At 66.7% G+C, this 54095-nt stretch carries 60 protein-coding genes and 5 tRNA genes (2 of these 65 cut by a window edge); 45 read left to right on the top strand and 20 right to left on the bottom strand.

The genetic code is table 11. The annotated features are described in order from the left end of the window. The 4 genes from WIX41_RS02325 to WIX41_RS02310 form a co-directional block, all read left to right on the top strand. On the top strand, positions 1–175 hold the final stretch of the coding sequence (locus WIX41_RS02325) for a hypothetical protein (RefSeq protein WP_339445568.1). The gene continues 1559 nt to the left of window position 1, outside the view; the window shows 175 of its 1734 coding nt (coding positions 1560–1734); its start codon lies off the left edge, out of view; the stop codon is at positions 173–175. A 216-nt stretch (positions 176–391) separates the two neighbouring features. After that, positions 392–1567: a tail fiber domain-containing protein gene (locus WIX41_RS02320; RefSeq protein WP_339445567.1), complete on the top strand. Its 1176-nt coding sequence runs from the start codon at positions 392–394 to the stop codon at positions 1565–1567. Continuing rightward, a complete protein-coding gene (locus WIX41_RS02315) occupies positions 1554–2066 on the top strand; it encodes a hypothetical protein (protein WP_339445566.1) in 513 nt (170 codons plus the stop codon). Before WIX41_RS02320 ends, WIX41_RS02315 begins: the two co-directional genes overlap by 14 nt. Positions 2067–2120: 54 nt before the next feature. Next, positions 2121–2306, top strand: coding sequence for a hypothetical protein (locus tag WIX41_RS02310; protein ID WP_339445565.1), 186 nt, complete (start codon positions 2121–2123; stop codon positions 2304–2306). Between the two features lie 61 nt (positions 2307–2367). Here the strand turns inward: WIX41_RS02310 and WIX41_RS02305 are convergent. After that, positions 2368–2454 (bottom strand) — tRNA-Leu (locus WIX41_RS02305). 159 nt (positions 2455–2613) lie between these two features. On the opposite strand from WIX41_RS02305, the gene WIX41_RS02300 reads away from it, so the two are divergent. The 3 genes from WIX41_RS02300 to WIX41_RS02290 all read left to right on the top strand — a co-directional run bounded on the left by WIX41_RS02300 (position 2614) and on the right by WIX41_RS02290 (position 6316). Further along, entirely contained in the window at positions 2614–3093 is a 480-nt protein-coding gene (locus WIX41_RS02300) for a BLUF domain-containing protein (RefSeq protein WP_339445564.1), read from the top strand. A 285-nt stretch (positions 3094–3378) separates the two neighbouring features. Beyond that, positions 3379–4662: a nucleotide sugar dehydrogenase gene (locus tag WIX41_RS02295; protein ID WP_339445563.1), complete on the top strand. Its 1284-nt coding sequence runs from the start codon at positions 3379–3381 to the stop codon at positions 4660–4662. Between the two features lie 31 nt (positions 4663–4693). Beyond that, on the top strand, positions 4694–6316 hold the full coding sequence (locus WIX41_RS02290; RefSeq protein WP_339445562.1) for an FMN-binding glutamate synthase family protein: 1623 nt from the start codon (positions 4694–4696) through the stop codon (positions 6314–6316). A gap of 106 nt (positions 6317–6422) precedes the next feature. On the opposite strand, the gene WIX41_RS02285 is transcribed toward WIX41_RS02290, so the two are convergent. Then, the gene (locus WIX41_RS02285) at positions 6423–7667 is read right to left on the bottom strand and encodes a TIGR03862 family flavoprotein (RefSeq protein ID WP_339445561.1); all 1245 of its coding nucleotides are present in this window, start codon (positions 7665–7667) and stop codon (positions 6423–6425) included. Positions 7668–7674: 7 nt separating this feature from the next. Continuing rightward, positions 7675–8115: an FKBP-type peptidyl-prolyl cis-trans isomerase gene (locus WIX41_RS02280; protein ID WP_339445560.1), complete on the bottom strand. Its 441-nt coding sequence runs from the start codon at positions 8113–8115 to the stop codon at positions 7675–7677. Positions 8116–8178: 63 nt separating this feature from the next. On the opposite strand from WIX41_RS02280, the gene WIX41_RS02275 reads away from it, so the two are divergent. From WIX41_RS02275 to WIX41_RS02265, 3 genes are all read left to right on the top strand, one after another. Further along, the gene (locus WIX41_RS02275) at positions 8179–8544 is read left to right on the top strand and encodes a DUF6164 family protein (RefSeq protein WP_093534086.1); all 366 of its coding nucleotides are present in this window, start codon (positions 8179–8181) and stop codon (positions 8542–8544) included. Positions 8545–8589: 45 nt separating this feature from the next. Continuing rightward, the gene (locus WIX41_RS02270) at positions 8590–9336 is read left to right on the top strand and encodes a sulfurtransferase (protein ID WP_339445559.1); all 747 of its coding nucleotides are present in this window, start codon (positions 8590–8592) and stop codon (positions 9334–9336) included. Positions 9337–9521: 185 nt separating this feature from the next. Then, a complete protein-coding gene (locus WIX41_RS02265; RefSeq protein WP_339445558.1) occupies positions 9522–10517 on the top strand; it encodes an LLM class flavin-dependent oxidoreductase in 996 nt (331 codons plus the stop codon). A 173-nt stretch (positions 10518–10690) separates the two neighbouring features. Here the strand turns inward: WIX41_RS02265 and WIX41_RS02260 are convergent, their stop codons facing one another. Together WIX41_RS02260 and WIX41_RS02255 are read right to left on the bottom strand one after the other, a co-directional pair. Then, positions 10691–11350: an exopolysaccharide biosynthesis protein gene (locus WIX41_RS02260; protein WP_339445557.1), complete on the bottom strand. Its 660-nt coding sequence runs from the start codon at positions 11348–11350 to the stop codon at positions 10691–10693. Further along, complete coding sequence (locus tag WIX41_RS02255; protein ID WP_409187302.1) at positions 11334–12653, bottom strand: hemolysin family protein; 1320 nt, start codon at positions 12651–12653, stop codon at positions 11334–11336. Before WIX41_RS02255 ends, WIX41_RS02260 begins: the two co-directional genes overlap by 17 nt. Positions 12654–12928: 275 nt before the next feature. On the opposite strand from WIX41_RS02255, the gene WIX41_RS02250 reads away from it, so the two are divergent. Both WIX41_RS02250 and WIX41_RS02245 read left to right on the top strand, forming a co-directional pair. Further along, entirely contained in the window at positions 12929–13555 is a 627-nt protein-coding gene (locus WIX41_RS02250; RefSeq protein WP_339445555.1) for a DUF47 domain-containing protein, read from the top strand. Positions 13556–13568: 13 nt separating this feature from the next. Next, entirely contained in the window at positions 13569–14690 is a 1122-nt protein-coding gene (locus tag WIX41_RS02245) for an inorganic phosphate transporter (protein ID WP_339445554.1), read from the top strand. A gap of 246 nt (positions 14691–14936) precedes the next feature. Here the strand turns inward: WIX41_RS02245 and parE are convergent, their stop codons facing one another. Next, complete coding sequence (parE, locus tag WIX41_RS02240) at positions 14937–16826, bottom strand: DNA topoisomerase IV subunit B (RefSeq protein WP_339445553.1); 1890 nt, start codon at positions 16824–16826, stop codon at positions 14937–14939. A 128-nt stretch (positions 16827–16954) separates the two neighbouring features. On the opposite strand from parE, the gene WIX41_RS02235 reads away from it, so the two are divergent. The 9 genes from WIX41_RS02235 (at position 16955) to truD (ending at position 23569) form a co-directional block, all read left to right on the top strand. Further along, positions 16955–17197, top strand: a complete 243-nt coding sequence (locus WIX41_RS02235) for a hypothetical protein (protein WP_339445552.1) — start codon at positions 16955–16957, stop codon at positions 17195–17197. 108 nt (positions 17198–17305) lie between these two features. Next, positions 17306–17569, top strand: coding sequence for a hypothetical protein (locus WIX41_RS02230; RefSeq protein ID WP_339445551.1), 264 nt, complete (start codon positions 17306–17308; stop codon positions 17567–17569). Then, complete coding sequence (locus tag WIX41_RS02225) at positions 17566–19230, top strand: CTP synthase (protein WP_339445550.1); 1665 nt, start codon at positions 17566–17568, stop codon at positions 19228–19230. Before WIX41_RS02230 ends, WIX41_RS02225 begins: the two co-directional genes overlap by 4 nt. A gap of 50 nt (positions 19231–19280) precedes the next feature. Beyond that, positions 19281–19541: a hypothetical protein gene (locus WIX41_RS02220; protein ID WP_339445549.1), complete on the top strand. Its 261-nt coding sequence runs from the start codon at positions 19281–19283 to the stop codon at positions 19539–19541. Positions 19542–19660: 119 nt separating this feature from the next. Next, positions 19661–20947 (top strand): phosphopyruvate hydratase, encoded by a 1287-nt coding sequence (gene eno / locus WIX41_RS02215; protein ID WP_339445548.1) that lies wholly within the window; start codon positions 19661–19663, stop codon positions 20945–20947. 5 nt (positions 20948–20952) lie between these two features. After that, positions 20953–21303, top strand: a complete 351-nt coding sequence (gene ftsB / locus WIX41_RS02210) for a cell division protein FtsB (protein WP_339445547.1) — start codon at positions 20953–20955, stop codon at positions 21301–21303. After that, a complete protein-coding gene (gene ispD, locus WIX41_RS02205; RefSeq protein ID WP_409187433.1) occupies positions 21300–21998 on the top strand; it encodes a 2-C-methyl-D-erythritol 4-phosphate cytidylyltransferase in 699 nt (232 codons plus the stop codon). The genes ftsB and ispD overlap by 4 nt, the downstream gene beginning before the upstream one ends. A 36-nt stretch (positions 21999–22034) precedes the next feature. Next, complete coding sequence (gene ispF, locus WIX41_RS02200; RefSeq protein ID WP_339445545.1) at positions 22035–22529, top strand: 2-C-methyl-D-erythritol 2,4-cyclodiphosphate synthase; 495 nt, start codon at positions 22035–22037, stop codon at positions 22527–22529. Continuing rightward, positions 22526–23569 carry a tRNA pseudouridine(13) synthase TruD gene (truD, locus tag WIX41_RS02195; RefSeq protein ID WP_339445544.1) on the top strand — a complete coding sequence of 348 codons (1044 nt, stop codon included), beginning with the start codon at positions 22526–22528 and terminating at the stop codon, positions 23567–23569. The genes ispF and truD overlap by 4 nt, the downstream gene beginning before the upstream one ends. Before the next feature lie 144 nt (positions 23570–23713). Here truD and WIX41_RS02190 read toward each other — a convergent pair whose 3' ends face one another. Beyond that, positions 23714–24253 carry a Smr/MutS family protein gene (locus tag WIX41_RS02190; protein ID WP_339445543.1) on the bottom strand — a complete coding sequence of 180 codons (540 nt, stop codon included), beginning with the start codon at positions 24251–24253 and terminating at the stop codon, positions 23714–23716. A 187-nt stretch (positions 24254–24440) separates the two neighbouring features. Between WIX41_RS02190 and surE the strand changes: the two genes are divergently transcribed. The 4 genes from surE to WIX41_RS02170 are packed head-to-tail and all read left to right on the top strand — an operon-like array spanning position 24441 to position 27292. Continuing rightward, complete coding sequence (surE, locus tag WIX41_RS02185) at positions 24441–25220, top strand: 5'/3'-nucleotidase SurE (RefSeq protein WP_339449396.1); 780 nt, start codon at positions 24441–24443, stop codon at positions 25218–25220. Beyond that, complete coding sequence (locus WIX41_RS02180) at positions 25217–25894, top strand: protein-L-isoaspartate(D-aspartate) O-methyltransferase (protein WP_339445542.1); 678 nt, start codon at positions 25217–25219, stop codon at positions 25892–25894. The genes surE and WIX41_RS02180 overlap by 4 nt, the downstream gene beginning before the upstream one ends. A gap of 19 nt (positions 25895–25913) precedes the next feature. Beyond that, positions 25914–26528, top strand: a complete 615-nt coding sequence (locus WIX41_RS02175; protein ID WP_339445541.1) for a YqaA family protein — start codon at positions 25914–25916, stop codon at positions 26526–26528. Further along, positions 26525–27292, top strand: a complete 768-nt coding sequence (locus tag WIX41_RS02170) for a peptidoglycan DD-metalloendopeptidase family protein (protein ID WP_339445540.1) — start codon at positions 26525–26527, stop codon at positions 27290–27292. The genes WIX41_RS02175 and WIX41_RS02170 overlap by 4 nt, the downstream gene beginning before the upstream one ends. Before the next feature lie 229 nt (positions 27293–27521). Here the strand turns inward: WIX41_RS02170 and WIX41_RS02165 are convergent, their stop codons facing one another. Together WIX41_RS02165 and yhbY are read right to left on the bottom strand one after the other, a co-directional pair. Then, positions 27522–27917: an Mth938-like domain-containing protein gene (locus WIX41_RS02165; RefSeq protein WP_339445539.1), complete on the bottom strand. Its 396-nt coding sequence runs from the start codon at positions 27915–27917 to the stop codon at positions 27522–27524. Positions 27918–27922: 5 nt separating this feature from the next. Further along, the gene (yhbY, locus tag WIX41_RS02160; RefSeq protein WP_339445538.1) at positions 27923–28228 is read right to left on the bottom strand and encodes a ribosome assembly RNA-binding protein YhbY; all 306 of its coding nucleotides are present in this window, start codon (positions 28226–28228) and stop codon (positions 27923–27925) included. Positions 28229–28293: 65 nt separating this feature from the next. Here yhbY and rlmE point away from each other — a divergent pair, with 65 nt between their 5' ends. The 16 genes from rlmE to WIX41_RS02080 all read left to right on the top strand — a co-directional run bounded on the left by rlmE (position 28294) and on the right by WIX41_RS02080 (position 43581). After that, complete coding sequence (rlmE, locus tag WIX41_RS02155) at positions 28294–28926, top strand: 23S rRNA (uridine(2552)-2'-O)-methyltransferase RlmE (protein WP_339445537.1); 633 nt, start codon at positions 28294–28296, stop codon at positions 28924–28926. Positions 28927–28979: 53 nt separating this feature from the next. Continuing rightward, positions 28980–30923, top strand: coding sequence for an ATP-dependent zinc metalloprotease FtsH (gene ftsH, locus WIX41_RS02150; RefSeq protein ID WP_339445536.1), 1944 nt, complete (start codon positions 28980–28982; stop codon positions 30921–30923). 107 nt (positions 30924–31030) lie between these two features. Next, on the top strand, positions 31031–31213 hold the full coding sequence (locus tag WIX41_RS02145; RefSeq protein ID WP_339445535.1) for a hypothetical protein: 183 nt from the start codon (positions 31031–31033) through the stop codon (positions 31211–31213). Between the two features lie 85 nt (positions 31214–31298). After that, positions 31299–31796 (top strand): hypothetical protein, encoded by a 498-nt coding sequence (locus WIX41_RS02140; protein WP_339445534.1) that lies wholly within the window; start codon positions 31299–31301, stop codon positions 31794–31796. An 88-nt stretch (positions 31797–31884) separates the two neighbouring features. Next, the gene (gene folP / locus WIX41_RS02135) at positions 31885–32784 is read left to right on the top strand and encodes a dihydropteroate synthase (protein ID WP_339445533.1); all 900 of its coding nucleotides are present in this window, start codon (positions 31885–31887) and stop codon (positions 32782–32784) included. Then, positions 32784–33737, top strand: coding sequence for a tRNA (adenosine(37)-N6)-dimethylallyltransferase MiaA (gene miaA, locus WIX41_RS02130; protein WP_339445532.1), 954 nt, complete (start codon positions 32784–32786; stop codon positions 33735–33737). Before folP ends, miaA begins: the two co-directional genes overlap by 1 nt. Before the next feature lie 102 nt (positions 33738–33839). Continuing rightward, on the top strand, positions 33840–34124 hold the full coding sequence (gene hfq, locus WIX41_RS02125; protein WP_068850887.1) for an RNA chaperone Hfq: 285 nt from the start codon (positions 33840–33842) through the stop codon (positions 34122–34124). A gap of 23 nt (positions 34125–34147) precedes the next feature. After that, positions 34148–35458 carry a ribosome rescue GTPase HflX gene (hflX, locus tag WIX41_RS02120; RefSeq protein ID WP_339445531.1) on the top strand — a complete coding sequence of 437 codons (1311 nt, stop codon included), beginning with the start codon at positions 34148–34150 and terminating at the stop codon, positions 35456–35458. A gap of 4 nt (positions 35459–35462) precedes the next feature. Continuing rightward, complete coding sequence (locus tag WIX41_RS02115; RefSeq protein WP_409187301.1) at positions 35463–35957, top strand: CinA family protein; 495 nt, start codon at positions 35463–35465, stop codon at positions 35955–35957. A gap of 35 nt (positions 35958–35992) precedes the next feature. Continuing rightward, positions 35993–37672 carry a 2-polyprenylphenol 6-hydroxylase gene (gene ubiB, locus WIX41_RS02110; protein WP_339445530.1) on the top strand — a complete coding sequence of 560 codons (1680 nt, stop codon included), beginning with the start codon at positions 35993–35995 and terminating at the stop codon, positions 37670–37672. A 123-nt stretch (positions 37673–37795) separates the two neighbouring features. Next, positions 37796–38446 carry a transcriptional repressor LexA gene (gene lexA, locus WIX41_RS02105; protein ID WP_339445529.1) on the top strand — a complete coding sequence of 217 codons (651 nt, stop codon included), beginning with the start codon at positions 37796–37798 and terminating at the stop codon, positions 38444–38446. 202 nt (positions 38447–38648) lie between these two features. Then, positions 38649–39692 carry a recombinase RecA gene (gene recA, locus WIX41_RS02100; protein ID WP_339445528.1) on the top strand — a complete coding sequence of 348 codons (1044 nt, stop codon included), beginning with the start codon at positions 38649–38651 and terminating at the stop codon, positions 39690–39692. 74 nt (positions 39693–39766) lie between these two features. Next, on the top strand, positions 39767–40258 hold the full coding sequence (gene recX, locus WIX41_RS02095) for a recombination regulator RecX (RefSeq protein ID WP_339445527.1): 492 nt from the start codon (positions 39767–39769) through the stop codon (positions 40256–40258). Positions 40259–40386: 128 nt separating this feature from the next. After that, the gene (gene alaS, locus WIX41_RS02090; protein ID WP_339445526.1) at positions 40387–43035 is read left to right on the top strand and encodes an alanine--tRNA ligase; all 2649 of its coding nucleotides are present in this window, start codon (positions 40387–40389) and stop codon (positions 43033–43035) included. Between the two features lie 141 nt (positions 43036–43176). After that, positions 43177–43407, top strand: coding sequence for a carbon storage regulator CsrA (gene csrA, locus WIX41_RS02085; protein WP_339445525.1), 231 nt, complete (start codon positions 43177–43179; stop codon positions 43405–43407). Between the two features lie 81 nt (positions 43408–43488). Further along, a tRNA-Ser gene (locus WIX41_RS02080) sits at positions 43489–43581 on the top strand. 93 nt (positions 43582–43674) lie between these two features. On the opposite strand, the gene WIX41_RS02075 is transcribed toward WIX41_RS02080, so the two are convergent. Then, positions 43675–44376, bottom strand: a complete 702-nt coding sequence (locus tag WIX41_RS02075; protein ID WP_339445524.1) for a pirin family protein — start codon at positions 44374–44376, stop codon at positions 43675–43677. A 140-nt stretch (positions 44377–44516) separates the two neighbouring features. Here WIX41_RS02075 and WIX41_RS02070 point away from each other — a divergent pair, with 140 nt between their 5' ends. Both WIX41_RS02070 and WIX41_RS02065 read left to right on the top strand, forming a co-directional pair. Continuing rightward, the gene (locus WIX41_RS02070) at positions 44517–45440 is read left to right on the top strand and encodes a LysR family transcriptional regulator (protein WP_339445523.1); all 924 of its coding nucleotides are present in this window, start codon (positions 44517–44519) and stop codon (positions 45438–45440) included. A gap of 337 nt (positions 45441–45777) precedes the next feature. Continuing rightward, a complete protein-coding gene (locus WIX41_RS02065) occupies positions 45778–46920 on the top strand; it encodes an alpha/beta fold hydrolase (RefSeq protein ID WP_339445522.1) in 1143 nt (380 codons plus the stop codon). A 157-nt stretch (positions 46921–47077) separates the two neighbouring features. Here the strand turns inward: WIX41_RS02065 and WIX41_RS02060 are convergent. The 10 genes from WIX41_RS02060 to WIX41_RS02015 all read right to left on the bottom strand — a co-directional run bounded on the left by WIX41_RS02060 (position 47078) and on the right by WIX41_RS02015 (position 52959). Continuing rightward, a tRNA-Arg gene (locus WIX41_RS02060) sits at positions 47078–47154 on the bottom strand. A gap of 36 nt (positions 47155–47190) precedes the next feature. Next, positions 47191–47267: transfer RNA gene (locus tag WIX41_RS02055), tRNA-Arg, on the bottom strand. Positions 47268–47321: 54 nt separating this feature from the next. Further along, a tRNA-Arg gene (locus WIX41_RS02050) sits at positions 47322–47398 on the bottom strand. Between the two features lie 61 nt (positions 47399–47459). After that, positions 47460–48299: an alpha/beta hydrolase family protein gene (locus WIX41_RS02045; protein ID WP_339445521.1), complete on the bottom strand. Its 840-nt coding sequence runs from the start codon at positions 48297–48299 to the stop codon at positions 47460–47462. Further along, positions 48296–49105, bottom strand: coding sequence for a bifunctional hydroxymethylpyrimidine kinase/phosphomethylpyrimidine kinase (gene thiD / locus WIX41_RS02040; RefSeq protein ID WP_339445520.1), 810 nt, complete (start codon positions 49103–49105; stop codon positions 48296–48298). The genes WIX41_RS02045 and thiD overlap by 4 nt, the downstream gene beginning before the upstream one ends. Positions 49106–49150: 45 nt before the next feature. Beyond that, positions 49151–49822: a YoaK family protein gene (locus WIX41_RS02035; protein ID WP_339445519.1), complete on the bottom strand. Its 672-nt coding sequence runs from the start codon at positions 49820–49822 to the stop codon at positions 49151–49153. Positions 49823–49852: 30 nt separating this feature from the next. Continuing rightward, complete coding sequence (locus WIX41_RS02030; protein WP_339445518.1) at positions 49853–50359, bottom strand: hypothetical protein; 507 nt, start codon at positions 50357–50359, stop codon at positions 49853–49855. After that, entirely contained in the window at positions 50356–51756 is a 1401-nt protein-coding gene (locus tag WIX41_RS02025; RefSeq protein WP_339445517.1) for a PhoH family protein, read from the bottom strand. The genes WIX41_RS02030 and WIX41_RS02025 overlap by 4 nt, the downstream gene beginning before the upstream one ends. A gap of 81 nt (positions 51757–51837) precedes the next feature. Then, entirely contained in the window at positions 51838–52317 is a 480-nt protein-coding gene (locus tag WIX41_RS02020; protein ID WP_339445516.1) for a peroxiredoxin, read from the bottom strand. Positions 52318–52398: 81 nt separating this feature from the next. Continuing rightward, on the bottom strand, positions 52399–52959 hold the full coding sequence (locus WIX41_RS02015) for a glycine cleavage system protein R (protein ID WP_019183297.1): 561 nt from the start codon (positions 52957–52959) through the stop codon (positions 52399–52401). A 164-nt stretch (positions 52960–53123) separates the two neighbouring features. Here WIX41_RS02015 and dapA point away from each other — a divergent pair, with 164 nt between their 5' ends. Together dapA and WIX41_RS02005 are read left to right on the top strand one after the other, a co-directional pair. Then, positions 53124–54017, top strand: coding sequence for a 4-hydroxy-tetrahydrodipicolinate synthase (gene dapA, locus WIX41_RS02010; RefSeq protein ID WP_339445515.1), 894 nt, complete (start codon positions 53124–53126; stop codon positions 54015–54017). A gap of 28 nt (positions 54018–54045) precedes the next feature. Next, positions 54046–54095, top strand: partial view of a hypothetical protein gene (locus WIX41_RS02005; protein ID WP_339445514.1) — the start only. 460 nt of this gene lie beyond the right edge of the window; 50 of the gene's 510 nt are visible here — the first part of the coding sequence; the start codon lies at positions 54046–54048; its stop codon lies beyond the right edge, outside the window.

Genomic DNA, 54095 nt, shown 5'->3' with positions numbered 1-54095 from the left:
GGCAGGCGGTGCGACGGTAGGCCGAGCGCTTAACAGCGGCCTGCTGGCCGATGCCCTGTCCAAGCTTCCCCAGGGTGCTGGCCTACTGGCCCTGTCCCGCGCCGCCCCGGTCGGGGCTGTCGTCGCTGCTCCCGCTGTCGCTGCCAAGGCGAAGCGGCGCAGAAACGACGACTGAGCGGGAATGATATTCCGCTAACGCGGCTTCCTTCCGGTCCCTGCGTCGTTCCAGGTAGTTGGTCAAGACATCCCAAAGCCAGATAACGATGGGGGTCAGGATGATCGCAATAACCCGCTCTTTGTCCATGTTCTGGATACCGCGCCGGTCGGCTTAGTCAGACCTCCCGATATTACCACTCCAAGGCCCTGCGGGGCCTTTTTTGTTGGAGAAATTATGCCCGTCCCGAACAGTATGGCGGACCTGGCGACCCTCGCCAGCTCCAATTTTCCGACCGGCACCGAGTCAATCGGCAACAGCCTGGACAACTACATCCGGTCGCTGTCGGCCATCCTCCGATCAACCAACGCGGTGGCGTCCTCGACCATTGCGTCGGCTTCGACCACAGACATCGGCCTGGCGAACGGTGAGTCTGTGATTATTACGGGCACATCCGCGATTTACAGCTTTGGCCCCGGCTTTGTGGGGTGCTTTCGGGAACTTTACTTTCAGAGCGCACTGACTATTGTGCAGGGATCGGGAATTTCCACTCCCACCGGAGCCGACCTTGCCGTGACGGCAGGAAGCACCCTGGGGCTGCGCTGCACCGCATCCGGCGTGTGGCGCGTGGTTATCGGTACTGGCTACGTGGCCGCAAACCGGGCCGGCGACACCTTCACTGGCGACGTTGGCTTCAACGGGGCACTAAACCTGTTCGGCCCAACCGGATATCTTTACAAGGCATCTAACGGTTCAATTGGCCTTCGCGCCCGTACTGACGATTCCGCCACCACCTCGTTCTTCAGCTTCAGGGCGGTGGGTGGCGACTTCGAAGCCCTCTCTGGTGGCGTTCGTGCGGCGGCTCCCGTTCGAGGGGCTGGCCGGGTGTACTCAGTTGCGGGAAATCCCAACCTCGGCGGATATCCCACTGGATTGGCCTGCGCGCTGGAGTGCAACTCCACCACTGGTCGCGGGCAGGTGTTCGGCTACGACTACGGCGGCGGCGCATACATCCCCTTTGACTACAACGGCAGCTCCCACAACTTCAATGCCGCCATATTCTGCACCGGCAATATCACGGCCTACTCGTCCGATGCGCGGCTTAAATCCAGAGTTGCTAGTGTCTCCAATCAGGCTGTGGAGGACTTTTTCAGCCGCTTCCGCGTCCGCGAGTTTGATTGGGACTTTGCGGCGATCAGCGACCTTAACCCGGAGTTCAAGCCAGACGCTCCCCATGAGATCGGTGCCGTGGCTCAAGAGGCTGAGGAGGTGATGCCCACGATGGTCGGCACCCACGAAAAGACCGGAATCAAGACGATCCGCTGGGAGAAGGCCATGCCGCTGGTTATTGCGGAGATCCAGTACCTGCGTGATCGAGTGCGTGACCTGGAGGGTGCAAATGACGCTGCCTAGTACCGGTCCGATTACCGCGCAGATGCTTATGCAGCAGTACGGCGGGGGTTCGCCATTTCAAATCTCGGACTACTATCGCGGCGGCCCGCGCGTACCCAACACAGGGGCCAATGCAACCGTGCCAACGAGTGGGGCAATCAGCTTCGCCAATTTCAGGGGGCAGGGCGGCGCTGGAGGTGGAGGTCTTGCGGCCAGTAACTCTGGCGCTACTGGCACCGTTACACAGAACGAACCGGCGCCTGCCAGCCAAGTTGTATCAGCGAGCGGAAGCGTATTCGCATCTGGCGGCTCCGGCTCTTATACCTGCACATGGTCCCATTTGAGCGGCAGCACGGCAATCCCGACGCCAGGCGCCAATGTCTTCAGCCCATCGTTCACTGCCACCGTTTCAAAAAATGACTTCCTGATCGCTGTCAAGCGGTGCACCGTAGCCGATGGTGTCAATACCCCGGTCGTTACTGACATGAGTGTTGCGCTCAACTACCGCACCAATCTTTGAGGTAACAGGAGGTCCGTCTCACCGGGTGAGCCGACTGGCGTGTATCTTCGGCCCATGGACACCCCCGACACCCCCGACAAGCCCGAATCCGACCGCCCGGACCCCACGAAGCTCGCCCCGACGTTCGGGCACCTCCTGATGCCCGATACCCGCACCCCTGAAGAGCAGCGCGCCGCGTCGCTCAAAGAGTCAGCCCGGCGGAAGGGCCGGGGGCGCGGGAAGTGGTGGGAGAAGGGCTGACCACTGCACAAAACCTGCACCGATCCGTTTTGCGCGATGGGTGGAAACAGCCCGAAACCATTGGTGCCCGGAGCCGGAATCGAACCGGCATGGGGTTGCCCCCGGCGGATTTTAAGTCCGATGCGTCTACCAGTTTCGCCATCCGGGCCGGCGCTGCGGAGGGGATTGTAGCGGAATCCAGCGTGGTGGCCGGCGGCATGGTCGCCGGCCACCACGCGGGCGGATTTCCCTGGTAACCCGGCCGCTGCCTCGACCGCCTGCGCCGAACGCGATCGCCTATCTACCCCGCAGGCTTCATGGCATAGTCATGTGGACTTCACCGGGGGTGCATATGGCGTTGCGGGCGTTCGCCTATGTGAGCGAAGCAGTCGAAGGCATCGACGGCACTGGCATCGACCGCATCCTGGCCGAGGCGTCGAGCTTCAACCGGGTAGCCGGGGTAACGGGCGTGCTGATGTTCGATGGCCGTCGCTTCCTGCAGTACATCGAGGGCCCCGACGATGGCGTGGCTCCGGTCGAACAGCGTGTGATCAACGCCCGCAGCCACCGGCAGGTGCGCGAACTGGCGCGTGGCGAGGTCGCCACCCGTCACTTCCCGCGCTGGACGATGGCCTCGGCCCGGATCGAGCCGGAGGTGATGAACGCGGTCGTGGACGCCGACTGGGATGGGTTCTCCGCCGCCGCGCCGGTGGACGGACAGCGCAGGGTGGGTTTTGCGCGCCTGCTGGAGCTGTGGACCGGTGTCTCCGGCGAGCTCGAACCGGCCGCGGTGACGCTGGGGTCGTAGTCATCGTTGCTCGTAACACAAAGATCACAGGTCGATCCCTACCATGTGTCTACCAGCTGTGACCGGTCCGGGGTATGCCCCGGGGTTGTCTGAAAGGGAAGTAACCGCAGCTGGACCACTTGTTGGCCGTCGTCCGTACTCTCCGCGGGCGGCGGCTTTGTTCTTTGTGGCGCAGGGCCTGCCGCGTTAGGCTTGTCGCATCTGTTGCCTGCTGGTGCCCCGCATGATCGATCGTCCCCCCGCGTTCCTGTCATCGCGCGTCCACGCGCCTGCGAGGCTGGCCGGATGACGGCGGCGGACCGCGCCGCCCAGGCGCGCATCGGGGTGATCGGACTGGGCTACGTCGGGCTGCCGTTGACGGTTGCATTCGGTGCCCACCAGCCAACGCTCGGCTATGACATCGACCACGCACGCGTGGCCGAGCTGCAGCAGGGCCGCGATCACACATTGGAGATGTCCCCGGACGAACTCGCCGCTGCAGTACACGCACGCTACAGCGTCGACCCCGCCGATCTCGCGGCGTGTACCGTCTACATCGTGACCGTGCCCACGCCGATCGACGCGCACGAACAGCCGGATCTTGGCCCATTGCGCGAAGCCAGCATCCTGATCGGCAGCGTGCTCAAGCCTGGCGACCTGGTGATCTACGAATCCACGGTCTATCCCGGCACCACCGAAGAAGTCTGCGTGCCCCTGCTGGAAGCCGGTTCGGGGCTGCACTTCAACCATGATTTCCACTGCGGTTACAGCCCGGAGCGGATCAACCCGGGCGACCGCGAGCGGCGCCTGCCCGACATCCGCAAGATCACGTCCGGTTCCACCCCGGAGGTCGCCGCGCTGGTCGATGCGCTGTACGCGCGCATCATCACCGCCGGCACCTGGCCGGCACCGTCGATCCGCGTGGCCGAAGCGGCCAAGGTGATCGAGAACATCCAGCGCGACGTGAACATCGCGCTGGTCAACGAGCTGGCGCTGATCTTCGACCGGCTTGGTATCGACACCCAGGACGTACTGGATGCGGCCGGCAGCAAGTGGAACTTCCTGCCGTTCCGCCCGGGCCTGGTGGGCGGTCACTGCATCGGGGTCGATCCGTACTACCTGCTGCACAAATCCGAAAGCGTCGGTTACCACCCCGACCTGATCCACACCGCGCGACAGGTCAACAACCGCGTCGGCGCGCACGTGGCGCAACGCGTGCTGGCGCTGCTGGCTGGCCGCGGCAGGAGCGGGCAGGGGGCGCGCGTGCTGGTGTTGGGGGTGACCTTCAAGGAGAACTGCCCGGACCTGCGCAACAGCCGTGCGCTGGAACTTGCCCAGGCGCTGCAGGCCAGCGGCGCGCAGGTGCATGTGCAGGACCCGTGGGTCGGCCCGGCCACGCTGGAAGGCAGTGGCGTGCAGTGGGTGGAACAGCCGGATCCGCAGGGCTACGACGCGGTGGTGCTGGCGGTGGCGCACGACAGCTTCCGCGCGTTCGACGCTGCCCGGATCCGTGCGCTGCTGCGGCCGGATGGGGTTGTGTACGACGTCAAATCGGTCTGGCCACGGGACGTCGTCGACGACCGGCTGTAGACTCGAACACGGTTGTTGATCGAGGAAAGCCATGCATCGTTACCTGGTCTACATGCTCGCCATCCTGTTGTTCCCGGTCTCGCTGTGGCTGGCCGGGTACTGGCCTGCCTGGTACTGGGGCGTGGGCATCAGCGCGGCGATGGCCATCCTGGGGACCTGGGACCTGCTGCAGAAGCGCAGCACGCTGCGCCGCAACTACCCGGTGCTGGCGCATTTCCGTTACGGGCTGGAATCGGTCGGCCCGGAAATCCGCCAGTACTTCGTGCAGAGCGATCTTGATGATGTGCCGTTCTCGCGCCAGCAGCGTGCGCTGATCTACCAGCGCTCCAAGAACGAAATGGACGTGGTGCCGTTCGGCACCCTGCGCAGCACCTATGCGGTGGACTACGAATGGATCAACCATTCGCTGGCGCCGACCGAGGTGGCCGACCACGATTTCCGTGTGCTGATCGGCCCCAACTGCGCCAAGCCGTACTCGGCCAGTGTGTTCAATATTTCGGCGATGAGTTTCGGCTCGCTGTCGGCCAACGCCATCCGCGCGCTCAACGAGGGTGCGCGCCGTGGCGGGTTCTACCATGACACCGGCGAAGGCTCGATCTCGCCCTACCACCGCGAGATGGGCGGCGACCTGGTCTGGGAAATCGGCTCGGGTTACTTCGGCTGCCGCGATGAGCACGGTGGTTTCAGCGAAGAGCGATTCGTCGCCAACGCCAACACCGACCAGGTGAAGATGATCGAGATCAAGCTGTCGCAGGGCGCCAAGCCCGGTCATGGCGGGGTGCTGCCGGCGGCGAAGGTCAGCGCCGAGATCTCGGCCACGCGCGGCGTGCCGATGGGCGTGGACTGCGTGTCGCCGTCGAAGCATTCGGCGTTCAGCACGCCGGTGGAGCTGTTGCAGTTCGTGGCGCGCCTGCGCGAGCTGTCCGGTGGCAAGCCGGTAGGCTTCAAGCTGGCCATCGGGCACCCGTGGGAGTGGTTCGGCATCGCAAAGGCGATGCAGGAAACCGCGCTGCTGCCTGATTTCATCGTGGTCGACGGTGCCGAAGGGGGCACCGGCGCGGCGCCGGCCGAGTTCATCGACCATGTCGGCGTGCCGATGCATGAAGCGCTGCTGCTGGTACACAACACGCTGGTTGGCCTGGACCTGCGCGACCGCATCCGGGTCGGCGCGGCGGGCAAGGTCAGCAGTGCCTTCGAGATCGCGCGCACCATCGCGCTGGGCGCGGACTGGTGCAACGCCGGGCGGGGCTTCATGTTCGCGCTGGGCTGCATCCAGTCGCTGAGCTGCCACAGCGACCGCTGCCCGACCGGCATCGCCACGCAGAACCCGAACCGTTGGCGGCACCTGGATCCGGCCGACAAGGCCACGCGCGTGCACAACTACCACGAGAACACCCTGCGCGCGCTACGCGACCTGTTGTGCGCCGCAGGGCTGAAGCATCCGGCCGAACTGGGTCCGGAACACATCGTGCGCCGCGTGTCGCCGGTGGAAATCCGCTCGCTGGCCTCGCTGTATCGCTACCTCACCCCGGGCGAGCTGCTGCGCCGGGTGCCGGACCACGCGGTCTTCCACGATTTCTGGGGCGACGCGCGCAGCGACTCGTTCCAGCCGCCGGCGCGCATCCAGGCCCTGCGCAACAGCAAATCGCGTTGACGCGATTTGCGGCGGTAGCCCCGGCCGTTGGCCGGACCACGGATCGCTTGGGCCGGCCAACGGCCGGCGCTACCGATGCTGCGTCACCGTTGGTCGGTACATGGCATCACCGGGCGAGGTAATCGACCACGCCGCGCCCCGCGCGCAACCCGCTGGCGAAACACGCGGTCAACAAATAGCCACCGGTTGGGGCTTCCCAATCCAGCATCTCCCCGGCGCAGAACGTGCCGGGGACCTCGCGCAGCATCAGCGCGTCATCCAGCACTTCCAGCCGCACGCCGCCCGCGGTGCTGATCACCTCGTCGATCGGACGTGGGCGCAGCGGTGACAGCGCCAGCCGCTTCAGCGCGGCGGCAATGGTCTCGGCCGGCAGCTGGCCGGCGTCCTTGCCCAGCACTTCAAACAACAGCGCCGATTTCACCCCGCTCAGGCCCAGCTGGCGGCGCAGGTGTTCGCCGAAGCTGCGGCCCTGGCGCGGCTTGTGCAGCTTGGCCAGCAACTGCGCTTCGGTCTGGCCGGGCAACAGATCCAGCTGCAGCTGCACGTGGCCATCGCGCGCGAGGGTGTCGCGCAGGTCCGCAGCGAGCGCGTAGATGAGGCTGCCTTCAATACCGTTGGCGGTGATCACGCATTCGCCCTGCTGCGTGTGTTCCCGGCCATCGAGTCCCATCCAGTGCGCGACCACCGGCTTCAGCGGTGCGCCGGCCTGGCGGTCGCGGAAGTAGGGCGTCCATTCGATATCGAAGCCGCAGTTGGCCGGTTTGAGCGGCGCGATGCCGATGCCGCGTGTGGCCAGCGGTGCCACCCACGCGCCGTCCGAGCCGAGCTCGGGCCAGCTGCCGCCGCCCATCGCCAGCACCACCGCGTCGGCCTGTACCGTGGCAACGCCGTCAGGCGTGTCGAAGCGCAGCGCGCCGTCGTCCTGCCAGCCGGTCCAGCGATGCTGCACGTGGAAGCGCACGCCTTGATCCTTCAGCCGGCGCACCCAGCCGCGCAGCAGCGGGGCGGCCTTGCGGTCGACGGGGAACACCCGCCCGGACGTGCCGACGTAGGTGTCCACGCCGAAACCGGCCGCCCACGCACGCAGCGCGGGGCCGTCGAAATCGGCCAGCCACGCACCGACCTCGGCGGCACGTTCGCGGTAGCGGGCCACGAACACGTCCTGCGGATCGGAGTGGGTGAGGTTCAAGCCGCCCTTGCCGGCAATCAGGAACTTGCGCCCGGGCGAGCCCTTGGCCTCGTACAGGTCCACGGCGTGGCCGGCTGCGCGCACGGTCTCGGCGGCCATCAGCCCGGCGGGGCCGCCGCCGATGATCGCTACCCGACGCGGCGGGCGTACTTCGATGCGCATGAACGGCTCAGCGCGGCTTGACGTCGAGCAGCTCGACATCGAACACCAGCGAGGCATTCGGCGGAATCGGGCCGGCACCCGAGGCGCCATAACCGTACTCGGCTGGAATCATCAGGGTGCGCTTGCCGCCGACCTTCATGCCGGCGAAGCCTTCGTCCCAGCCCCTGATCACCTGGCCCTGGCCCAGCCCGAAGCTGAACGGCTCGCCGCGATCGACCGAGCTGTCGAACTTGGCGCCGTGCTTGTCGGCAGCCTTTTCGTCGTACACCCAGCCGGTGTAGTGGACCACGATGGTGCTGCCCGGGGTGGCCTCGGCGCCGGTGCCAGGCTGCGTATCGATCTTCTCGAACGTGGCGATGCTGCCCCCCGGCGGCGGGCCGGGCGGAGTACAGGCAGCCAGCAGCGACAGCAACGCGGGAACGAGCAGGAACTTGGGCAGACGAGCCATGGGCAGCACCGGTGGAAAACGGGGACGCAAGGGTATCGCATCGTCGGGCGCTATCATGGGCGCATGTCGAAACTGCTGCTCAACCTGCGCAATGTCGCGGACGATGAAATCCAGGATGTGATCGCCCTGCTGGACCGGGCGGGCATTGCCCACTACCGCACCGAGCCCAGCCCCTGGGGGATTTCCTTTGGCGGCATCTGGATCCGCGACGACGCCGACCAGCCCCGGGCCAAGGCCCTGATGGCCGAGTACCAGCAGGCGCGCGGCGAGCGGGTCCGCGCCGAGCGCCAGGCCGCGCTGGCCGACGGCAGCGCCGAAACCTTCAGCACGCTGCTGCGGCGCCGCCCGCTGTTCGTGGTGGCGGTGCTGGCGGGCATGCTGGTGGCCGCGGCACTGGTGCTGCTGCCGTTCGTGCTGCTGCGCGGCTGAACGCCAGGTTGGGCGGGGGACACGGGGCCCGGGTAAAATGGGCGGATGATCGCCAATACCGCCGCCTACCACTTCACCCCGATCGCCGACCCGGACGCGCTGTGCGCGACGCTGCTCGCGCGCGCCGAGGCTGCCGCCCTGCGCGGCACCGTGCTGGTGGCGGGCGAGGGCATCAACCTGTTCCTGGCCGGCCCTGACGCCGGGATCGGCGCTTTCTACGCCGAGCTGCAGGCCGACCCGCGCTTCGACGGACTGCGGGTCAAGACCAGTTACAGCCAGATGCAGCCGTTCGCGCGGCTCAAGGCCAAGGTCAAGCCGGAGATCATCAGTTTCCGCATCGACGACGGCCAGCCGCTTGCCTACCCGCGCGCGCCCTCGGTGGACCCGGCCACGGTGCAGCGCTGGCTGCGCCAGGGCCACGACGACGCCGGCAAGCCCGTGGTGATGCTCGATACCCGCAACACCCAGGAAATCGAGTACGGCACGTTCCAGGATGCGCTGGTGTTGCCGATCACCAGGTTCACCGATCTGCCCGACGCGCTGGCCCCGCACCGCGAGGCGCTGCGCGACAGCACCGTGGTCAGCTTCTGCACCGGTGGCATCCGCTGCGAGAAGGCGGCGCTGTGGATGCGCAACGACGGCATGGACAACGTGCTGCAGCTCGACGGTGGCATCCTGGGCTATTTCGAGGCCGTGGGCGGTGAAGGCTATGAAGGCCGCTGTTTCGTGTTCGACGAACGCGTGGCCCTCGATGCGGAGTTGAAACCGCTGGTTGACCAGACCGCCGATTGATATCGAGCGGATACGGAATGCGTGGGCCGGCCAACGGCCGGCGCTACCGATCCGTCGGCATCCCGGTCGCGCCGGCCGTTGGCCGGCCCTGGCAATCCCACAGGAATCACCATTCCGCCAGCGGTCATGGTGTCCGTCGACCGGCGCCCCCATCAACAGGGGATAACCTTTGATGGAACGCGTCCATGCAACTGTCGATTCTTGATCTGGCCCCGGTCTGCGAGGGCAGCGACACCACCCAGGCCTTCGCCAACATGCTGGACCTGGCCCAGCACGCCGAAGGCTGGGGCTACCACCGCTACTGGCTGGCCGAGCACCACAACATGCCCGGCATCGCCAGCGCTGCCACCGCCGTGTTGATCGGCCATGTGGCCGGCGGTACCCAGCGCATCCGCGTCGGTGCCGGCGGCATCATGCTGCCCAACCATTCGCCGCTGCAGGTGGCCGAACAGTTCGGCACGCTGGCCTCGCTGTATCCGGACCGCATCGACCTGGGCCTGGGCCGCGCACCTGGCACCGACCAGCCCACCGCGCGTGCCCTGCGCCGCTACTTCGACAGTGCCGACCAGTTCCCGCAGGACGTGCGTGAGCTGCTGCACTATTTCGAGCCGGCGCAGCCCGGGCAGGCGGTGCGTGCGGTGCCTGGCGCGGGCATCCCGGTGCCGGTGTGGCTGCTGGGTTCCAGCCTGTTCAGCGCGCGCCTGGCCGCCGCCATGGGCCTGCCGTTCGCCTTCGCCTCGCATTTCGCGCCCGATGCGATGGATGAAGCGCTGGCGGTATATCGCCGTGAGTTCCGCGCCTCGCAGTACCTGACCGCACCGTATGCCGTGCTGGGCCTGAACGTGGTGGCTGCCGAATCCGAAGCCGAGGCAAAGCGCCTGTTCACCACCCAGCAGCAGAGCTTCGTCAACCTGCGCCGTGGCCAGCCTGGCCTGATTCCGCCGCCGATCGATGACATCGAAGCGTTCTGGCAGCCGCACGAGAAGATCGGCGTGCAGAACGCGCTGGCCTGCGCGGTGGTCGGCGACCTGCGCCAGGTCAGTGAAGGCATGGCTGCGTTTGCCGCACGCCACAAGCCCGACGAACTGCTGCTCACCGCCAACATCTACGACCACGGCGCGCGCAAGCGTTCGTTCGGCCTGGCGATGCAGGCGTGGCAAGGCATCCCTGACCCGGCGTGATGACGAACGCGTCGCCACGCGCCCGGGCAATGACGCGCCAATGCTTTGGTCGGTAGAGCCACGCCCTGCGTGGCTGCAGGTGCCGGACAACGCGTCAGCCACGCAGGGCGTGGCTCTACGGTGCCGGACAATGTGTCAGCCACGCAGGGCGTAGCTCTACCGCGCTGGTTCTATCAGAACCAGCGCTGGAACAGGTTCGTCAGGTATTCCACCAGCTGCCCCGAGCTGAAGCCGAAGAACAGCACGGTGGCAATCGCGCCGATCCAGTTGATCAGCATCAACGTACCATCGCGCTCCAGCAGCGCCAGCGAAAACAGCAGCAACTGGAACCCGAACAGGTAGTTGGTGAACGGGATCGGCAGCGAGAGCAGCAGCCCGGTCAACACCAGCAGCAGCCCGGTGAAGGCATGCGCCGGCAACGGCAGCAGCAGCAGCGGTAGGCGTGGTTTGAGCATGCGGTCCAGCCGGCGCAGCGGACCGTCGATCCGCGTCAGGAACTTGTGCATGGTGCCGCGTCGCGGGCCGCGGTTGCCGATGAAGCGCGGCAGCCATGGACGCCGCAGGCCGCACAACATCTGCACGCCGATCAGGATCACCAGCGGACCGCTGACGGCACCGCCCAGGCCCGGGATCGGGATGAAGGACGGCAGGATCGCGATGAACAGGAATACCCCGAACGCGCTCTGTTGCAGGCCCTGCAGGATCTGCCCCAGAAGCAGGCGCTCGTCGGGATCGCCGTGGTCGAACATCGCCAGCAGCGTGCGGATGCCTTCGTTCCGGTACTCCGGCCGGCTCTGGTCCGGCGCGGGGGGCGGATCAGCCGGTGAGTTCATCGGTCTCCTCTTCGGCCAGCGTGCGCAGCAGCAGCTTGTCCACGCGCGCGCCGTCCAGGTCGACGATCTCGATGCGCCAGCCGGCCCAGTCGAAGTATTCCCCGGCATGCGGGATGCGGCCGAAGTAGTGGATGCACATGCCGGCCAGCGTGTAGTAGTCGCCGTCCTCGCCATCGGGCAGTTCGGCATTGCCCATCAGTTCGCGCAGGTCTTCGATCGACAATGACCCGTCCACCAGCAGCGAGCCGTCCTCGCGGGTTACCACCAGCGCATCCTCGTCGACGTTCTCCACCGACTGCATGCGGCCCACCACCGCGCCCATCAGGTCGCTGATGGTCACCAGGCCCTGGATCTCGCCGTACTCGTCCACCACCAGCGCCATCGACTGCTGTTCCTCGCGGAAGATCTCCAGCAGCTTCATCGCATGGGTGGATTCGGAGACGTAGAGCGGCTCGCGCAGTTGCTGGAACAGCGAGTGCTCATCGCGCACCAGGCGGGTCACCAGGCTCTTGACCTCAAGCACGCCGACGATGTCCTGGTCGTTGCCGCGGAACACCGGGTAGCGCGAGAACTCATGCTCGCGCATGGTGGCCAGGTTCTTCTCCGCGTCGGCCTGGGTATCCAGCCAGGCGATCCGGTTGCGCGGGGTCATCAGGCTGTCGGCAGTGCGGTCGCCCAGGCGCATCACCCGGTTCATCATGTCGCGCTCGTGCGCGTCGATCACGCCGGCCTCGTGGCTTTCGGCCACCAGCATGCGGATCTCTTCTTCGCTCACCGTCGCGGCTTCGTCATTGCCCAGGCCCAGCAGGCGCAGGACCAGCCGGGTGGTCTTGGACAGCAGCCAGACGAACGGGAAGGCCAGCTTGGCCAGCCAGCTCATCGGCAGGGCGACCAGCCCGGCGATGTCCTCGGAGCGGGTCAGTGCCAGGCGCTTGGGCACCAGTTCGCCGAAGATCAGGGTGACAAAGGTGATCAGGGTGACGGCCAGGCCCTTGCCGACCAGTTCGGCGTGGCCGAAGCCGGGCATCAGGCTCTTGATCCAGATGGCAATGGCCTCGCCGATGGCGTCGCCGCCGAGCAGGCCGGTCAGCACGCCGATCACGGTAATGCCGATCTGGACGGTGGAGAGGAAGCTTTCGGGCTTCTCGGACAGTTCCAGCGCCTTGGCGGCGCGCTTGGAGGTGCCGGCCATCTGCTTCAGGCGGCTCTTGCGCGAGGTCATGACCGACATCTCGGACATGGCGAAGAACCCGTTGAGCAGGATCAGGGCGAAAACAAGCAGGATCAGTTCAAACACGGGCATCGTCCCCGGTTGGTGGCAGGGAGGGCGTGTTCAAGCAGGGGCGGCTACCGGGCCAGGTCAAGCCTGGCGGGCGCGGCGGGGGGAAAGGGTCGTCGTCCATAGAGTGCGCCCGAAGGCGCCCGCGCATCTTAACAAAAGCCGGGGGGAGGGAAGCAAACAGGGTCGTTCAGGCGACCCCCACACGGCGTGAAGACGACGGGAGTACCCGGATTGGACATCAAACCGTCATAATTCCGCCCGGTGCCGTCCTTCCTCGACGGCGAATAGGTTTCTCAATGTTCTCTCTGCAGACCATTTTCGGCTCCGGCAAACAGTTCTACACCCTGCTGGACGAGGCTGCCCAGGCGGCCCACGACAGCGCCAAGGCGCTGCATTCGATGCTGCGCGACGCCGACCGGCAGCCGGCGCTGGACGCCTTCAAGCTGGCCCGCCTGCGCGAACGCGCCGCCTCGGACAAGATCAGCCAGGCGCTGGTGGACAGCTTCATGACCCCGATCGAGCGCGAAGACATCGAAGCGCTGGGCTCGGCCCTCTACAAGATCCCCAAGCAGGTCGAGAAATTCGCCGACCGCTACTCGCTGGCCACCCAGCACCTGGAGCACATCGACTTCGCGCCCCGCGCGGCGATGCTCGAGCAGGCCGCCACCGTGGTGGTGGAGATGGTCCACGACCTGCGCAACATGGACCTGGACAAGATGACCGGGCTCAACGAGAAGCTGCGCGCGCTGGAAAACGAAGCCGACCGCCTGATGCTCGAGCTGTATCGCGACATCTATTCCGGTCGCCTGGACAACCTGCAGATGTTCCTGCTCAAGGAATTCTTCGAGATCCTGGAAAAAGCCATCGACCGTTGCCGCGAGGCCGGCGTGGTGGCATACCAGATCGTGCTGAAGAACAGCTGACGGACGCCACAGCATGCTGACCCTCGTTCTGGTGGTGATCCTGGCCGCACTCGTCTTCGAGTTCATCAACGGCTTCCACGACACCGCCAACTCCATCGCCACCGTGGTGGCGACCAAGGTGCTCTCGCCCGGCTGGGCAGTGATGCTCGCCGCCTTCATGAACCTCATCGGCGCCCTCACCGGCACCGCCGTGGCGCTGACCATCGCCTCGGGCCTGCTCAACACCGGCGTGGTCGACGTGACCCCGCAGGTGATCCTGTGCGCGTTGCTGGGCGGCATCATCTGGAACCTGATCACCTGGTGGAAGGGCCTGCCGTCGTCGTCCTCGCACGCGCTGATCGGTGGCCTGTGCGGCGCCGGCCTGGCCGCGGCCCACAACAACTGGGACGCGCTGATCTGGTCCGAACGCATCGGCACCTGGGCGCAGAACAAGGGCCTGCTATGGAAGGTGTTCCTGCCGATGATCACCTCGCCGATCGCCGGTTTCCTGCTCGGCATCGTGGTGATGCTGCTGCTGTGGGCGATCATCGCCGGCATGGCCAAGGTCGGTGGCTGGCTGGGCCGCATGGCCCGCCCGCGCATCGTCAACGCCTTTTTCGGCAAGGCGCAGATCGTGTCGGCGGCCTACATGGGCTTCGCGCACGGCCACAACGATGCGCAGAAGACCATGGGCATCATCGCCATGACCCTGATCGGTGCCGAAGCGACCGGTGCGCTGAACGACCTGCCGTCCTGGCTGGCCTTCATGCACCCGGACGCGCAGGCCGGTGACGGCATTGCGATGTGGATCGTGCTGACCTGTGCGGTGGTGATGGCGGCCGGTACCGCCTCGGGCGGCTGGAAGATCATCAAGACGCTGGGCCACAAAATGGTCAAGCTGCACCCGATCCACGGCTTCGCCGCCGAAACCAGCTCGGCCACGATCCTGACCCTGGCCGCGCACTTCGGCATGCCGGTCTCGACCACCCACAGCATCTCCACCGCGATCATGGGCGTGGGATTCGCCAAGAACCCGCGTTCGCTGCGCTTCGGCGTGATCGAGCGCATCGTCTGGGCCTGGATCCTGACCATCCCGGCCGCCGGTGGCTGCGCCTACCTGATCCTCAGGTTGTTCGAGTTGTTCGGCTGGACCTGATGGGGTTGGTTTGAAATGCGAAAAACCCGGCTTCGGCCGGGTTTTTTGTGTTTGTCCGGGCCTGCGCGCAAAGCGGCGCTTTCATCCATCCGAGCTGGGGGCGGCCGGCGGGCAGCCCAGCTCAGGCCAAGCGATGGCCACCGGCTGTTCGCCCAAATGCGTGAAGCAGCCGGGCAGAGCCCGGCTCTACGGGGGGGCGTGCAACCAGACCCAAAAAAAATCCCGCCGAAGCGGGATTTTTCCGGATCAGACTTCCAGGGAAGCCAGATCGCCCTTGTTCTCCAGCCACTGTTTGCGGTCGCCCGCGCGCTTCTTGGCCAGCAGCATGTCCATCAGCGCGCTGGTCTGCTCGCCATCGTCCACCGTCAACTGCACCAGGCGGCGTGTGTCGGGGTGGATGGTCGACTCGCGCAGCTGCAGCGGGTTCATTTCGCCCAGGCCCTTGAAGCGGGTCACGTTGACCTGGCCCTTGATCTTCTCGCGCTCGATCTTGTCCAGCAGCGAACGCTTTTCTTCCTCGTCCAGCGCGTAGAACACCTGCTTGCCCACGTCCACGCGGAACAGCGGCGGCATCGCCACGAACACGTGGCCGGAATCCACCAGCGACGGGAAGTGCTTCAGGAACAGCGCCGTCAGCAGCGTGGCGATATGCAGGCCGTCGGAGTCCGCATCGGCCAGGATCACCACCTTGCCGTAACGCAGCCCGCTGATGTCGTCCTTGCCCGGGTCGCAACCGATCGCGATCGCCAGGTTGTGCACTTCTTCCGACGCCAGCACGCTGCCCGACGACACTTCCCAGGTGTTCAGGATCTTGCCGCGCAGCGGCATGATCGCCTGGAAGTCCTTGTCGCGCGCCTGCTTGGCACTGCCGCCGGCCGAGTCGCCTTCGACCAGGAACAGCTCGGTGCGCGACAGGTCCTGGCTGATGCAGTCCGCCAGCTTGCCCGGCAGGGCAGGGCCCTGGGTGACCTTCTTGCGCACCACCAGCTTTTCGGTCTTCAGGCGCGCACTGGCGCGCTCGATCGCCAGCTGGGCGATCTGCTCGCCCAATGCGACGTTCTGGTTCAGCAGCAGGCTGAAGGCGTCATGCGCCGCGCCCTCGACGAAGCCGGCGGCCTGGCGCGACGACAGCCGCTCCTTGGTCTGCCCGCTGAACTGCGGGTCGGTCATCTTCAGCGACAGCACGAACGAGACCCGGTCCCAGACGTCTTCCGGGGCCAGCTTCACGCCGCGCGGCAGCAGGTTGCGGAAGTCGCAGAACTCGCGCAGCGCCTCGGTCAGGCCAGTGCGCAGGCCGTTGGCGTGGGTGCCGTGCTGCGCGGTCGGAATCAGGTTGACGTAGCTTTCCTGGACCAGCTCGCCTTCCGGCAGCCAGGCCACCGCCCAGTCCACCACCTCGGTGTCCTTCTTCAGCTGGCCCACGAACAGCTCGGCCGGCAGCATTTCGCGCTCGCCCAGCTCGGCCTTCAGGTAATCGCTCAGGCCGTCCTCGAAGTACCAGGTGTCCTGTTCGTCGGTGGCCTCATCGCGCAGCTTGACCGTCAGGCCCGGGCACAGCACCGCCTTGGCGCGCAGAAGGTGGCGCAGTGCCCGCAGGTTGTACTTGGGCGTATCGAAGTACTTCGGGTCGGCCCAGAAGCGCACCCGTGTACCGGTGTTCTTCCTGCCGACGCTGCCGACCACTTCCAGCGGCGTGGCGCGGTCGCCATTGCGGAAGGTGATGCGGTGCTCGCTGCCATCGCGGCGGATATGCACTTCCACCAGCGTCGACAGCGCGTTGACCACGCTCACGCCCACGCCATGCAGGCCGCCGGAGAAGGTGTAGTTCTTGTTGTTGAACTTGCCGCCCGCATGCAGCCGGGTGAGGATCAGCTCCACGCCGGGGACCTTCTCCTCCGGGTGGATGTCCACCGGCATGCCGCGGCCGTCATCGGTGACCTCGCAGCTGCCGTCCTTGTACAGGGTGACCTCGACCGTCCGGGCATGCCCGGCCAGCGCTTCGTCCACGGCGTTGTCGATCACTTCCTGCGCCAGGTGGTTCGGGCGCGCGGTGTCGGTATACATGCCCGGGCGGCGCTTGACCGGGTCCAGGCCGGACAGGACTTCAATATCGGCGGCGTTATAGCGGGTGTTCATCTGTCTTCATAAAGCGCAAAGCGACGGCGAAGTTTGCGGTCTGGCCGGGTTTTTTGCACGCCGCACGTTCAGGGGCCGGCCGAACAGCCCGCGATAGACTGTCCTCCAGCCCTATGCGAGGAGACCCCATGAAGAAGTTGCTGACCATCGTTGCCATTGCCGCCGCCGTCGTGGCCGTGCCGCTGGCCATGGCGCAGAACGCCGGACAGGGCCAGTCCACCGCGCAGCAGGGCGACCAGGCCGAGGCCAAGGCCCAGTCCGAAGCCGACGCCAAGGCCAAGCGCCGTGCGGCAGCCACCGCTGAAATGAAGGCCAAGGGCCAGCAGGCGCCGCAGCGGGAAGAGGAAGAAGAGGCGAAAAAGAAGCGCTGAACCCGCGTTTCGGCCTCCCTGACGCCCCGGCTTGCCGGGGCGTCTTCGTTCGTGCCCCTTGGGCTGGACGCCTTCAATCTGTAAACTATGGCTTTCCGGGAGCAGTGCGTGTCATCCATCAGCGAATGGACTGGTCTGGTCGTGCGCGACCGCCAGCAGGTCAGGCAGGAGGTGACGGTCCCATCGGCGACCGGCACGGCCACCCCGACCTCGCCGACCGGAAGGCCTGCCGCACTCCCCCTGATCCTGGTCCCGGCGCGTGAACATCCCGCTGCCGTCGCCCGGATCGCCCCCGATTTCCCCTTCACGTCGTCGGCCGCCTCCCGCGCCGGCGCCGTTTTCCCCTTCCTGACAGGACACCCCCAGCCATGACTCCCTTGATCTTCGTAACCGGCGGCGTGGTTTCCTCGCTGGGCAAAGGCATTGCCGCCGCCTCGCTCGCGTCCATCCTCGAAGCCCGTGGCCTGAAGGTCACGATGATGAAGCTTGACCCCTACATCAACGTCGACCCGGGCACCATGAGCCCGTTCCAGCACGGCGAGGTATATGTCACCGACGACGGCGCCGAGACCGACCTGGACCTGGGTCACTACGAGCGCTTCGTGCGTACCCGCCTGAGCCGCAAGAACTCGGTCACCACCGGCCGCATCTACGAAAACGTGATCCGCAAGGAACGCCGCGGCGACTATCTGGGTGCCACCGTGCAGGTCATTCCGCACATCACCGACGAGATCCGCCGCTGCATGGACGAGGCCACCGAAGGCTTCGACGTGGCGCTGGTGGAAATCGGCGGCACCGTTGGCGACATCGAATCGCTGCCGTTCCTGGAAGCCATCCGCCAGGTGCGCACCGAGCGCGGCCCGGAGAAGGCCCTGTTCATGCACCTCACCCTGGTGCCGTACATCGCCGCTGCCGGTGAACTGAAGACCAAGCCCACCCAGCACTCGGTCAAGGAGCTGCGTTCGATCGGCATCCAGCCGGACGTGCTGCTGTGCCGCTCCGAGCAGCCGGTGCCCGAATCCGAGCGCCGCAAGATCGCCCAGTTCACCAACGTTTCCGAGCGCGCGGTGATCAGCGTGCCCGACGTCGACGTGCTGTACCGCATCCCCATGGGCCTGCACGCGCAGGGCCTGGATGAAATCGTGATCAACCAGCTCAAGCTGGGCGACAAGGCCGGCCCGGCCGACCTGCACGAGTGGGAAGCGGCGGTGGACGCCACCCTGCACCCGCTGGACGAGGTCACCATCGCGGTGGTCGGCAAGTACGTCGACCACCAGGACGCCTACAAGTCGGTCGGCGAAGCGCTCAAGCACGGCGGCCTGCGCCAGCGCACCAAGGTCAACCTGAAGTGGCTCGAAGCGCAGGACCTGGAAGGCACTGACATGGCCGCATTGAAGGATGTCGACGGCATCCTGGTGCCGGGCGGCTTCGGCGACCGGGGCTTCGAAGGCAAGGTGCTCACCTCGCGGTTCGCGCGTGAGCAGCAGTTGCCGTACTTCGGCATCTGCTACGGCATGCAGGCGGCGGTGGTCGACTTTGCCCGCAACGTGGTCGGCCTGGAGGGCGCCAACAGCACCGAAAACGACCGCCAGTCGCCGAACCCGGTGATCGGCCTGATCACCGAATGGCGTACCGCCACCGGCGATGTCGAAAAGCGCGACGACAAGAGCGACCTGGGCGGCACGATGCGCCTGGGCCTGCAGGAACAGCGGCTCAAGCCGGGCACGCTGGCTCGCGAGCTGTACGGCAAGGACGTGGTGTCCGAGCGCCACCGCCACCGCTATGAGTTCAACAACCGCTACCGCACCCAGCTGGAAGACGCCGGCCTGGTGATCGCCGGCAAGTCGATGGACGATACCCTGGTGGAAGTGATCGAACTGCCGCGCGACCAGCACCCGTGGTTCCTGGCCTGCCAGGCGCACCCGGAATTCCTGTCCACCCCGCGCGACGGCCATCCGCTGTTCATCGGCTTCATCCGCGCCGCGCGCGAGCGCAAGGCCGGCGGTGCGCTGCTGCAGGAAGCACGCGCCTGAACGGCCACTGGCGCACCTGGCCCTGGGGCTGGGCGGCGCTGCTGCTGTCCATGGCCAGCTGGGCCAGCGCCTTCCTGCTGATGGTGCTGGTGTTTTCGGCAGTCGGCTCGCCCGGGGATGGCAGCCATGCCATCCAGGCGGTAGCCACTCCCATCAACCTGACGCTGGCGCTGGGCGCGACCTGCGCGCTGGGCACCCTGCTGGCCAGCGTGCTGGCCCTGCGCCTGCGCCGCCAACCGGCAGGTGGCGGTGCCGCGCTGGGCCTGCTGGGCCTGCTGTTGCTGGTGCTGCTGCTGCCATCGCTGTGGTAGCAGCGCACGTCCCCTGCGCGCGGATTTGGCAAGCGGGGGGCAGGTGGGGATAATCACGCGGCACCTTTCGACGCACTGCTTTTTGGCGTTCCCCCTTTCTGACTGGTAACCGGCCCGCTATGACCACGATCCGCAGCATCCACGCCCGTGAAATCCTCGACAGCCGTGGCAACCCCACGCTGGAAGCCGAAGTCACCCTGGAGGACGGTTCGTTCGGCCGTGCCGCCGTGCCGTCGGGTGCCTCCACCGGTACCAAGGAAGCGGTCGAGCTGCGTGATGGCGACAAGACCCGTTACCTGGGCAAGGGCGTGCGCAACGCCGTGGCCAACGTCAACACCACCATTGCCGCTGCACTGAAGGGCTTCGATGCCGCCGACCAGGACGCCCTGGACCGCCGCCTGATCGACCTGGATGGCACCGAGAACAAGGGCCGCCTGGGCGCCAACGCGCTGCTGGGCGTTTCCATGGCCAATGCCCATGCCATGGCCGCCTCGAAGAAGCAGGCGCTGTGGCAGTACCTGGCGCAGGGCCGCGACGTGTCGCTGCCGGTGCCGATGATGAACATCATCAACGGCGGCGCGCACGCCGACAACAACGTCGACTTCCAGGAATTCATGGTGCTGCCGGTCGGCTTCACCTCGTTCTCCGAAGCCCTGCGCGCCGGTACTGAAATCTTCCATTCGCTCAAGTCGGTGCTCAAGGGCCACGGCCTGAGCACGGCGGTGGGCGACGAAGGCGGCTTCGCCCCGGATTTCCGCAGCAACGTCGAAGCGCTCGACACCATCCTCGAAGCGATCGGCAAGGCCGGCTACACCGCCGGTGAGGACGTGCTGCTGGGCCTGGACGTGGCCTCCAGCGAGTTCTACGAGAACGGCAAGTACAACCTGGTGGGCGAGAACAAGCGCCTGACCTCCGAGCAGTTCGTCGACTTCCTGGCCGACTGGGCCGCCCAGTACCCGATCATCACCATCGAAGACGGCCTGGCCGAGAACGACTGGGCGGGCTGGAAGCTGCTGACCGACCGCATCGGCAAGCAGGTGCAGCTGGTCGGCGACGACCTGTTCGTGACCAACCCGAAGATCTTCAAGGAAGGCATCGAGTCCGGCACCGCCAACGCGATCCTGATCAAGGTCAACCAGATCGGCACCCTGACCGAGACGCTCGAAGCCATCGCGATGGCGCACCACGCCAACTACGCGGCCGTGGTCTCGCACCGTTCGGGCGAAACCGAGGACACCACCATCGCCGACATCGCCGTGGCCACCACCGCCACCCAGATCAAGACCGGGTCGCTGTGCCGCAGCGACCGCGTGGCCAAATACAACCAGCTGCTGCGCATCGAGGAAGCCCTCGGTGCCGGCGCGCGTTACGCCGGCCGTGACGCGTTCGTGTCGCTGAAGCGCTGATCCGCATGCGCAACTGGCGCTGGCTGCTGCTGGTGCTCGCGGTACTGCTGGCATGGCTGCAGTACCGCTTCTGGCTCGGCCCGGGCAATTCGGGAGAAGTGATGTCGCTTGAAGCCCAGGTTGAAGCCCAGAAGCGCGACAACGCCGGCCTGCAGCAGCGCAACGACGCGCTGGCGGCCGAGGTCAAGGACCTCAAGGAAGGCGAGGCTGCCATCGAGGAACGCGCGCGCAGTGAGCTGGGCATGATCAAGCCCGGCGAGAAGTTCTACCGCGTGGTCGAGAATGCCCCGGTCGCCGCGCCGCGTGCGCCGGCGCTGGCGGCCGACCCGAACGCGCCCCACCAGGAAGTGCCCTGATGGGCAGCGTCTGGGCCGTCGTTCCGGCCGCTGGCCGTGGCACCCGCTTCGGCAGTGAAACGCCCAAGCAGTACCTGGTCGCAGGCGACCGGGTGCTGCTCGCCCATACCCTGGAAGCCCTGCTGTCGCACCCGGTCGTGGCCGGGGCGATGGTGGTCATCGCCGAGCACGATGCCGACTGGCCGGGCTGGCAGTCGCTGGCCGACAAACCGATCCTCACCTGCACCGGCGGAGCGACCCGCGCCGCCTCGGTGCTGGCCGGTCTGCAGGCGCTGCCCGACAGCGTGCGCGCCGACGACTTCGTGCTGGTGCACGACGCCGCGCGGCCGAACCTGGCCGCAGCCGATCTGGGCCGCCTGCTCGAAGTGGGGCGCAACGATCCGGTCGGCGCGATTCTCGCCGCGCCGGTGCGCGACACCCTCAAGCGCGCTGGCGACGACGGTGGCATCGACGGCACCGAGCCGCGTGCGCGCCTGTGGCGCGCACTGACCCCGCAGCTGTTCCGCCGCCACCAGCTGGCGCGCGCGCTGCAGGAAGCGGCTGCGGCGGGCGTGGAGATCACCGACGAGGCCATGGCGATGGAGCGGCAGGGGCTGCGCCCGCTGCTGGTCGAGGGCAACGAGGACAACTTCAAGGTCACCACCCCGGCCGATCTGTCCCGATTCGAATTCGAGCTGTCGCGCCGCGGCTCCTGAGCCCGCCCGCGCCGGCCATCACAGCAGGTTTTTGCCATGAACACCCCGTTTCCTCCGGTCCGCATCGGGCAGGGTTATGACGTCCACGCCTTCGGCGAGGGCGACCACATCATGCTTGGCGGTATCCGCGTCGCGCACAGCTGCGGCGTGCTGGCGCACAGCGACGGCGATGTGATCCTGCACGCGCTGTGCGATGCCATGCTGGGGGCGCTGTCGCTGGGCGACATCGGCCAGCACTTCCCGCCCTCTGACATGCGCTGGAAGGATGCCGACAGCAGCCGTTTCCTGGAGCACTGCAACAGCCTGCTGCGCGAACGCGGCTGGCAGGTCGGCAACACCGACATCACCGTGATCTGCGAACGGCCCAAGGTCGGCCCGCATGCGCTGGCCATGCGCGAACGCATCGCCGGGCTGCTCGGCATCGCGCTGGATGCGGTCAGCGTCAAGGCCACCACCTCCGAGAAGCTCGGCTTCACCGGGCGCGGCGAAGGCATCGCCGCCCAGGCCGTCGTGCTGCTGGTGGCGCCGTGATCCCGCTGCCGCTGGCCTTCGGCGAGCCGCTGCTGCGCGCCGACATCCGCACCACCCCGGAAGATTTCCAGGTGGACGAACTGCCGGCGTTCGAACCGACGGGGGAGGGCGAACACCTGCTGCTGACCATCCGCAAACGCGCTGCCAACACCGTGCATGTGGCCAAGCTGCTGGCGAAGTGGGCGGGCCTGCCTGAGATGGGCGTCAGCTACGCCGGCATGAAGGACCGGCACGCGGTCACCACCCAGCGTTTCAGCGTGCACCTGCCCAAGCGGATCGCGCCGGACATCGCGCTGCTGGCCTCCGATGAAGTGGACGTGGTCGAGTCGACCTGGCACAACCGCAAGCTGCAGCGCGGCGCGCTGGCCGGCAACCGCTTCCGGCTGGTGCTGCGGAGCGTTCAGGGCGATGCGAAAGCGATCGATGAGCGGTTGTCGCTGATCGCCGCGCGTGGCCTGCCGAACTGGTTCGGCGAGCAGCGCTTCGGCCGTGATGGTGGCAATGTGCCGGCCGCGCTGGCCATGTTTGGGGGCCGCCGCGTGCGCCCCGACCAGCGTTCGCTGCTGCTTTCGGCGGCCCGGTCGGCGCTGTTCAACCAGGTGCTGGCCGAACGCGTCGCGCGGGGCAACTGGGACAGCCCGCTCGAGGGCGAGGTGTGGATGCTCGATGGCAGCCGCAGCGTGTTCGGCCCCGAACCGTGGACCGACCTGCTGGCCGACCGCCTGGGTCGCTTCGATATCCATCCCAGCGGTCCGTTGTGGGGGGAGGGGGAGTTGCGCAGCAGCGGTGCCGCGGCGGCGCTGGAGCTGGGCGCGATCAGCGACGAGCAGTCGTTGCAGCTGCGCACCGGGCTGGAAGGGGCGCGCCTGAAGCAGGAGCGCCGCGCGCTGCGGTTGCGCCCGGCCAACCTGCAGCACCGCTGGCTGGAAGCGGATGTGCTGGAGCTGACGTTCGCCCTGCCGCCGGGCTGCTACGCCACCGCCGTGTTGCACGAGCTGGGCCCGGTGCATGACGCCAGTGGGGCCACGTCGAACGGTTGATTGCTACGTTCAGCCACGCAGGGCGTGGCTCTACGACGAATCTGTTCCCGTTCTGCCGTAGAGCCACGCCCTGCGTGCTGACCCGCCGATGCACCGCGATTCCACCGTAGAGCCACGCCCTGCGTGGCTGCACGGTGCGGGCGATCACCGGTTCGCCAACAACACCAGCACCGCGCCGGTCCCGCCTTGCCCTGCCGGCGCCGAGTGAAACGCCAGCACGTCATTGCGCTGGCGCAGCAGCCGGTCCACCAGGTTCTTCAGCACCGGCGCACCGCCATCGGACTGCAGGCCCTTGCCGTGGATGATGCGCACGCAGCCATGCTCATGTGCATGCGCTTCCAGCAGGAACTGCCGCAGCAGCGTCTCAGCCTGGGCCACGGTGGCCCCATGCAGGTCCAGCTCATCCTGCACCGAATACTGCCCGCGCTTGAGCCGCTGGAACATCCGCGCCGGCAGGTTCCCGCGGCGGTAGCTGGCAGTATCCCCGGCCTCCAGCGGGCTGCTGTCGCGCAGCAGCCGGGCGAACTCCCCGCGCGCGGCATCTTCATCCTGTTCAGCCATGCGCGCGCGCGGCTTCGGCCGCGGCGTTGCCGGTGGCGCGGCCACCGGTTTGCGCAGCGGCGTGACCTCGCCGATGGCGGCGCGGAACAAAGCGGCCGGATCTTCGTCTTCAGGATGTGACATGCGTACAGCCTAATGCCCTGAATCGGCCATGCCTACCTCCCGCCGGGGTAGGCCGATCTGTCCGCTTGCGGCACAATAGCTGACGCACTTGCGCGGTCGGTGATCCCGGAACGGGTGAAGGCCGGCCCCGCCAACGCTGGAAAGTGATGGAAATGAAGTCTTGAACAATCAAGCGGTTAAAACCCAGATGCGGATCCTGGTCAGCAACGACGACGGCGTTGATGCCCCGGGCATCAGGATGCTCGCCACCGTGCTGCGTGAGGCCGGCCACGAAGTGATGGTGGTCGCGCCCGACCGCGATCGTTCCGGTGCCAGCAACTCGCTGACCCTGGACCTGCCGGTACGGGTCAAGCGCATCGACCACTACACCTGCTCGGTGGCGGGTACGCCCACCGACTGCGTGCACCTGGCCCTGACCGGTCTGCTGGAATACGACCCGGACATCGTCGTGTCGGGCATCAACAACGCCGCCAACCTGGGCGATGACGTCATCTACTCCGGCACCGTGTCGGCGGCGATGGAGGGACGTTTTCTCGGCCTGCCGGCGGTGGCGATGTCGCTGGTGTCGCACAACCACGACCCGCGCAACTTCGAAACCGCCGCGCGTGCGGCCGTGGAAATCGTCACCCGGCTCAAGGCCGACCCACTGCCGGCCGACACCATCCTCAACGTCAACGTACCGGACCTGCCCTGGTCGGAGGTGCGCGGCTTTGAAGTGACCCGGCTGGGCAACCGCCACCGTGCCGAAGGCTGCATCGCCCAGCGCGACCCGCGCGGCAATGAGGTGTACTGGATCGGCCCGGCCGGCCGCGAACAGGATTCCGGCCCCGGCACGGATTTCCATGCGGTGCGCAACGGCTACATTTCGATTACCCCGATCCAGGTCGACCTGACCCGCTACCAGGCGCTGGAGAAGGTCGCCAGCTGGGTTGGCGGGCTGACTGCCGCGCTGGACCGACCGGCATGAGCCAGCGCCTGCGCCTGCAGCCCGAAGCGGTCGGCATCGGCATGACCTCCCAGCGCGTGCGCGACCGCCTGGTCGAGCGCCTGCGCGAAAGCGGCATCGTCGACGAAGCCACCCTCAACGCCATCCGGGTGGTGCCGCGTCACCTGTTCATCGACGAAGCCCTGGCCTCGCGTGCTTACGAAGACACCGCACTGCCGATCGGCCATGGCCAGACCATTTCCCAGCCCTGGGTGGTGGCGCGGATGACCGAAGCGGTGCTGCAGTCGGCACCGAAGAAGGTGCTGGAAGTGGGCACCGGTTCGGGCTACCAGGCTGCCGTGCTCGGTGCGTTGGGCCTGGAGGTCTACACGGTCGAGCGCATCGGCGACCTGCTGCGGCAGGCGCGCAAGCGCTTCCGCGCGTTGGGCATGAACATCCGCAGCAAGCATGACGACGGCCGCATCGGCTGGGCCGAACACGGGCCGTTCGATGCGATCGTGGTCACTGCCGCCGCGCCGGCGCTGGTGGATGCGCTGGTCGAGCAGTTGGCCGTGGGCGGGCGCCTGGTCGCGCCGGTCGGCGGGGCAGGGGCGCAGTCGCTGATCCAGCTGACCCGTCGCGACGATGGCAGCGTTGACCAGCAGGTACTGGCACCGGTCACGTTCGTGCCCCTGCTGTCTGGCATGCTGGACTGATTCCAAGGAGCGTTGCGTCATGAAGATTTTTGGTCCGCTGTACGAGCGGGCGATGAAGTGGGCCGCGCACGAGCGCGCCCCGACCTACCTGACGGTGCTGAGCTTCATCGAGGCGATCATCTTCCCGGTGATGCCCGAAGTGATGCTGGCGCCGATGTGCGTGGCCCAGCCCAAGCGCGGCTGGTGGTTCGCCACGCTCAGCCTGGCCGGTTCGATGTCCGGTGCGCTGGTCGGCTACGCGCTGGGCCATTACGCCTTTGAAGCGGTCAAGCCGCTGTTCGCGGCGATGGGCATGCTGACCAGCATCGAAGGCGGCATCGCCATCGTGCAGGCCAAGATGGCCGAATCGCCGTGGGCGGTGTTTACCTTCCTGGTGCTGGGCGGCTTCATGCCCATTCCGATGAAGGTCTTCACGTGGGCATCGGGTATCGTCGGTGTGCCGCTGCCGCAGTATTTCCTGAGCATGCTGATCGGTCGCGGCAAGCGCGTGTACGTGCTGGCGGCGGTGATCCGCATGGGTGGCGCGCGCGCCGAGGCGGCGCTGCGACGTTGGATTGAACCGCTGGGTTGGATTGCCACCGCATTGGTGGTGGGTCTGGTGGCCTGGCTTGTCTGGAGGTCGAAGTTCGCATGAGTGCTGATCGTTTGAGCGGGGGGGCACGCCTGGCCGCACTGCTGCTGGTGGTGTCTACCCTGAGTGCCTGCGGCACTGCCACGGTGGTCAAACCTTCCAGTGGCCGCACCTCGCACACCACCCCGCAGACCTCGGTGGCCAAGCCGGGGCAGACCGCCGTCGTGCGCCGGGGCGACACCCTCTACGCGCTGGCACGCATCCACAACATCACCCCGCGTGACCTGGCGGGCTGGAACGGGCTGGCCGAGCCGTACACGATCTATCCGGGCCAGGTCCTGCGCCTGTATCCAGGCAGCGGCCCAGGCCGCGCCCCGACCACTGTGGTGACCGCGCCGCGACCGGGCACCACGGCCCCGACGCCGGCCCCGTCGCCGACCACCGCCATCAAGAGCACCATCAGCTGGCGCTGGCCGGCCGATGGTGCCCTCGTCGGCCGCTTCGTCAGCGCCGATGTCACCAAGCAGGGCGTGGACATTGCCGGCAGCAGCGGCCAGCCGGTGCGCGCCACCGCGCCGGGCGTGGTGGTCTATTCCGGCGCCGGCCTGGTCGGTTTCGGGGAACTGATCATCATCAAGCACAGCGACCAGTGGCTGTCGGCCTATGGCCACAACCGCAAGCGGCTGGTCAACGAAGGCCAGAGCGTCAAGGCTGGCGAGCAGATCGCGGAAATGGGCCGTACCGGCACCACCCGGGACATGCTGCACTTCGAGATCCGCTACAACGGCAAGCCGGTGGACCCGCTGCTGTACCTGCCCCCCAAGTGATCGCGCAGCCACGCAGGGCGTGGCTCTACCGGTCGGGTCGACGCCACGTACGGCCGCGCGGGTAACGTTCGGGTCGACGCCACGTACGGCCGCGCGGGTAACGTTCGGGTCGACGCCACGTACGGCCGCGCGGGTAACGTAGAGCCACGCCCTGCGTGGCTGCAGCGTCCGGTCAAGCGGAACAAAAAGGCTGCCAACGGCAGCCTTTTCTGAACGGAATCACCCTATTTCAGCCCGGCAGGAGGATCGCCGCCGCTACGTTGCGGCCTTCACCTGCAAGCAGGTTGAACGTCCTGGCGGCTGCTCCGTTGTCCATGACTTCAATGCCGATGTTGCGGGTCAGACAGGCCCCCATGACGGCCGCGGATGGGAATTGCTGCTTTTCCCCCGTTCCAAGGATGACCAGTTCCGGCTGCTGGGCCAGCACCGTGGCCAGGTCGTCCGGGGTCAGTTCCCTGGCGCTGGCGGGTGCCGGCCACTCTTCAAGCAATGCCTGCGGGGTGACGATGAAGCTCTTCACCACCCGCCGGGTGCCGGCGTGCACGCGGTCTTCGAAAACCACCGAGTCGGCGCCGACGATGCGGAACGCATAGGCGAAATCCGGAATTTCGTGGTTCAGCTGCATGGCAATCAGCCGCGCGGAAGCACGATCTGGCGCTGTTCCTTGCTCGGGCGGTACAGCACGGCCACATGGCCGATGCGCTGCACCAGCGCGCTGTCGGAAGCCTGGACCAGCTCGGCGATCATGGCGTGGCGGGCGTCACGGTCTTCCGCGGCCACCTTTACCTTGATCAGTTCATGGCGCTCCAGCACCTCATTCAACTCGGCCAGGAAGGCTGGCGTGACCCCCTTGCCGCCGATCTGCAGCAGGGCTTTCAGATCATGGGCTTGGCCGCGAAGGAAGCGGGTCTGGGACGAGGTCAGGACAATAGACATTCAGGAACAAGCGGTTAACTGGGGCGATCAGGGTATCATGACCACCCCGTCCGACCCTATCTCCAATGGTTTCCCGCAGCAAGAGCAGCCAACGCTGGTTGAAAGAACACTTCGCCGACCCCTTCGTGAAGAAGGCCCAGGCCGAGGGCATGCGCTCGCGCGCGGCCTACAAGCTGGAGGAGCTGCTCGCGCGTGACCGGCTGCTGAAGCCGCACATGGTGGTGGTCGACCTGGGCGCCGCCCCGGGGGGCTGGTCCCAGCAGGTCCGCCGCCAGATCGGCGATACCGGTCGGGTCCTGGCCCTGGACATCCTGGAAATGCCGCCACTGGCCGGCGTGGAGTTTCTTCACGGTGACTTCAGGGAGCAGGCCGTCCTATCGGAGTTTGAAGCCATGCTGGGGGATCAGCCTGTAGACCTTGTTCTCTCGGATATGGCCCCCAATAAAAGTGGCATGGACGCGGTGGACCAGCCGCGGATGATGCACCTGGCGGAGTTGGCGCTGGATTTTGCCGACAACCATCTCAAGCCGGGTGGTGCGTTCCTGATAAAGCTGTTCCAGGGCGTGGGCTTTGACGACTACGTGCGCGAAATGCGCCGCCGGTACGACAAGGTCGTGATCCGCAAGCCTGAAGCGTCCCGGAAGCGCTCGCCCGAGGTGTACGCCTTGGGGCAGGGCAAACGTACCCAGATCAAGTAAGCTCAACCAGACCAACAGCATCAGGCATTAGAGGAACACCGGAGCCAATGAGGATGAACGACTTGACCAAGAACCTCCTGCTGTGGGTGGTCGTCGCCGTGGTGCTCATGGTGGTGTTCCAGAGCTTCTCGCCCAAGAGCAGCGGCGCCGGCACCCAGGGCGCCACGTATTCGCAGTTCCTGGACCAGGTGGACAGCGGCAACGTCCAGAAGGTGACCTTCAGCGGCGACATGCGCAGCGGCGTCAACCAGATCGCCTATGTGACGCGCAGTGGCCAGTCGGCCACCATCACCGCGCCGCTGGACCGTGAACTGATCAACGTGCTGCGCGCCAAGAACGTGGAAATCGTCCAGGAAGAGCCCTCCAGCGGCATCTCGCTGGGCGCGATCCTGATGAACTTCCTCCCGGTGATCCTGATCATCGGCTTCTGGTTGTTCATCATGCGCCAGATGCAGGGCGGTGGCGGCGGGGCCAAGGGCGCCATGTCCTTCGGCAAGTCGCGCGCCAAGCTGCAGGGCGAAGACCAGATCAAGGTCACCTTCGCCGACGTCGCCGGCTGTGACGAAGCCAAGGAAGAAGTCGGCGAACTGGTCGATTTCCTGCGCGATCCAACCAAGTTCACCAAGCTGGGCGGCAAGATTCCGCGCGGCGTGCTGATGGTCGGCCCGCCCGGTACCGGCAAGACCCTGCTGGCCCGCGCCATTGCCGGCGAAGCCAAGGTGCCGTTCTTCTCGATCTCCGGTTCGGACTTCGTGGAAATGTTCGTCGGCGTCGGCGCCAGCCGTGTGCGCGACATGTTCGAGCAGGCCAAGAAGCAGGCCCCGTGCATCATCTTCATCGACGAAATCGACGCCGTGGGCCGCCATCGTGGTGCCGGCCTGGGCGGCGGTCATGACGAGCGCGAGCAGACCCTGAACCAGCTGCTGGTGGAAATGGACGGTTTCGAGGGGGGCGAGGGTGTGATCGTCATCGCCGCCACCAACCGCCCGGACGTGCTGGACCCGGCGCTGCTGCGCCCGGGCCGCTTCGACCGCCAGGTCGTGGTGGGGCTGGCCGACGTCAGGGGCCGCGAGCAGATCCTCAAGGTGCACATGCGCAAGCTGCCGCTGGCCGACGATGTCGAGCCGATGGTCATCGCGCGTGGCACCCCGGGCTTCTCCGGTGCCGACCTGGCCAACCTCTGCAACGAGGCGGCGCTGTTTGCTGCGCGCAGCAACGAAAAGGAAGTGCGCATGGAGCACTTCGACCGCGCCCGCGACAAGATCCTGATGGGTGCCGAGCGTCGTTCGATGGCCATGAGCGAAGAAGAGAAGACGCTCACCGCCTACCACGAAGCCGGCCATGCCATCGTCGGTCGCCTGGTGCCCGAGCACGACCCGGTCTACAAGGTCACCATCATCCCGCGCGGCCGCGCGCTGGGCGTGACCATGTACCTGCCGGAAGGCGACAAGTACTCGATGAATCGCGTGGCGATCGAATCCCAGCTGTGCTCGCTGTACGGCGGCCGCGTGGCCGAAGAGCTGATCTTCGGCGCCGACAAGGTCACCACCGGTGCCTCCAACGACATCGAGCGCGCCACCAAGATGGCCCGCAACATGGTCACCAAGTGGGGCCTGTCCGACGAGCTTGGCCCGATTGCCTATGGCGAAGAGGACGACGAAGTGTTCCTGGGCCGTTCGGTGACCCAGCACAAGAGCGTGTCCGACGATACCGCGCGCCGCATCGACGAAGTGGTGCGCAGCATCCTGGACAAGGCCTACGCCCGCACCACCGAACTGGTCACCGCCAACCTCGACAAGTTGCACACGATGTCCCAGCTGCTGCTGCAGTACGAGACCATCGATGCGCCGCAGATCGACGCCATCATGGAAGGCCGCGATCCGCCGCCGCCGATGGGCTGGGGCAAGTCCAACAAGGACGGTGGCAGCAACAACAACGACAAGGGCGGCGACGCCCGTCCGGTGCCGCCGATCGCCGGGCCTGCCGAACAGCTCTGACAATGAACAGGTAACGCATGGAGGCCGGGGAAACCCGGCCTTCATCGTTTCCGGGGCGGCGATCCGGGCGACAATGAGGGTTGCCCCAGACGTGCCCCGGAGTATCCATGTCCACGCCGCCGCCCCCGGTTTCGCACACCACTGAAATGGTGATCGCCACGGTGGTTGGTGCCGCGGTGGGCCTGCTCAGCGGAAACTACCTGCTCGGGGGCATCGTGGGGATCGTGCTCGGCGTCGTCCTGAGCGTGGGCAAGACCCTTTACGTGGATCGCAAGCGCCGCCGGCGCTGAGGCCTTGCGCCGACCCCCGGCAATGGGCACGATGCGCGGGCGCGGTTGCATGAGGCGGCCGCCGGATCAATCCAGGGGAATTACCATGCGTCATTCGATGCGCGCGGCAGCTGCCGCGCTGCTGTGCTGTGCCACACCCGCCATGGCGGACACCATCCACGTGCAGGATCCGATTCCGTTCTCGGAGTCGTCCTACATCGCTGACAACATCAAGGCCGAATGCCGCATGGGCGCCCAGTTGGCGACCGCATTGGGCAGCAACGCACCGAAGTTCGGCAATACCATTGCCTTCGATGCACAACCGGCCACCGATGGCCGGGTGCTGAAGCTGGAACTGGTGGAGGCGCAGAGCGCCGGCAATGCGTTCAGCGGCCACTTCAAGTCGGCGACCGTGCGCGGCGTGCTGATGCAGGACGGCCAGAAGATCGCCACCGTGACCGCACGCCGGGTCTCCCGCGGCGGCGCATTCGGCGGTTTCAAGGGATCCTGTGACGTGCTCGAGCGGGTGGTCAATGCGATCGGCAGCGACCTGGCCGAATGGCTGGCCAACCCGACCGACGAGGCGAAGCTGGGCGATTTCTAGACCGCGAAGCCACGCAGGGCGTGGCTCTACCCGGGTAATCAGGGTGCGCCAGCGTAAACTACGCGCTGGCGTATTTCGTGGATGGCTCATGTTCGATACTTCTCCCCACCTTGATTGTGCCGGCCGCGTGCTGCGGCTGGACCGCCCGCGGGTGATGGGCATCGTCAACGTGACCCCGGATTCGTTTTCCGACGGTGGCGCGCACGACACGGTGGGCGCCGCAGTCGCGCATGGCCTGCAGCTGGTGGCCGAAGGTGCCGACCTGCTGGATATCGGCGGCGAGTCCACCCGGCCGGGTAGTGCGCCGGTGCCGCTGGACGAAGAGCTGCGCCGGGTGATCCCGGTCATCGAACAGCTGGCCCGGCAGACTGCCGTGCCGATCAGCATCGACACCTTCAAGCCCGAGGTGATGCGTGCGGCGGTCGACGCCGGTGCCGGGATGATCAACGACATCCATGCGCTGCGCCAGGACGGCGCGCTGGCTGCTGCCGCCGAGCTGGGCGTGCCGGTGGTGCTGATGCACATGCAGGGCGAACCGGGCAGCATGCAGGACACCCCGCAGTACGACGACGTCGTCGCCGAGGTCCACCGCTTCCTCGCCGACCGCATGTTCTCGGCCGAGATGGCCGGCATCGCGAAGAAGAACCTGGTCATCGACCTGGGGTTCGGCTTCGGCAAGAGCACCGACCACAACATGATCCTGCTGGCGCGCTCGGCCCGTTTCCTGGAGCTGGGCGTGCCGATGCTGGCCGGGTTGTCGCGCAAGCGCAGCATCGGCGAGCTCACCGGGCGCGAGGTGCCGCGCGAGCGTGTCGCGGGCTCGGTGGCTGCGCACCTGATCGCCGCGCAGCGCGGCGCGATGATCCTGCGCGTGCATGACGTGGCTGCCACCGTGGATGCGCTGAAGGTGTGGGCGGCCGTCGATGCGGTCCCCATGCCGCGGGTCGATGCCGCCCCGGCCATGCCGCGCTGGCCGGACGAGGACTGATGGGCGCCGACCAGCGCCCGCTGGCGATCGCGGTGATGGGCCCGACCGCCTCGGGCAAGACCGCCACCGCCATCGCACTGGCGCGGCAACTGGGCGGGGAGATCGTCAGCGTCGACTCGGCACTGGTCTACCGTGGGCTGGATATCGGCTCGGCCAAACCCGATGCCGCCGAGCGCGCGCAGGCGCCGCACCACCTGCTCGACCTGCGCGATCCGTGGCAGACCTATTCAGCGGCTGAATTCGCCGCCGATGCCGCGCGCGTGGTCGCCGGCATTGTTGCGCGCGGACGCATGCCGATCCTGGCCGGCGGCACCGGGTTGTACTTCCGTGCGCTGCTGCAGGGACTGTCGCCGATGCCCCCGGCCGACCCGGCCACGCGTGCGGCGATCGGTGCCGAGGCTGCCGAACTGGGCTGGGCCGCGCTGCACGCGCAGCTGGCCCGGATTGATCCCGTCGCTGCAGCGCGCATCCATGCGACCGATCCGCAGCGCATCCAGCGGGCGCTGGAGGTGTACCGCCTGACCGGTACGCCGATCAGCGAATGGCAGAAGCTGCCCGGCGTGGACCGGCTGCCGGTGCGCTGCCTGAAGCTGGTGTTGGCCCCCCGCGAGCGCAGCGTGCTGCATCAGCGTATCGAAACCCGTTTCGACAGCATGCTCGGCCAGGGCTTCCTGGACGAGGTGCGGGCGCTGCGCGCCCTGCCGCAGATGCAGTCGGTGGCCGCCCCGCTGGACCTGCCGGCGATCCGTGCCGTCGGCTACCGCCAGGCCTGGGAATTCCTGGATGGGCAGGGCAGTGCCCGCGACTTCCGCGACAAGGCCATTTACGCCACCCGCCAGCTGGCCAAGCGCCAGCTGACCTGGCTGCGGGGGGAGCTTGATGCGCGCTGGTTCGATCCCCATGTAGAGGGGGCTTCCCTGGCCGATGCCGTAGCGGCCTTTGTTGCCCGCTGAGCCACAGCGCCTTGCCGCCGGCCCGTGTACCATCGGGGGTTCCGGTGGCGGGGGCCGTGGCAGTTGCCGGAAGACCATAAAAACAATAATGAGGAGTGTGCAATGTCCAAGGGGCAATCGCTGCAGGATCCGTTTCTGAATGCACTTCGGCGCGAACGTGTGCCGGTGTCGGTGTATCTGGTCAATGGCATCAAGTTGCAGGGAACGATTGAATCGTTCGATCAGTTCGTTGTCCTGCTGCGCAACACGGTGAGCCAGATGGTGTACAAGCACGCCATTTCGACCGTGGTGCCGGCGCGCAACGTCCGGGTGGGTCCCGGTGGTGGCTATGTGCAGTCCAATGAAGGTGGCGCCGACGGCGCCCAGGAAGAAGACGACGTTGAATGAAGTAAGCAACAGCGGAGACGCGTGTGTTTGACCGTTCCAAGCGAGGCGAACACGCGCTCCTGATCCAGCCGCATTCCGGCCGGCTGGAAGAAGATGTGCTGGAGGAGTTCACCGATCTGGCCCGCTCGGCAGGGGCCAGCATCGCCGCTACCCTGACCGCGCGCATCGACCGGCCCAACCCGTCGATCCTGATCGGCTCGGGCAAGCTGGACGAGATCAAGGCGGCCGCCGAGGCCACCGGCGCCGACCTGGTGCTGGTCAACCATGCGCTCTCGCCCTCGCAGGAGCGCAACCTGGAGCGCTTCCTCGAGCGCCGCGTGATCGACCGTACCGGGCTGATCCTGGACATCTTCGCCCAGCGTGCGCACAGCCACGAAGGCAAGCTGCAGGTGGAGTTGGCGCAGCTGCGGCACATGGCCACGCGGCTGGTCCGCGGCTGGACCCACCTGGAGCGCCAGCGCGGTGGTGCGATCGGCCTGCGTGGCCCCGGTGAAACCCAGCTCGAAACCGACCGCCGCCTACTGCAGAAGCGGGTGGAGCAACTGCAGAAACGACTGGAAAAGGTCGAAGTGCAGCGTACCCAGATGCGCCGCGCCCGCGTACGCAGCGAACTGCCGCGCGTTGCGCTGGTGGGCTACACCAATGCCGGCAAGTCGACCCTGTTCAACGCGCTGACCGGCGCGGAGGCCTATGCCGCCGACAAGCTGTTCGCGACCCTGGACCCGACCGTGCGCCGCATCGCCGTGCCGGGCGGCAACGTGGTGCTGGCCGATACAGTGGGCTTCGTCCGCGACCTGCCGCATGAGCTGGTGGCCGCGTTCCGCGCGACCCTGAGCGAAGCGCGCGAAGCCGACTTCCTGCTGCACGTGGTGGATGCGGCCGATCCGCACCGCGAGGAGCGCATCGCCCAGGTCGACGAAGTACTCAACGAAGTGGGCGCCGGCGAGCTGCCGCAGCTGCTGGTGTTCAACAAGATCGACCGCATCGAAGGCAGCGAAGTCCGCCACGACGGCCAGGACGGTATCCCCGATACCGCACGCCGCGAACGGGTGTGGATCTCGGCCCGCGATGGGCTGGGCCTGGACCTGCTGCAATCGGTGCTGGGCAAGCGCCTGGGCCTGCAGCACGTCAGCGGTGACCTGCGCCTGCCGCCCACCGCTGGCCGGTTGCGCTCGCGCCTGCACCAGCTGGAAGTGGTGCGTGGCGAGCAGAGCGACGAGGACGGCTGGCTGCTGCAGGTGGAAATCCCGATCGCCGAAGCGGAAAAGCTGGCCGCCGCCGCCGACGGCGCCCCGATCCGCGCGCTGCTGCCGGAAAAACTGCCTGAATGGTGACCCCGTGACCATCCCCACCGATGCCGAACTCGGCGCCCTTGCCCGCGACGTCGGCCTGCGCCTGCAACAGGCGGCGTTGCAGCTGGTCACCGCCGAAAGCTGCAGTGGCGGCTGGATCGCCAAGGCGATGACCGACATCGCCGGTTCGTCGGCGTTCTTCGACTGCGGCATGGTGGTGTACAGCTACGAGGCCAAGCAGCGCCTGCTGGGCGTGCGTGCGCAGACCCTGGAACAGTTCGGTGCGGTCAGCCGCGAAACCGTGCTGGAAATGGTGTCCGGCGCGCTGGTCAATTCCGGTGCGGGCATGGCCGTGGCCGTGACCGGCATCGCCGGGCCGGGCGGTGGCAGCCCGGACAAGCCGGTGGGCAGCGTCTGGATCGGCTGGAAGCAGCGCGGTGGTTATGCCCGCGCGCAGCTGTTCCAGTTCGAGGGCGACCGCGAAGCGATCCGCCGGCAGACCGTGCAGCAGGCGCTGACGGGAATTTTCCCGGCGCTGTGACATCCTGAGCCCTGCTGTCGAACGAGGGTGCACCGATGTGGGAAACGCTGGGAACCGTCCGTGACCTGGGGCGCCTGCAGGAAATCGCCTCGGTCCTGATCCGCCATGGCTTCGGCGACCTGGTCCGCCGCATCGGCCTGGCCGACGTGCTTGAACGTGCCGGCCGGCTGCTGCACTGGAACGATACCCAGCAGATCCTGCGCATGACCGCCCCGGTGCGGGTGCGTCGGGCGATGGAAGAACTGGGCCCCACCTTCGTCAAACTCGGCCAGGTGCTGGCCACGCGCGTGGACCTGTTCCCGCCGGACTGGATCGCCGAATTCTCCGAACTGCAGAATGCCGTGCCGGCACTGCCGTACGCGCAGGTCCGCGAGCAGCTGGAAGCCGACCTGGGCGCGCCGGCCACCGAGGTGTTCGCCTGGCTCGACGAAACCCCGCTGGCGGCCGCCTCGCTGGCCCAGGCGCACCGCGCCACCCTGCATGATGGCAGTGCGGTGGTGTTGAAGATCCGTCGACCGGGCATCCGCGAGGTGATCGAAGCCGACCTGCGCCTGCTGGCACGGCTGGCCGAGATCGTCGAGGCGCGCCTGCCGGACCTGCGCCGTTATCGGCCGGCCGAGGTGGTGCAGCAGTTCCAGGTGTCGCTGCGGCGCGAACTGGATTTCGCCGCCGAATGCCGCAACGCCGAGCGTATCGCGCGCAACTTTGCCGGCCGCCCCGACATCCTCATTCCCGGCGTGCACTGGCAGTGGACCTGCGAGAGTTTGAACGTGCAGGACTTCGTGGACGGCATTCCCGGCCGTGACCTGGCCGGCGTGGATGCCGCCGGACTGGACCGGGTGCGGCTGGCCCGCACCGGCGCCCGCATCGTGCTCAAGATGGTCCTCGAAGACGGCTGTTTCCACGCTGACCCGCACCCGGGCAACATCATCTACCTGCGTGATGGCCGGATCGGCGTGATCGATTTCGGCATGGTCGGGGCGATCTCCGAGCAGCGCCGGTTCCAGGTCGCGCAGCTGCTGCACGGGCTGGTCAGCCAGGAGCCGGAGTCGGTGACCGACGTGCTGCTGGACTGGTCCGGGGGCGTGGACGTGGACGAATCGCGGCTGCAGCAGGACATCAGCACCTTCGTCGACCAGTACCGGGGCGTGCCGCTCAAGGACCTGCACATGGGGCTGATGCTGGGCAACATCACCCAGTTGCTGCGCCAGTACGCGCTGACCCTGCCGGCCGACCTGGCATTGATGATCAAGACCTTCCTGACCCTGGAAGGCATGGGCCGCCAGCTTGACCCCCAGTTCGACATGGCTACCGCCGCGCGGCCGTTCCTGGAGCGGGTGATGTGGCAGCGCTTTGCTCCGTCGGCCATGCTCAAGCGTGGCAAGCGCAGCCTGGTCGGGTTGCTGGACCTGGCCGGTGACCTGCCGCGCGACGTGCGCCAGCTGGTGCAGATGGCGCGGCGGGGGCGGTTGCAGATGAAGGTGGAGACCACCGCGTTGCAGGGTTTCGGGGAGCAGGTCAACCGGGCGGCGAACCGGCTGGTGGTGGGGATTGTCACCGCCGCGTTGATCATTGGTTCCTCGATCGTGATGCACAGCGTGGGCGGGCTTTCGAGCCGCTGGTTGCTGGCCTTGGGTGTGGCCGGGTTCGTGGGAGCCGGGTTCTGCGGGGTGTGGATCCTGGTGTCGATCTGGCGGTCGGGGCGGAATCCGTGAGGGGAGGCGCGAACGCGGACGATCGGTTGCCTGCCGGCGTAGAGCCACGCTCTGCGTGGCTGCTCTTCGTTTTTTGATCCGGGCACTTGTGCTGATCGGGTGTTAGTAGTAATACTACTAACCATGGACCTTACCGACACCCAGCAGGCGATCCTGCAGTTGATCGCCGAGCGTATCGAGACCGACGGCGCGCCGCCGTCGCAGACGGAAATCGCCCGTGCGTTCGGCTTCAAGGGCGTCCGGGCCGCGCAGTACCACCTGGAAGCGCTCGAGCAGGCCGGTGCGATCCGTCGCATCCCGGGCCAGGCACGGGGCATCCGGCTGGTGCAGGTGCCGCCGCTGCAGGACGGGCTGCCGACCTCGCTGCCGGCCGCCGCGCTGCCCGACCACGTGCTGCGCCTGCCGGTGCTGGGCCGGGTCGCAGCCGGCCTGCCGATCGGCGCGGACATCGGCTCGGACGATTTCGTGGTGCTGGACCGGGTGTTCTTCTCACCCGCGCCGGACTACCTGCTCAAGGTCCAGGGCGACTCGATGATCGACGAGGGCATCTTCGACGGCGACCTGATCGGCGTGCACCGCACCCGCGACGCCCGCTCGGGCCAGATCGTGGTGGCGCGCATCGACGACGAGATCACCGTCAAGCTGCTGAAGATGGGCAAGGACCGGATCCGGCTGCTGCCGCGCAACCCCGATTACAAGCCGATCGAAGTCCTGCCCGACCAGGACTTCGCCATTGAAGGCCTCTATTGCGGCCTGCTGCGCCCGAACCGCTGATCCCTTCAACGCACGACATGCACGGTCTTTTGTGGCGATTCTCTGGTTTGGCTGAGGTTGGTACGGATGTCCGATAATTTTTTTCCGAACGCCGGGCAGAATCTCAGCCTGTGCGATACGCCAACCTTAAAGTGACCCCGTGGCCAAGAAGACCTCCAAAGACACCCCCTCCAACGACATGACCTCTGCAAGGACCAATCCGATGGACGAGAACAAAAAGCGCGCCCTGACCGCCGCCCTGAGCCAGATCGAAAAGCAGTTCGGCAAGGGCGCCGTGATGCGCATGGGCGACCGCATCGTCGAAGCGGTTGAAGTCATCCCGACCGGTTCGCTGATGCTGGATATCGCGCTCGGCATCGGTGGCCTGCCGAAGGGGCGTGTCGTGGAGATCTATGGTCCGGAATCCTCGGGCAAGACCACCCTGACCCTGCAGGCGATCGCCGAATGCCAGAAGAAGGGCGGCACCGCGGCCTTCATCGACGCCGAGCACGCCCTGGACCCGATCTACGCCGCCAAGCTGGGCGTGAACGTGGACGACCTGCTGCTGTCCCAGCCCGATACCGGTGAGCAGGCGCTGGAAATCGCCGACATGCTGGTTCGTTCGAGCTCGGTGGACATCGTGGTGGTCGACTCGGTCGCCGCGCTGACCCCCAAGGCCGAAATCGAAGGCGAAATGGGCGACCAGCTGCCGGGCCTGCAGGCCCGTCTGATGAGCCAGGCACTGCGCAAGCTGACCGGTAACATCAAGCGTTCCAACACCCTGGTGGTGTTCATCAACCAGTTGCGTCACAAGATCGGCGTGATGATGCCGGGCCAGAGCCCGGAAGTGACCACCGGCGGCAACGCCCTGAAGTTCTACGCCTCGGTCCGTCTGGACATCCGTCGTATCGGCGCGATCAAGAAGGGCGACGAGATCATCGGCAACCAGACCAAGATCAAGGTCGTCAAGAACAAGCTGGCGCCGCCGTTCAAGCAGGTCATCACCGAGATCCTGTATGGCGAAGGCATCAGCCGCGAAGGCGAACTGATCGACATGGGCGTGGAAGCCAAGCTGGTCGAGAAGGCCGGCGCCTGGTACAGCTACGGCGAAGAGCGCATCGGCCAGGGCAAGGACAACGCCCGCGGTTACCTGCGTGACAACCCGCAGATCGCCCAGCGTCTGGAAGCCGAGCTGCGCGAGAAGTTCCAGCCGGCCGAAGCTGCCCGCGAGAGCGGTGACAGCGATGGCGACGACGACGCCGAGTAAGTTTCCTGCGGGGCAGGGCAGCGCCGTCAGTGACGCTCGCCCTGTCCCGGGGGTTCAGTATTTCGAGATCCGCCATGCAAGACTCAGACGCCCCGGCACCCGGCCGCAAGCGCCGTGTCCGTGAACAGACCCCGGTCCAGCGGGCGCTTGGCCTGCTGGTGCGCCGCGAGCATTCGCGCAAGGAACTGACCCGCAAGCTCACCGCCCGCGGCATCGAAGCCGAAGCCGCCACCGCCGCAGTGGAAAAGCTCACCGAAGCCGGCTGGCAGGACGACACCCGGTTTGCCGAGAATCTGGTCCGGATCCGCGCCAACACCGGCTACGGCCCGCTGCACATCCGCGCCGAACTGGGCACCCATGGGCTGGACAGCGAGCAGATCGCTGCCGCCATGGACACCTTCGAGGGCGATTGGACCGAGAACGCCCGCGACCTGGTCTGCCGTCGCTTTGGCGAGGCGGGCCCGCAGGAGCTGCCCCAGCGCCGCAAAGCGGCCGATCTGCTGGCCCGCCGTGGTTTCGATGGCGACAGCATCCGCCGAGCCACCCGCTACGACCCGGAAGACTGATCACACGGCGCGGCGTGTCCGTACGGCCCGGGCCTGATACCCTTTGTGGTTTCGGCGGTCCTGCTGTCGACACCCGGCCATTGGGGCCGTGTGCAAGGGACCGGCCGGCCCGCATGAAGCCAGCCCCCATGAACGCACCTGTCAAATTCACCACCTCCCAGATCCGCAGCGATTTCCTTGAGTTCTTCAAGAGCAAGGGCCACACCATCGTGCCGTCGGCGCCGCTGGTTCCGGGCAATGATCCGACCCTGTTGTTCACCAACTCCGGCATGGTGCAGTTCAAGGACGTGTTCCTTGGCGCCGAAAAGCGCAGCTACGTGCGCGCGGCGGATGTGCAGCGCTGCCTGCGTGCCGGTGGCAAGCACAACGACCTGGACCAGGTGGGTTACACCGCGCGCCACCACACGTTCTTCGAAATGCTGGGCAACTGGTCGTTCGGCGATTACTTCAAGAAGGACGCCATCGCCTGGGCATGGGAGCTGCTGACCCAGGTCTGGAAGCTGCCGGCCGACCGCCTGCTGGTCACCGTCTACCAGACCGATGACGAGGCTTACGCGCTGTGGCGCGACATGGTCGGCATTCCGGAAGCGCGCATCGTGCGCATCGGCGACAACAAGGGCGCGCCGTTCGCGTCGGACAACTTCTGGCAGATGGCCGACACCGGCCCGTGCGGCCCGTGCACCGAAATCTTCTACGACCATGGCGATCACATCGCCGGTGGCCCGCCGGGCTCGCCGGACGAAGACGGCGACCGCTATATCGAAATCTGGAACCTGGTGTTCATGCAGTTCGACCGCCAGCCCGATGGCACTCTGGTGCCGCTGCCGGCGCCGTGCGTGGACACCGGCATGGGTCTGGAGCGTCTGGCGGCGATCCTGCAGCACGTGCACACCAACTATGAAATCGACCTGTTCCAGGCGTTGATCCGCAAGGCCAGCGAACTGACCGGCATGACCGACCTGGAAAACAAGTCGCTGCGCGTGATCGCCGATCACATCCGCGCGTGTTCGTTCCTGGTGGTCGACGGCGTGCTGCCGTCCAACGAAGGCCGCGGCTATGTGTTGCGCCGGATCATCCGTCGGGCACTGCGCCACGGCTGGATGCTGGGCGTGCGGCAGCCGTTCTTCAGCAAGCTGGTGCCGACCCTGGTCGAGCAGATGGGCGAAGCCTATCCGGACCTGCCGGCGCAGGCCGATACCGTGGTGCGCGCGCTGCAGGCCGAGGAAGAGCGCTTTGCGCAGACGCTCGACTCGGGCATGAAGATCTTCGACGACGTTGCCGCGCAGGTGACCAACGGGGTCATCCCCGGCGTGGATGCGTTCCGCCTGTACGACACCTATGGCTTCCCGTTGGACCTGACCCAGGACATCGCGCGCGAGCGCGACCTGATCGTGGACATCGACGGCTTCGATGCGGCCATGAAGGAACAGCGCGACAGCGGTCGCAAGGCTGGCAAGGGCGGTGCAGCCGTCGTGTTGTCCGCCGAACTGGTCGCCACCCTCAAGCCGACCACCTTCCTGGGCTATGACCGCCTGCAGGCCGACGGCCTGGCCGTGGTGGCGCTGCTCAAGGGCGGCCGTCCAGTGGAAACGGCACAGGTCGGCGACGAAGTCATCGTGTTGACCGACCAGACTCCGTTCTATGCCGAATCCGGTGGCCAGGTCGGCGATACCGGCACCCTTTCCGGCAAGAGCGTGGCGCTGCAGGTCAGCGACACCCAGAAGTTTGCTGGTCAGTACCACGGCCATGTTGCCAAGGTCGTCAGCGGCAGCCTGAAAGTGGGTGATGTGCTCAGTGGCCAGGTCGATGGCCAGCGCCGCGGCGCCACCATCCTCAACCACTCGGCCACTCACCTGCTGCACGCCGCGTTGCGCGAAGTGCTGGGCACGCACGTGCACCAGAAGGGCTCGCTGGTCGCGCCGGATCGCCTGCGTTTCGACTTCTCGCACTTCGAGCCGATCAGTGCCCGGGATCTTGCACTGATCGAGCGCAGGGTCAACGAACAGGTGCGCGTGAACAACGCCGTCGAGGTGCACAACATGGCCATGCAGGAAGCACTCGACTTCGGCGCGATGGCGCTGTTCGGCGAAAAATACGGCGAGAACGTGCGCGTGCTGAAGATGGGTGATTACTCCACCGAACTGTGCGGTGGCACGCACGTGTCGCGCACCGGCGACATCGGCCTGTTCAAGATCACCTCCGAAGGCGGCATCCAGTCGGGTGTGCGTCGTATCGAAGCGGTGACCGGGCAGGGCGCGTTGGACTACGTGGCCCACGAGGAAGCGCAGCTGGCCGAAGCGGCCGCGTTGCTGGGCGGCAATGCCGGCGAGGTGGTCGACAAGATCCGCCAGCTCGGCGAGCGCCAGAAGAAACTGGAGCGCGAACTGGATGCGCTGAAGGCCAAGCAGGCGGCCGGCGCGACGGCCGATCTTGGTGCCGGCGCAGTAGAGGTCAAAGGCGTCAAGATTCTGGCTGCGCGCCTGGAAGGTTTCGACGCCAAGGCACTACGCGAAGCGATCGACCGCCTCAAGCAGCAGCTGGGCGATACGGTGATCGTGCTGGCCGGTACCCAGGATGGCAAAGCCGCACTGGTCGCCGGCGTGAATGGCAGCGCAACGGGCAAGGTAAAGGCCGGGGAACTGTTGTCCCACATCGCCAGTCAGATCGGAGGCAAGGGCGGCGGCCGCCCGGACCTCGCCCAGGGTGGTGGCGAGGACGGGCCCGCCCTTGCTTCTGCACTGGCCGCCGTCGTCGACTGGGTCACCCCGCGTATCTGAACGCCTGAATCCTCCTGCTCCTTGATGGCGCGGGAGGGCTGACGGTACTATGGCTGATCTTTCCCCTTTGTCGTGTGGCGTTCCTTGGCTGGGCGCCGAGCCGGTGGGGAAAATCCGCCGGTTCCCTGGAGATTTGCAAAAATGTTGATCCTGACTCGCCGTGTAGGCGAAACCCTGATGATCGATGGCTCGAACGCAGCGAGTGGCCTGAATTCCCTGGTCACCGTGACCGTGCTCGGCGTCAAGGGCAACCAGGTGCGTATTGGTATCACCGCTGCGAAGGACGTGGCCGTGCACCGCGAAGAGATTTACCAGCGTATCCAGCGAGGCGATGAGCCGAATGCACCGGGAAGTGAAAATTCTTCCGATTAAGGCTTTACCTCGGGGTGTGAAAAACGTTATTCTTCGCGCCCCCGCTGAGAAGAAACATCGAAGCGGCGGAACACGAATACTGGAGCGGTGCCCGAGTGGCTGAAGGGGCTCCCCTGCTAAGGGAGTATACGGCCAAAAACTGTATCGAGGGTTCGAATCCCTCCCGCTCCGCCAGTAATGAAAAGGCCTTCGTATGAAAGTACGAAGGCCTTTTTCTTTGTGCGGTGCGGTGCGGCTGCGATCCCCGCACACCGTGCACCGGGGCCGTTACAACGGCAGGTCGAACACCAGTACTTCGGCATCGCTGGCGTTCTCCAGGGTCACCTTGGCCTCGTCGGTGATCTGCAGCGCATCGCCGGTGTCCAGGGTGATGCCGTTGACCTGCAGCTGGCCACGGGCGACCTGCACATAGGCGCCACGGCGTGGGGCCAGTGCCAGGTGCGCGCGGTCGCCGCCGTCCAGGATGGTGGCGTAGATGCTGGCGTCCTGGTGGATGAGCAGTGAGCCGTCACGGCCATCCTTCGATGCGATCAGGCGCAGCTGGCCGCGCTTGGCGTCCGGGGTGAAATGGGTTTCCTGGTAGCTCGGGGTGATGTTCTCGGCGTCCGGGAACAGCCAGATCTGCAGGAAGTGCACGGTCTCGTCGGCCGAGTGGTTGAACTCGCTGTGGCTGACTCCGCTGCCGGCACTCATGCGCTGCACGTCGCCGTAACGCAGCACCGAGCCGGTGCCCATCGAGTCCTTGTGCTCCAGCGCGCCGCCCAGCACGTAGGAGACGATCTCCATGTTGGCGTGGCTGTGGGTGCCGAAGCCCTGGCCGCCGATCACCTTGTCTTCGTTGATCACGCGCAGCGGGCCGAAGCTGGTGTAGCGCGGGTCGTAGTAGTTGGCGAAGGAGAAGGTGTGCTGGGAGTTCAGCCAGCCATGGTGGGCCTGGCCGCGGGTGGCGCTCTTGCGGATCTGCAGCATGATGTTCTCCTGGGGTGTTCGATGGTTTCGATGGCGGTCCGGGGTGGTGTTTCCTGCCCCTTTCCTGTTGGCGTCAGTATCCGCTTGCGCCGCCGGCTTGGAAAACGGATAGTTTTGCAAGCCATCATCGAAAAATTCGAATGCTCAAGCTCAGCCTCGACGCCCTGCAGATACTGGATGCCATCGACCGCCGCGGCTCGTTCGCTTCGGCCGGCAAGGAGCTGCACAAGGTGCCCTCGACGATTTCCTACACTGTCTCCAAGCTGGAGCAGGACCTGGGCGTGCAGTTGTTCGACCGGATCGGCCCGCGCGCGCACCTGACCGAGGCCGGGGTGGCGCTGCTGGACGAGGGCCGGCACCTGCTGCGCGCCGCGCGCGAGCTGGAAATGCGGGTGCGCCGGGTGGCCTCCGGTTGGGAGGCCGAACTGACCGTGGCGGTGGACTCGCTGTTCCAGCCGGCCCTGCTGGCCGAGGATGTGCGGGCGTTCAGTGCGGTCGCCGAACAGACCCGGATCCGGCTGATCAGCGAGGCGTTGTCCGGCACCTGGGAGGCGTTGCTGGACCGGCGTGCGGACCTGCTGGTCGGCGCGGCCGGGGAGGGTCCCAGCGGTGGGGGGTATGTGGTGGAACCGCTGGGCGTGGTGCGCTTCGTGTTCGCAGTGGCGCCCGGGCACCCGCTGGCGGCTGTGCCGGAACCCCTGGGGCGCGAGCGGTTGGCGGCGCATTGCGCCATCGCCGTGGCCGATTCGGCGCGGCGCCTGCTGCCGCGCACGGTCGGCCTGCTGATGGGGCAGGAGACGGTGACCGTGCCCGACACGGTCAGCAAGTTCCGCCTGCAGTGCGCGGGGCTGGGCTTTGGGTTCCTGCCCGAGCCCTATGTGCAGGCGGCGGTGGCGCAGGGGCGGCTGGTGGTGCGACAGGTGGAGGAGCCGAAGCCGGACGAGACCTTCTGGCTGGCCTGGCGGACCGGGGAGGAGGGCGCGGCGCTGCGCTGGTGGCGCGAGCGGATGCGCCAGCCTGGGGTGATGGAGGGGTGGTGGGGGAAGATGTCGGAATGGCTGTAACCCCCGGAAAATCCGGCCGTAGAGCCACGCCCTGCGTGGCTGCTCTTCGTTCCGGGGCCATGAAGGTCCGAGGCGTGGCTTCGGTTCTTCTAAACGCCGGATAGATTGGCGGTGGCGGCGGTTTTTTGGGTCTTCGGACGCTTGTGCCGCGCTGCGCGCGGTCTCCACGCAGGGCGTGGATCTACGATCATTTCTGGCGGCTTCCGGTATGTCTGCCGTAGCCCTGCCGTGGAATCCTGAATGATCGCCGGGTTGTCATCGATTGGTCATCTGGGTGCGGTAGAGCGCCGTTCGCGCGGTCGTTAAGCTGCGCGGCTCAATGTGAACCTTTGCGCCCATGAAACGCCTGCTGCTGCTTGTGCTGGCCGGGGCTGGCCTGTGGCTGGCTGCGTGCTCCTCGCTTACTTCCTCTGCCGCCTCGACCTCGCTCAGCGATCGGTTGGTCGCGCCGGGTGGCGTGTCGACGCTGCTCGATACCGCGCGCATCGCCGAAGCGGTGGCGGCGGTGCCCAACCGGCATGGTTTCGTGACCGGCCGGGCCGGCGTGCCGCTGTTCTGGCGGGCGTTCGATCCGGGGCGCTACGGCTTGCGCTATCACTATCTGGCGCAGCGGCACGAGAACGGCGAGCCGTTGAATACCGGGCTGCAGCTGGCCTTGCCGCACCCGTTCAGGGCGCAGCCGCCGCGCGGCACCGTGGTGCTGCTGCACGGCTGGATGATGAACGGCGATTCGATGCTGCCGTGGTCGTTGCAGCTGGCCGAATCGGGCTACCGGGTCATCACCATCGACCTGCGCAACCATGGTCATTCCGGGGCGGGGCCGTCAGGGTACGGCACGTTCGAATCCGACGATGTGGTCGATGTGATCGATACCCTGCAGCGGCGCGGTGAAGTGGTCGGGCCGCTGTACCTGTTCGGCGTGTCCTATGGTGCAGCCACCGCACTGTTCACCGCCGACAAGCTCGGCGACCGGGTCACCGGCGTGGTCGCGATGGAGTCCTTCGCCAATGCCGGCGATGCGATCCGCAGCATGATCCCGCACCTGATGTCGCTGCAGCCCACTGCGTGGAAGGCGCAGGCGATGGCTGCGTATGGGCGTTGGCGCTATGGCGGGCAGGACATCGACGCGGTGATTGCCGCCGCCAGCCAGCGCCTGGAGCTGGACCTGGATACGGTGGACGTGACCCGCGCGCTGGCTGATACACGCGCCTGCGTGCTGCTGCTGCACGGCCAGGATGACGCGCACGTGCGGGTGGAGCAGGGGCGCGCACTGGCCGCCGCCAGTCCGCGCGCGCACTACATCGAGATGCGCGGCGAAGACCACATTACCCTGCCATTGCGGCTGGACCTGTTGGGCGGGGTCGTGGATGACTGGCTGGCGCATGACGACCCTGCCGGCGGCGCCTGTCCGGCGCCGGAGCTGCCGGTGGAAGCCGATCGCTTGGCGATGGAGGCTGTGGAGGGCGCGCGGGCAGGGTAGGCTTGCAGGCGCCGGAACGAACGCAGCCACGCAGGGCGTGGCTCTACCGGTGTGCGACAGCGTAGAGCCACGCCCTGCGTGGCTGCGACAACAGGGGCGCACAAACAGGCGCGCACAAAAAAAGCAGCCCTCGGCTGCCTTTTTTCCAACCCTGCAATGGTGCGCCCGGAGAGATTCGAACTCCCGACCGCCTGGTTCGTAGCCAGGTACTCTATCCAACTGAGCTACGGGCGCGCTTGCATTGTCTGGTGTTGCTGGGCCGCGATGTAATGGTGCGCCCGGAGAGATTCGAACTCCCGACCGCCTGGTTCGTAGCCAGGTACTCTATCCAACTGAGCTACGGGCGCATTTATATCACGTTGTTGCTGCTACCGGCAGCGGCGAAACTGCCAGCCTGTTGATGGTGCGCCCGGAGAGATTCGAACTCCCGACCGCCTGGTTCGTAGCCAGGTACTCTATCCAACTGAGCTACGGGCGCGTCAACAGGAGCGGAATTATGCGGATCGACGCCGCATCCGTCAACGCTTTTGTGAAGAACTTCATTCAAATGAATGAAAAAGCGCCTTCGCCACGGCCTCCGGCGACTTAATCCATGCGAAGTGATCGGCCCGCGTCCCCAGCGCGCTTGCGGGCAGAACCGACAGCCTGGACGTGACCTGCGGCAGCTTGGCGAGCAACCCCTGCATTGAGCCGGGCGGCGCCAGCCAGTCGTCGGCCAGCACCACCGCGTCGGCCTGACCGTGCAGGCGGCGCATCCCGCCTTCCAGGTCCGCATCCACGCCCGCCGCAGCGTAATGGTTGTTCAGGCCCACCCGGGCCCAGTCGCGGATCAACCCGCGTGCTTCGGTGCCGCCAAAGCCGAGCCGGCGCCCATGCAGCACGCCTTGGCGCTGCGCCAGCCACGGCAGGAAGCGATATACCAGCGGCAGCGTCCAGCCGCGCGGGGCAGGGAAGGTGCGCCAGTACGGGGTGCCGGTGGCGACCAGCCAGAAGCGCGCGAACACGCTCGGATGCAGGCCGGCGAACACGCACGCCAGCTGCCCGCCCAGGCTGTGTCCGCCGATGATCAACGGGGCGGCGCCATGCAGTCGCACGGCCGCCAGACTGGCCGGGAGGTCCCGTTCGAGAATCTCCCGGTAGCCCCAGTCCTGCCGCCTGGATGGACGCAGGCTGCTGCTGCCGTTGCCGCGCCATTCGTGCAGGAACACGGCGATGCCGCGCTCGGCAAGGGTATCGGCGAAGGGCTGGTAGTTGCGCGCCGAAACCCCCAGCGCCGGCAGCCACAGCAGCTGCGCGCGTGGTTGCGCCGGAACCCGTGCGATCAGCTCGACGCGATGGCCATCGTCGGTCTGTACCGGTACCGCCAGCGTGCGCGTCATGCAGACCACGCCGCACCGAAATGGTCGAGCACCAGCACCTCACTGCGGCCGGGGCAGTAACCGCTCTGCAGGCCACGTGCGACGTAGTCGATGGCGGCTTCGCAGGCATTCGGCAATGAAAGGCCCTGGCACAGCTGTGCGGTGATGGCCGAGGCCAACGTGCAGCCGGTACCGTGCGCGTCCACCGGCAAGCGCGCGTGGATGAACTCTTCGCGGGTGACGCCATCGAAGTAGCGGTCGATCACCCGTGCGCCCTCGGCCATGTGGCCGCCCTTGAGCAGCACCGCGCCTGCACCCAGGTCGAGCAGTGCGGCGGCGGCATCTTCGGCGTCATCGGCGCTGGTGATGCGGCGGCCAAGCAGCAGTTCGGCTTCGGGCGTATTGGGGGTGAGCAGGGTAGCCAATGGCAGCAGCCGCGTGCGCAGCGCCGCCAGTGCGCTGCCTTCGAGCAGGCGTGCGCCGCTGGTGGCGACCATCACCGGGTCCAGCACCACGTGGGTGGGCCGGTATTTTTCCAGCGCGTCGGCGACCAGTCCGATCACCTCGGCGTTGGCCAGCATGCCCAGTTTGACCGCGTGGATGTCGAAGTCGGCGAAGCACGCGTCGATCTGCGCCTGCAGGAAATCCAGCGGCGGGACGTGCACGGCGGTGACGCCACGGGTGTTCTGTGCGGTGAGCGCGGCAATCGCCGACAACCCATGCACGCGGTGTGCGGCGAAGGCTTTCAGATCGGCCTGGATGCCGGCACCGCCGCCCGAATCGGAGCCGGCGATGGTCAGTGCGGAAACGGGAGTGGAGGACCTCATGCGCCGATTGTGCAGTGTTTGCGGTGGCCGTGCTGGCGTGCCTGCTCAGCGCTGGTGCAGCCGTTGCCATTGCGTATACACCACGTAGCCGAATCCGGTGCCGCCGGTCAGCAATGCCGGCGCGAGCAGGGCGTTGTAGCCCAGGCGGAGGAACAGCCATGCGCCGAGAATGCCGCCGGCCAGAAAACCGCTGATGATCAGCCCGCTGAGGGTCAATCGCCGGATCGGCAGCGGCAGGCCGCGTAGCAGGTGGCCCAGTCCGATGCCCAGGTCGGTGAACATGCCGCTGAGGTGGGTGGTGCGCACCACCGCGCCGCTGAAGGTGGTGGCCATCGCGTTCTGCAGGCCGCAGGCCATCGCGGCGGCCAGCGCGCCCCAGATCTGCTGTTGTTTGAACAGTGGAATGGCGACCAGCAGCAACAGCGACTCCAGCGTCAGTACCACGCCATAGCGGCGACCCAGCCGCAGGGCGCTGTCCTGCACGATCATGCCACTGAGCATCGCGCCCAGGCAGAACGCGATGAGCAGGCCCCAGAGGTGACCGACCACGCGCCAGTCGCCCTGCGCCAGGGCCATGCCGAGCTGGCTGGTGGTGCCGGTCATATGGCTGACGGCCTGGTGCTCGAACCCGAGGAAGCCGACCACGTTGACCATGCCTGCCACGCACGACAATGCGATCGCACCGATCCATACCCAAGTGGGCAGCCGGATGGTCATCGGCCGTGGACGGCGTTGAACATGGTGTGCTCAGCGACCCACGGGTGGGCCGTTGAACTGCAGCTCGGAGAATGTGCCGCTGGCCGGATCGAATACCGCGCCCCAGAACATTGCGCCGCCATCGCAGACGCGGATCGCTTCGCGGGCCGGATCGACTTCGCTGTGGTCGGGCAGGCGGAAGGCGTTGAGATAGATCACCTTGCGCCCGTCGATTTCGATGCCGACGTACTGGCGGTCGAAATCGGTGACGTTGGGCACCTGTGGCTCCAGCGACGGCAGCTGCGTTTCCAGCTGTTCGATCTGCTGGCGGCTGGGGGCCCAGTAGCCGGTCACCCGCCCCGGCGTCTGGCCGGGGCTGGGACGCGAGCAGGTATCGAGCACCTGGGCAACGACCAGCGGGCGGGTCACCACCCATGACTGGCCGGTCTTGACCGCGGTCGGCACGGTGGCGCCGGGGCGGGTGTTGGCAGGCGTGCAGGCCGCCGCCAGCGCGGCCAGCGCCAGCGGCAGCAACGCACGGGACAGGGAACGGTTCACAGCACCTCCGAAGCGTAGTCGGCCAGGCGCGAACGCTCGCCACGGCGCAGCGTGATGTGCGCGCTGTGCGGCCAGTTCTTGAAGCGGTCCACCGCATAGGTCAGGCCCGAGGTGGTTTCGGTCAGGTACGGTGTGTCGATCTGCTCCACGTTGCCCAGGCAGACGATCTTGGTGCCCGGGCCGGCACGGGTGATCAGCGTCTTCATCTGCTTGGGGGTGAGGTTCTGCGCCTCGTCCAGGATCAGGTAGCGCGACAGGAAGGTGCGCCCGCGCATGAAGTTGAGCGAGCGGATCTTGATCCGGCTGGCGATCAGGTCATTGGTGGCCGCACGGCCCCACGCACCGCCTTCCTGGGTATGGGTGAGCACTTCCAGGTTGTCGGTCAGCGCGCCCATCCACGGGGTCATCTTCTCTTCCTCGGTGCCGGGCAGGAAGCCGATGTCCTCGCCGACGCTGACCGTGGCGCGGGTCATGATGATTTCGCGATAGCGCTGCTGGTCCATGGTCTGGGCCAGGCCGGCGGCCAGCGCCAGCAGGGTCTTGCCGGTGCCGGCGGTGCCGAGCAGGGTGACGAAATCGATCTCCGGGTCCATCAGCGCGTTGAGCGCGAAGTTCTGCTCGCGGTTGCGCGCGCTGATTCCCCACACCGCGTGGCTGCCGTGGCGGAAATCATTGACCAGTGCGAGGGTGACCTTGCCGCTGCCGTCGACCTTGGCCACGCGCAGTTCGACCTCGTCTTCGCCGGGCAGGTACGCATACTGGTTGGGATGCCACTCTTCGTCGTCCGTGGCCTGGATTTCGTAACTGGTGCGGCCCTTGTCGCTCCAGCTGCGCAGGTCGTCGGTGTGCTTCTTCCAGAAGTCTTCCGGCAGCTCGGTGGCGCCGGTGTAGAGCAGGCTGAAATCGTCCAGTGCGCGGTCGTTCTCGTAGTCTTCCGACACGATCCCGGCAATGGCCGCCTTGATCCGCAGGTTGATGTCCTTGGACACGAACACCACCGGGATTTCCGGAACCTGCTCCTTCAGCGCCAGGATTGCGCCGAGGATGGCGTTGTCCGGGATGACGGCGCCGAAACTCTTGCCGGCGTCGAAGTGGCTGGTCTGGAAGCGCAGCAGGCCCACGCTCTGCTTGCCGCGCAGCTGCAGCCCATTGGGGCGCTGCAGCGGAATGCCATCGGCCAGGTTGTCCAGGCCCGAGGCCTGCACCAGCTCGTTGAGGAAGCGGCTTACCTGGCGGGCGTTGCGGCTCGCTTCGGAGGTGCCTTTCTTGCCGTTGTCCAGTTCTTCGATCACCTGCATCGGCAGGTAGACATCATGCTCCTCGAACTTGAACAGCGCGGTTGGATCGTGCATCAGCACGTTGGTATCCAGAACGTAAATGCGCTTGCCTCGGGTCATCGTCATTTCCTGGTGGCAGAACAGGGACAAGCCATCACGACCTGCAGGGCAGGGTGATGGCCATTGTGGGGTGCAGGTGGGTCACTGGGTTTTCGCGGCCTTCAGGGCTTCAAGGACGGATTCGGCGTGGCCGGCGACTTTTACCTTGCGCCACGACTGCACGATACGACTGTCGGGAGAAATGAGGAAGGTGCTGCGTTCGATGCCACGCACCTGTTTGCCGTACATGTTCTTGAGCTTGATCACGTCGAAGGCGCTGCACAGTGCTTCGTCGCCATCGCTGATCAGCGGGAAGGCAAAGCCCTGTTTGGCACAGAAGTTGTCGTGCGACCTGACCGAATCGCGGGAGACGCCAAACACCTGCGCGCCGGCGCGCTTGAACTTCGGCAGCAGGGCGTTGAAGTCGATGCCCTCGGTGGTGCAGCCCGGGGTGCTGTCCTTGGGGTAGAAGTACAGCACCAGCCACTGGCCGGCGAGATCGCCGAGGGTGGTGTGGTCGCCGCCGGACAGGGCCAGCGGGAGGGCGAGGGTGGTGCTGTCCAGGGTATCGCCGTTGTTCATGAGGTCCTTGCTGCGGAGCCTGAGTGAAGCGTCTTACAACTGCATGAAACACCGCGCGTTGGTGATGAACGCGCGAAGCTGTCAGAACTTCATCGGGTCCATGATCGCGTCCAGGTTGAGGTGGTCGCAGAATTCGAGGAAATCGTCGCGCAGTGCGGCGATGTGCATGTTGGCGGGCACCCCGATGGTGACCTGCGCCGAGAACATCTCCGCGCCGGTCTGCATGGCGCGGTAGCGGGTGCTCTGCAGGTTTTCGATGGTGATGCCCTGGCGGTCGAAGAAGTCGGCCAGCTGGAACAGGATGCCCGGCTTGTCGGCGGCGATCACTTCCACGATGTAGGGCAGCAGGTTGGACTGCGCCTGCTTGGCGCCGGTGCGGTACCACACCAGCTTCAGGCCTTCCTCGCGTTCCAGCCGGGTCAGCATGGCTTCCAGCTTGGCCACCGAGTCCCACGAGCCGGTGGCCAGGGCGGTGACCGAGACATCGCGGCCCACGGTGGCAAGGCGGGCATCGACCAGGTTGCAGCCGCTGTCGGCGATGCGCCGGGTGACGGGCAGCAGGGGGGACTCCGGATGCGTCGTGTAGGCGTTGATCAGGAGATGGTTTTCGGTCGGCGCAGGCCGCGGAGTGGTGTCGGTCAAGGTGGTTCCGGTAATGCGGGATGAGTCTGAACGGCGCCGACGACGGCGCGTTCGCCGGAGTCCAGCATACTTGCCCGCGCTTTCGACCCGCAAGTAACATGCAACGTACCTCCGACCGCGCTTTCCGCGCCTTTGGGCCCCCCTTTCTTCCGAGCATCGTTTCCTTGTCCCTTTCCGGTCTCATCACCGCGCTGGCCACGCCTTTCCAGGCCAATGGCGCATTGGATCCCGACGGTTGGCAGCGCCTGCTGCACCTGCAACTGGAGGGTGGCGTTCACGGGGTGGTGGTGGCCGGGTCGACCGGCGAGGCCGCGACCCTGTCCGATGACGAATACGACCAGTTGCTGCGCAGCGCGGTCAAAACGGTCGCCGGGCGCGTGCCGGTGCTGGCCGGTACCGGCCTGTCGGGAACCGCCAAAACCATCGAGCAGACCCGTCGCGCGGCGGCCAGCGGCGCGACCCATGCGCTGGTGGTGACCCCGGCGTACGTGCGCCCGACCCAGGCGGGGCTGATCGCGCACTACCGTGCGGTGGCCGACCAGGGCGGCCTGCCGGTCATCCTGTACAACGTGCCCGGCCGCACGGGCTGCGACATGCTGCCGGAGACGGTGGCCGAGCTGGCCGCGCACCCGAACATCGTCGGCATCAAGGAGGCGGTGGGCGAGGTAGGCCGGGTCCAGGCCCTGTTGGCGCTGCGGTCGCCGGATTTCGCCATTCTCAGTGGCGATGACGGCACGGCCGCCCGTTCGATCCTGTCCGGCGTGGACGGCCTGATCTCGGTTGGCTCCAACGCGCTGCCCGGCGCCTACCGGCGCATGTGCGACCTGGCTGCGGCCGGCGAGCGCGAGGCCACCGAGGCCTGGGATGCCCGCCTGGAGCCGTTCCATGCATTCTGCGGGGTTGAGTCGAACCCCATTCCGGTGAAGGACCTGCTGCGCCGGATCGGCATCGGCCACGGCCTGCGCCTGCCGTTGCTGTCGCTGTCGGCCGCCCACCACGCCGCCGCCGAACACCTGGCCACCGATATCGGTGCGCTCGAAGCCCTTTCCAGCCACTGACATCAGTGGCCTGACCCAGGAGATTCACATGCGTCAATCCGTTTCCGCCATCCGCGTGCTGTCGTTCGCGCTTCTGGC

The organism is Stenotrophomonas sp. AB1(2024) (assembly GCF_037482345.1).
Lineage (GTDB): Bacteria > Pseudomonadota > Gammaproteobacteria > Xanthomonadales > Xanthomonadaceae > Stenotrophomonas.
This window is presented reverse-complemented; position numbering and strand designations above follow the sequence as displayed.

What these genes read in the sequence shown, in the direction of transcription:
- WIX41_RS02235 (WP_339445552.1), top strand. Translation starts at nt 16,955, where the DNA reads ATGAAGAAGTTGCTGACCATCGTTGCCATTGCCGCCGCCGTCGTGGCC.
- folP (WP_339445533.1), top strand. Translation starts at nt 31,885, where the DNA reads ATGTTCGATACTTCTCCCCACCTTGATTGTGCCGGCCGCGTGCTGCGG.
- WIX41_RS02280 (WP_339445560.1), bottom strand. Translation starts at nt 8,115, where the DNA reads ATGGCTCGTCTGCCCAAGTTCCTGCTCGTTCCCGCGTTGCTGTCGCTG.
- ftsB (WP_339445547.1), top strand. Translation starts at nt 20,953, where the DNA reads ATGCGCAACTGGCGCTGGCTGCTGCTGGTGCTCGCGGTACTGCTGGCA.
- eno (WP_339445548.1), top strand. Translation starts at nt 19,661, where the DNA reads ATGACCACGATCCGCAGCATCCACGCCCGTGAAATCCTCGACAGCCGT.
- WIX41_RS02285 (WP_339445561.1), bottom strand. Translation starts at nt 7,667, where the DNA reads ATGCGCATCGAAGTACGCCCGCCGCGTCGGGTAGCGATCATCGGCGGC.
- WIX41_RS02145 (WP_339445535.1), top strand. Translation starts at nt 31,031, where the DNA reads ATGTCCACGCCGCCGCCCCCGGTTTCGCACACCACTGAAATGGTGATC.
- WIX41_RS02065 (WP_339445522.1), top strand. Translation starts at nt 45,778, where the DNA reads ATGAAACGCCTGCTGCTGCTTGTGCTGGCCGGGGCTGGCCTGTGGCTG.
- ftsH (WP_339445536.1), top strand. Translation starts at nt 28,980, where the DNA reads ATGAACGACTTGACCAAGAACCTCCTGCTGTGGGTGGTCGTCGCCGTG.
- WIX41_RS02290 (WP_339445562.1), top strand. Translation starts at nt 4,694, where the DNA reads ATGCATCGTTACCTGGTCTACATGCTCGCCATCCTGTTGTTCCCGGTC.
- WIX41_RS02045 (WP_339445521.1), bottom strand. Translation starts at nt 48,299, where the DNA reads ATGACGCGCACGCTGGCGGTACCGGTACAGACCGACGATGGCCATCGC.
- WIX41_RS02070 (WP_339445523.1), top strand. Translation starts at nt 44,517, where the DNA reads ATGCTCAAGCTCAGCCTCGACGCCCTGCAGATACTGGATGCCATCGAC.
- WIX41_RS02020 (WP_339445516.1), bottom strand. Translation starts at nt 52,317, where the DNA reads ATGAACAACGGCGATACCCTGGACAGCACCACCCTCGCCCTCCCGCTG.
- ispF (WP_339445545.1), top strand. Translation starts at nt 22,035, where the DNA reads ATGAACACCCCGTTTCCTCCGGTCCGCATCGGGCAGGGTTATGACGTC.
- WIX41_RS02250 (WP_339445555.1), top strand. Translation starts at nt 12,929, where the DNA reads ATGTTCTCTCTGCAGACCATTTTCGGCTCCGGCAAACAGTTCTACACC.
- WIX41_RS02025 (WP_339445517.1), bottom strand. Translation starts at nt 51,756, where the DNA reads ATGACCCGAGGCAAGCGCATTTACGTTCTGGATACCAACGTGCTGATG.
- alaS (WP_339445526.1), top strand. Translation starts at nt 40,387, where the DNA reads ATGAACGCACCTGTCAAATTCACCACCTCCCAGATCCGCAGCGATTTC.
- yhbY (WP_339445538.1), bottom strand. Translation starts at nt 28,228, where the DNA reads ATGTCTATTGTCCTGACCTCGTCCCAGACCCGCTTCCTTCGCGGCCAA.
- WIX41_RS02180 (WP_339445542.1), top strand. Translation starts at nt 25,217, where the DNA reads ATGAGCCAGCGCCTGCGCCTGCAGCCCGAAGCGGTCGGCATCGGCATG.
- WIX41_RS02165 (WP_339445539.1), bottom strand. Translation starts at nt 27,917, where the DNA reads ATGCAGCTGAACCACGAAATTCCGGATTTCGCCTATGCGTTCCGCATC.
- ubiB (WP_339445530.1), top strand. Translation starts at nt 35,993, where the DNA reads ATGTGGGAAACGCTGGGAACCGTCCGTGACCTGGGGCGCCTGCAGGAA.
- WIX41_RS02310 (WP_339445565.1), top strand. Translation starts at nt 2,121, where the DNA reads ATGGACACCCCCGACACCCCCGACAAGCCCGAATCCGACCGCCCGGAC.
- surE (WP_339449396.1), top strand. Translation starts at nt 24,441, where the DNA reads ATGCGGATCCTGGTCAGCAACGACGACGGCGTTGATGCCCCGGGCATC.
- WIX41_RS02260 (WP_339445557.1), bottom strand. Translation starts at nt 11,350, where the DNA reads ATGAACTCACCGGCTGATCCGCCCCCCGCGCCGGACCAGAGCCGGCCG.
- WIX41_RS02315 (WP_339445566.1), top strand. Translation starts at nt 1,554, where the DNA reads ATGACGCTGCCTAGTACCGGTCCGATTACCGCGCAGATGCTTATGCAG.
- hfq (WP_068850887.1), top strand. Translation starts at nt 33,840, where the DNA reads ATGTCCAAGGGGCAATCGCTGCAGGATCCGTTTCTGAATGCACTTCGG.
- WIX41_RS02075 (WP_339445524.1), bottom strand. Translation starts at nt 44,376, where the DNA reads ATGCTGCAGATCCGCAAGAGCGCCACCCGCGGCCAGGCCCACCATGGC.
- recX (WP_339445527.1), top strand. Translation starts at nt 39,767, where the DNA reads ATGCAAGACTCAGACGCCCCGGCACCCGGCCGCAAGCGCCGTGTCCGT.
- WIX41_RS02170 (WP_339445540.1), top strand. Translation starts at nt 26,525, where the DNA reads ATGAGTGCTGATCGTTTGAGCGGGGGGGCACGCCTGGCCGCACTGCTG.
- WIX41_RS02190 (WP_339445543.1), bottom strand. Translation starts at nt 24,253, where the DNA reads ATGTCACATCCTGAAGACGAAGATCCGGCCGCTTTGTTCCGCGCCGCC.
- WIX41_RS02225 (WP_339445550.1), top strand. Translation starts at nt 17,566, where the DNA reads ATGACTCCCTTGATCTTCGTAACCGGCGGCGTGGTTTCCTCGCTGGGC.
- WIX41_RS02035 (WP_339445519.1), bottom strand. Translation starts at nt 49,822, where the DNA reads ATGACCATCCGGCTGCCCACTTGGGTATGGATCGGTGCGATCGCATTG.
- WIX41_RS02300 (WP_339445564.1), top strand. Translation starts at nt 2,614, where the DNA reads ATGTGGACTTCACCGGGGGTGCATATGGCGTTGCGGGCGTTCGCCTAT.
- WIX41_RS02175 (WP_339445541.1), top strand. Translation starts at nt 25,914, where the DNA reads ATGAAGATTTTTGGTCCGCTGTACGAGCGGGCGATGAAGTGGGCCGCG.
- WIX41_RS02255 (WP_409187302.1), bottom strand. Translation starts at nt 12,653, where the DNA reads ATGCCCGTGTTTGAACTGATCCTGCTTGTTTTCGCCCTGATCCTGCTC.
- recA (WP_339445528.1), top strand. Translation starts at nt 38,649, where the DNA reads ATGGACGAGAACAAAAAGCGCGCCCTGACCGCCGCCCTGAGCCAGATC.
- WIX41_RS02245 (WP_339445554.1), top strand. Translation starts at nt 13,569, where the DNA reads ATGCTGACCCTCGTTCTGGTGGTGATCCTGGCCGCACTCGTCTTCGAG.
- WIX41_RS02140 (WP_339445534.1), top strand. Translation starts at nt 31,299, where the DNA reads ATGCGTCATTCGATGCGCGCGGCAGCTGCCGCGCTGCTGTGCTGTGCC.
- parE (WP_339445553.1), bottom strand. Translation starts at nt 16,826, where the DNA reads ATGAACACCCGCTATAACGCCGCCGATATTGAAGTCCTGTCCGGCCTG.
- lexA (WP_339445529.1), top strand. Translation starts at nt 37,796, where the DNA reads ATGGACCTTACCGACACCCAGCAGGCGATCCTGCAGTTGATCGCCGAG.
- WIX41_RS02320 (WP_339445567.1), top strand. Translation starts at nt 392, where the DNA reads ATGCCCGTCCCGAACAGTATGGCGGACCTGGCGACCCTCGCCAGCTCC.
- miaA (WP_339445532.1), top strand. Translation starts at nt 32,784, where the DNA reads ATGGGCGCCGACCAGCGCCCGCTGGCGATCGCGGTGATGGGCCCGACC.
- rlmE (WP_339445537.1), top strand. Translation starts at nt 28,294, where the DNA reads ATGGTTTCCCGCAGCAAGAGCAGCCAACGCTGGTTGAAAGAACACTTC.
- WIX41_RS02265 (WP_339445558.1), top strand. Translation starts at nt 9,522, where the DNA reads ATGCAACTGTCGATTCTTGATCTGGCCCCGGTCTGCGAGGGCAGCGAC.
- WIX41_RS02275 (WP_093534086.1), top strand. Translation starts at nt 8,179, where the DNA reads ATGTCGAAACTGCTGCTCAACCTGCGCAATGTCGCGGACGATGAAATC.
- WIX41_RS02295 (WP_339445563.1), top strand. Translation starts at nt 3,379, where the DNA reads ATGACGGCGGCGGACCGCGCCGCCCAGGCGCGCATCGGGGTGATCGGA.
- csrA (WP_339445525.1), top strand. Translation starts at nt 43,177, where the DNA reads ATGTTGATCCTGACTCGCCGTGTAGGCGAAACCCTGATGATCGATGGC.
- thiD (WP_339445520.1), bottom strand. Translation starts at nt 49,105, where the DNA reads ATGAGGTCCTCCACTCCCGTTTCCGCACTGACCATCGCCGGCTCCGAT.
- WIX41_RS02270 (WP_339445559.1), top strand. Translation starts at nt 8,590, where the DNA reads ATGATCGCCAATACCGCCGCCTACCACTTCACCCCGATCGCCGACCCG.
- WIX41_RS02220 (WP_339445549.1), top strand. Translation starts at nt 19,281, where the DNA reads ATGGCCAGCTGGGCCAGCGCCTTCCTGCTGATGGTGCTGGTGTTTTCG.